37 protein-coding genes and 1 tRNA gene are annotated in these 43146 nt (G+C 70.6%); 22 read left to right on the top strand and 16 right to left on the bottom strand.

What is annotated here, in order from left to right; translation table 11 throughout:
* Positions 1 to 45: 45 nt before the first annotated feature.
* Complete coding sequence (locus tag VM938_15915; GenBank protein ID HVF76523.1) at positions 46 to 849, bottom strand: SDR family NAD(P)-dependent oxidoreductase; 804 nt, start codon at positions 847 to 849, stop codon at positions 46 to 48.
* A 118-nt stretch (positions 850 to 967) separates the two neighbouring features.
* On the opposite strand from VM938_15915, the gene VM938_15920 reads away from it, so the two are divergent.
* The 3 genes from VM938_15920 (at position 968) to VM938_15930 (ending at position 5435) form a co-directional block, all read left to right on the top strand.
* Positions 968 to 2116, top strand: coding sequence for an acyl-CoA dehydrogenase family protein (locus tag VM938_15920; protein HVF76524.1), 1149 nt, complete (start codon positions 968 to 970; stop codon positions 2114 to 2116).
* A 99-nt stretch (positions 2117 to 2215) separates the two neighbouring features.
* Positions 2216 to 2557 (top strand): hypothetical protein, encoded by a 342-nt coding sequence (locus VM938_15925; protein ID HVF76525.1) that lies wholly within the window; start codon positions 2216 to 2218, stop codon positions 2555 to 2557.
* 85 nt (positions 2558 to 2642) lie between these two features.
* Positions 2643 to 5435 carry an AAA family ATPase gene (locus tag VM938_15930; protein ID HVF76526.1) on the top strand — a complete coding sequence of 931 codons (2793 nt, stop codon included), beginning with the start codon at positions 2643 to 2645 and terminating at the stop codon, positions 5433 to 5435.
* Here VM938_15930 and VM938_15935 read toward each other — a convergent pair.
* A complete protein-coding gene (locus tag VM938_15935; protein ID HVF76527.1) occupies positions 5428 to 6570 on the bottom strand; it encodes a serine hydrolase domain-containing protein in 1143 nt (380 codons plus the stop codon). The two genes, VM938_15930 and VM938_15935, sit on opposite strands and share 8 nt — an antisense overlap.
* A 235-nt stretch (positions 6571 to 6805) precedes the next feature.
* On the opposite strand from VM938_15935, the gene VM938_15940 reads away from it, so the two are divergent.
* The 12 genes from VM938_15940 (at position 6806) to VM938_15995 (ending at position 21972) form a co-directional block, all read left to right on the top strand.
* Positions 6806 to 7372, top strand: coding sequence for a hypothetical protein (locus VM938_15940; GenBank protein ID HVF76528.1), 567 nt, complete (start codon positions 6806 to 6808; stop codon positions 7370 to 7372).
* 2 nt (positions 7373 to 7374) lie between these two features.
* Positions 7375 to 8124, top strand: coding sequence for an SDR family NAD(P)-dependent oxidoreductase (locus VM938_15945; protein ID HVF76529.1), 750 nt, complete (start codon positions 7375 to 7377; stop codon positions 8122 to 8124).
* Between the two features lie 14 nt (positions 8125 to 8138).
* Complete coding sequence (locus VM938_15950) at positions 8139 to 9698, top strand: long-chain-fatty-acid--CoA ligase (GenBank protein ID HVF76530.1); 1560 nt, start codon at positions 8139 to 8141, stop codon at positions 9696 to 9698.
* A gap of 111 nt (positions 9699 to 9809) precedes the next feature.
* Positions 9810 to 11279, top strand: coding sequence for an AMP-binding protein (locus VM938_15955; GenBank protein ID HVF76531.1), 1470 nt, complete (start codon positions 9810 to 9812; stop codon positions 11277 to 11279).
* Between the two features lie 129 nt (positions 11280 to 11408).
* Positions 11409 to 12326 carry a hypothetical protein gene (locus VM938_15960; GenBank protein HVF76532.1) on the top strand — a complete coding sequence of 306 codons (918 nt, stop codon included), beginning with the start codon at positions 11409 to 11411 and terminating at the stop codon, positions 12324 to 12326.
* Positions 12323 to 13351, top strand: a complete 1029-nt coding sequence (locus VM938_15965) for a hypothetical protein (protein ID HVF76533.1) — start codon at positions 12323 to 12325, stop codon at positions 13349 to 13351. Before VM938_15960 ends, VM938_15965 begins: the two co-directional genes overlap by 4 nt.
* Position 13352: 1 nt before the next feature.
* On the top strand, positions 13353 to 16298 hold the full coding sequence (locus VM938_15970; protein ID HVF76534.1) for a branched-chain amino acid ABC transporter permease/ATP-binding protein: 2946 nt from the start codon (positions 13353 to 13355) through the stop codon (positions 16296 to 16298).
* Complete coding sequence (locus VM938_15975; GenBank protein ID HVF76535.1) at positions 16295 to 16783, top strand: hypothetical protein; 489 nt, start codon at positions 16295 to 16297, stop codon at positions 16781 to 16783. Before VM938_15970 ends, VM938_15975 begins: the two co-directional genes overlap by 4 nt.
* Positions 16783 to 19050, top strand: coding sequence for an MFS transporter (locus tag VM938_15980; GenBank protein ID HVF76536.1), 2268 nt, complete (start codon positions 16783 to 16785; stop codon positions 19048 to 19050). Before VM938_15975 ends, VM938_15980 begins: the two co-directional genes overlap by 1 nt.
* A 49-nt stretch (positions 19051 to 19099) precedes the next feature.
* On the top strand, positions 19100 to 20722 hold the full coding sequence (locus VM938_15985) for an ABC transporter substrate-binding protein (protein HVF76537.1): 1623 nt from the start codon (positions 19100 to 19102) through the stop codon (positions 20720 to 20722).
* Positions 20723 to 20739: 17 nt separating this feature from the next.
* Entirely contained in the window at positions 20740 to 21126 is a 387-nt protein-coding gene (locus VM938_15990) for a hypothetical protein (GenBank protein ID HVF76538.1), read from the top strand.
* A 45-nt stretch (positions 21127 to 21171) separates the two neighbouring features.
* Entirely contained in the window at positions 21172 to 21972 is an 801-nt protein-coding gene (locus VM938_15995; GenBank protein HVF76539.1) for an enoyl-CoA hydratase-related protein, read from the top strand.
* 28 nt (positions 21973 to 22000) lie between these two features.
* On the opposite strand, the gene VM938_16000 is transcribed toward VM938_15995, so the two are convergent.
* Together VM938_16000 and VM938_16005 are read right to left on the bottom strand one after the other, a co-directional pair.
* Positions 22001 to 24220: a hypothetical protein gene (locus VM938_16000; protein ID HVF76540.1), complete on the bottom strand. Its 2220-nt coding sequence runs from the start codon at positions 24218 to 24220 to the stop codon at positions 22001 to 22003.
* Between the two features lie 6 nt (positions 24221 to 24226).
* The gene (locus VM938_16005; GenBank protein ID HVF76541.1) at positions 24227 to 24865 is read right to left on the bottom strand and encodes a hypothetical protein; all 639 of its coding nucleotides are present in this window, start codon (positions 24863 to 24865) and stop codon (positions 24227 to 24229) included.
* Positions 24866 to 24984: 119 nt separating this feature from the next.
* Here VM938_16005 and VM938_16010 point away from each other — a divergent pair, with 119 nt between their 5' ends.
* Positions 24985 to 25272, top strand: a complete 288-nt coding sequence (locus VM938_16010; GenBank protein HVF76542.1) for a metalloregulator ArsR/SmtB family transcription factor — start codon at positions 24985 to 24987, stop codon at positions 25270 to 25272.
* On the top strand, positions 25269 to 25652 hold the full coding sequence (locus tag VM938_16015; protein ID HVF76543.1) for a VOC family protein: 384 nt from the start codon (positions 25269 to 25271) through the stop codon (positions 25650 to 25652). The genes VM938_16010 and VM938_16015 overlap by 4 nt, the downstream gene beginning before the upstream one ends.
* 1 nt (position 25653) lies before the next feature.
* Here the strand turns inward: VM938_16015 and VM938_16020 are convergent, their stop codons facing one another.
* The 4 genes from VM938_16020 to VM938_16035 all read right to left on the bottom strand — a co-directional run bounded on the left by VM938_16020 (position 25654) and on the right by VM938_16035 (position 28476).
* Positions 25654 to 26541 carry a sulfite exporter TauE/SafE family protein gene (locus tag VM938_16020; GenBank protein HVF76544.1) on the bottom strand — a complete coding sequence of 296 codons (888 nt, stop codon included), beginning with the start codon at positions 26539 to 26541 and terminating at the stop codon, positions 25654 to 25656.
* A 174-nt stretch (positions 26542 to 26715) separates the two neighbouring features.
* Positions 26716 to 27588, bottom strand: coding sequence for a nucleotidyl transferase AbiEii/AbiGii toxin family protein (locus VM938_16025; protein HVF76545.1), 873 nt, complete (start codon positions 27586 to 27588; stop codon positions 26716 to 26718).
* Positions 27588 to 28181 carry a type IV toxin-antitoxin system AbiEi family antitoxin domain-containing protein gene (locus VM938_16030; protein HVF76546.1) on the bottom strand — a complete coding sequence of 198 codons (594 nt, stop codon included), beginning with the start codon at positions 28179 to 28181 and terminating at the stop codon, positions 27588 to 27590. The genes VM938_16025 and VM938_16030 overlap by 1 nt, the downstream gene beginning before the upstream one ends.
* 222 nt (positions 28182 to 28403) lie before the next feature.
* Positions 28404 to 28476 (bottom strand) — tRNA-Val (locus VM938_16035).
* A 141-nt stretch (positions 28477 to 28617) separates the two neighbouring features.
* On the opposite strand from VM938_16035, the gene VM938_16040 reads away from it, so the two are divergent.
* Positions 28618 to 29181: a hemerythrin domain-containing protein gene (locus VM938_16040; GenBank protein HVF76547.1), complete on the top strand. Its 564-nt coding sequence runs from the start codon at positions 28618 to 28620 to the stop codon at positions 29179 to 29181.
* A 133-nt stretch (positions 29182 to 29314) separates the two neighbouring features.
* Here the strand turns inward: VM938_16040 and VM938_16045 are convergent, their stop codons facing one another.
* Positions 29315 to 30121, bottom strand: a complete 807-nt coding sequence (locus VM938_16045; GenBank protein HVF76548.1) for a phytanoyl-CoA dioxygenase family protein — start codon at positions 30119 to 30121, stop codon at positions 29315 to 29317.
* 7 nt (positions 30122 to 30128) lie between these two features.
* Positions 30129 to 31040, bottom strand: a complete 912-nt coding sequence (locus tag VM938_16050) for a LysR substrate-binding domain-containing protein (GenBank protein ID HVF76549.1) — start codon at positions 31038 to 31040, stop codon at positions 30129 to 30131.
* A gap of 191 nt (positions 31041 to 31231) precedes the next feature.
* On the opposite strand from VM938_16050, the gene VM938_16055 reads away from it, so the two are divergent.
* On the top strand, positions 31232 to 32611 hold the full coding sequence (locus tag VM938_16055) for an HAD-IB family hydrolase (protein ID HVF76550.1): 1380 nt from the start codon (positions 31232 to 31234) through the stop codon (positions 32609 to 32611).
* On the opposite strand, the gene VM938_16060 is transcribed toward VM938_16055, so the two are convergent.
* On the bottom strand, positions 32608 to 34257 hold the full coding sequence (locus VM938_16060) for a hypothetical protein (GenBank protein ID HVF76551.1): 1650 nt from the start codon (positions 34255 to 34257) through the stop codon (positions 32608 to 32610). The two genes, VM938_16055 and VM938_16060, sit on opposite strands and share 4 nt — an antisense overlap.
* Positions 34258 to 34468: 211 nt before the next feature.
* Here VM938_16060 and VM938_16065 point away from each other — a divergent pair, with 211 nt between their 5' ends.
* A complete protein-coding gene (locus VM938_16065; protein HVF76552.1) occupies positions 34469 to 35077 on the top strand; it encodes a hypothetical protein in 609 nt (202 codons plus the stop codon).
* Between the two features lie 70 nt (positions 35078 to 35147).
* On the opposite strand, the gene VM938_16070 is transcribed toward VM938_16065, so the two are convergent.
* Positions 35148 to 37379 carry an aconitate hydratase gene (locus tag VM938_16070; protein ID HVF76553.1) on the bottom strand — a complete coding sequence of 744 codons (2232 nt, stop codon included), beginning with the start codon at positions 37377 to 37379 and terminating at the stop codon, positions 35148 to 35150.
* Positions 37380 to 37399: 20 nt separating this feature from the next.
* On the opposite strand from VM938_16070, the gene VM938_16075 reads away from it, so the two are divergent.
* Entirely contained in the window at positions 37400 to 38137 is a 738-nt protein-coding gene (locus VM938_16075) for a GntR family transcriptional regulator (GenBank protein ID HVF76554.1), read from the top strand.
* Positions 38134 to 38580, top strand: a complete 447-nt coding sequence (locus tag VM938_16080; protein HVF76555.1) for an MOSC domain-containing protein — start codon at positions 38134 to 38136, stop codon at positions 38578 to 38580. The genes VM938_16075 and VM938_16080 overlap by 4 nt, the downstream gene beginning before the upstream one ends.
* Here VM938_16080 and VM938_16085 read toward each other — a convergent pair.
* From VM938_16085 to VM938_16100, 4 genes are all read right to left on the bottom strand, one after another.
* On the bottom strand, positions 38577 to 39455 hold the full coding sequence (locus VM938_16085) for a lysophospholipid acyltransferase family protein (protein ID HVF76556.1): 879 nt from the start codon (positions 39453 to 39455) through the stop codon (positions 38577 to 38579). The genes VM938_16080 and VM938_16085 overlap by 4 nt on opposite strands.
* Complete coding sequence (locus VM938_16090; GenBank protein HVF76557.1) at positions 39445 to 41031, bottom strand: lactate racemase domain-containing protein; 1587 nt, start codon at positions 41029 to 41031, stop codon at positions 39445 to 39447. The genes VM938_16085 and VM938_16090 overlap by 11 nt, the downstream gene beginning before the upstream one ends.
* Entirely contained in the window at positions 41031 to 42152 is a 1122-nt protein-coding gene (locus VM938_16095) for a zinc-binding dehydrogenase (GenBank protein ID HVF76558.1), read from the bottom strand. The genes VM938_16090 and VM938_16095 overlap by 1 nt, the downstream gene beginning before the upstream one ends.
* The coding region (locus VM938_16100) for an HAD-IB family hydrolase (GenBank protein ID HVF76559.1) at positions 42149 to 43146 on the bottom strand (998 nt) is incomplete at its 5' end. The genes VM938_16095 and VM938_16100, both read right to left, overlap by 4 nt.

Genomic DNA, 43146 nt, shown 5'->3' on the forward strand with positions numbered 1-43146 from the left:
TCGCGCTGTAAAACGGCGCGATTTCGACGCAACTTCGGACGGGGGTTACTTGGCTCGGGGGCGGAGGCCGGCGTCGAGGCGGACGACTTCGGCGTTGAGGTAGGGGTTGGCCGCCAGGTGGACCACGAGGGCGGCGAACTCGGCGGGCTCGCCCACGCGGCGCGGGAAGAGGATTTCCGACTCCAGCCTGCGGTGCAGGTTCTCCACGAACGTGCGCGCCTCGGGCGGTGCCGCGGCGAGCACCTCCTCGGGCGGCTGGTACATGGGCGTGGCGAAGGTGCCGGGGGCGATCGTCATGACCCGCACCCCGACGGGCGCCAGGTCGCGTGCCAGCGGGAGCGTCATGCCGGCGACGCCCGCCTTGGCGGCCGCGTAGGGCACCTGCCCGGCCTGGCCGTCGAAGGCGGCACACGAGGCGGTGAGCACCAGCAGCCCCCGTTCGCCGCGCTCGTCGGGCTCCTGCGCAGCCATGGCGGCGGCGGCCAGGCGGGCGACGTTGAACGTCCCTCCCAAGTTGACGTCGACGATGTGGCGGAACACGTCGAGCGCCATCACCGAGCCGTCGGAGTCGAGGGTGCGACCGGGGATGCCCGTGCCCGCGCAGTGCACCACCAGGCGCAGCGGGGCGGCGGCTGCCGCAGCATCGACGGCGGCGGCCACGTCGTCGGCCACGGTGACGTCGCCTTGGAGCTCCTGCAGCCGCTCGGAGCCCCGCCCCGCCGGCTCGCGGTCGAGCACGACGACGTGCCACCCCTCGGCCAGCAAGGCCTCGGCGGAAGCGGCGCCGAGGCCGGAGGAGCCGCCGGTCACCAGGGCGGAACGGTGGGGAAGGGGAGCGGGGTCGGTCACGGGAACGAGCGTCCGCCTTCCCGGCGCCCCCAGCTAGTCGGAAATTCCCGGCAGTTAGTCCTTACTTTCAGGGGTTCCATGCCTGGTCGGGCGGCCACCCTCATGGTCGGCTGTACCGATGCGCCACCAGTACCTCACCGACGATCACGAGCAGTTCCGGGCCTCGTTCGCCTCCTTCGTGGAAAAGGAGATGGTCCCCCACGCCTCCCGCTGGGACGAGGCGGGCATCGTCGACCGCGAGCTGTTCGCCGCTGCGGGGAGCCACGGATTCCTCGGTTTCGCGGCACCGATCGAGGACGGCGGGGGTGGCGTCGACGACTTCCGCTTCAACCAGGTCATCTCCGAGGAGCTGCACCGCTTCCAGGTGGGGACGGCGGGTACCGGCTTGGTCCTGCAGAACGACGTGTGCCTCCCGTACTTCGTGGGCCTGGCCGACGAGGAGCAGCGCAAGCGTTGGCTCCCCGGCATCTGCTCGGGCGAGCTGGTGGCGGCCATCGCCATGACCGAACCGGGGGCAGGCTCCGACTTGGCGGGCATGCGCACCTCCGCCATCCCCACCGACGGCGGCTTCGTGCTCAACGGATCGAAGACGTTCATCACCAACGGCATCAATGCCGACGTGGTGATCGTGGCGGCCAAGACCGACCCGTCCCTGGCGCACCGGGGCATCTCCCTGCTGGTGGTGGAGCGGGGGATGCCGGGCTTCGAACGGGGCCGCAACCTCGACAAGCTCGGCATGCACGCCCAGGACACCGCCGAGCTGTTCTTCGACAACGTGCATGTCCCCGCCGAGAACCTGCTCGGCACCCAAGGCGCGGGCTTCGCCGCCCTGGTCCGGAACCTGGCGCAGGAGCGGCTCTCGATCGCCGTGACCTCGGTCTGCGCGGCACGAGCCGCCTTCGAGCTCGCCCTGGCCTACTGCACCGAACGGGAGGCGTTCGGCCGGCCCATCGCCGACTTCCAGAACACCCGGTTCCGGCTGGCCGAGATGGCCACCGAGGTGGAGATCGGCGAGACCTTCGTAGACCGCTGCGTGGAGGCCCGCAACCGCGGCACCTTGACGCCCGAGACAGCCGCCATGGCGAAGTACTGGTGCACCGAACTGCAGGGCCGGGTGGTCGATACAGCCGTCCAACTCCACGGCGGCTACGGCTTCATGGTCGAGCAGCCCGTGGCCCGCCTGTACGCCGATGCCCGGGCCTCGCGCATCTTCGGCGGCACCAATGAAATAATGAGGGAGGTCATCGGACGATCGCTTGTTCGGTGACCCGGCCCCGGACCACTTAGGTGGAGGGAAATCCCCAGTTCCGGGCCCGCGCGGGCGCGACGTAGGTTGCCGACCGGGGGCCGAGGAACGGAGGCAGGGGTGAAGGCAGTCATGGTGGCGTTCACGAATCGGACGTCCGGCACGAGCAACGAAGCGTTCAACGCCTGGTACGACGAGATCCACATTCCCGAGGTGCTGGGGGTGCCCGGCTTCGTGGCGGCAACCCGCTACCGGGGCTCCAGCGTCGACCCCGGCCTTGGTAGCCGCGCCCACGAGTACCTCTGTGTGTACGAGATCGAAGCCGACGACTTGGCCACCGCCAAGAAAGGCTTGGCCGCCGCGGCACCGACATGGCAGCCGACCGACGTGCTCGACCTCGAGAGCCGCTCCATCCTGTTCTACGAGCAGATCACCGAGACAGTCGGCGCATCGCCTGCTTGAGGCCGGGGATGCGGGCCGCGCTGCACCAGGCGACGAGCCCCTCTCGTCGGCGCCCTCGCCGCGGCCGCGCCCGTCCGGTCGGGCGGTGAGCGCCCCCGTCATCCCGGCCGCCAGCCCGCTGGTCGGCCGCGACGCCGAGTTCGCCGAAGCCAGCGCGTTCGTGGCCGACCTGGTCGACACGGGCGGCGGGGCCTTCCTCCTGCGCGGGGAAGCGGGCATCGGCAAGAGCCGGTTGCTGGCCGAGCTCGCCGCCGACTGTGAGGCGGCAGGCTGGCAGGTGCTGGCCGCGTCGGCGTCCAACATCGAGAGCCAGCTGCCGTACTCCGTCTTCCTGCAGTTGGTGCGCTCGACGCCGTCCAACCAGCCGCCGCACGTCCGCGAGCAGGCCGCCCGCCTGGTCGAGCAGCTCGACGTCACCAACGACAAGCCGATGGTGGCGGCCTACGGGGCCGCCACCCGCTACATCGACGCCATGCGCAGGCACGGCCCGACGATCCTGGTGGTCGACGACCTCGGCCACTGCGACGACGACACGGCGGCCCTGCTGACGACGCTGCTGCGCCGGTCGGCGGAGAGCCCCCTCGTCGTAGTGGGGACGGCTCGGGTGTCGATGGCCCAGCGGGGGCCGATGGCCGCCCTGCTCGACCAGCTGGCCGAGTCGAACCGCCTACGCAGGCTCGACCTCCGGCCCCTCGGCAAGCAGGCCGTCGAAGCCCTCGTGGCCGCCACCCTCGGTTCCCCGCCCGACGAACGCTTGGTCGAGGCGGTGGCGCGGTCGACGAACGGCAACCCGTTCTTCGTCACCCAGGTCCTGCTCAGCTTGCTCGAAGCCGACGCCGTCGCCGTCGAAGGCGGCCGCTCGACGTTGCGGGAGCCGGTGGCGCCCATGTCGCCCGACCGCCGCGAGGTCGTCCTGCGCCGAGTGCTGCGGGTCAGCGAGGAAGCCCGGACCGTCGCCCGGGCCGTCGCCCTGCTCGGCTCGCTCCGTTCCGACCGCTTCTCGCTGGTGGCCACGCTGGCCCAGCTCGACCTGGCCCAAGTGGCCAAGGCCATCGACGGCCTGGTGGCCAGCCAGGTGCTGGGGGAAGACGACGGCACCTTCCGCTTCAGCCACCAGTTGCTGCGCGACACCCTCTACCAGGACATCGGCGCAGGCACGCGGTGGCGGTGGCACCAACTGGTGGCGGAGTGGCTGTCCACGCTGCCGACGACCGGGGAAGTGGCGCTGGAGTTGGCCCACCACACGGGCGAGACGGCGGAGGTGGGCGACCAGCAGGCCCTCGAAGTGATCGTGCGGGCGGGCGAGCTCATGGCCGAGTCGGCGCCGAGGTCGGCGGTGCCGTGGTACCACCGCGCCCTGGCGATCATGCCGGAGGACCACCCGAAGCGTGACTGGCTGTTGGGCAGGCTGGCCCGGGCGCTGCTCTTTGCGGGCCGCCCCCACGAGGCCGTCGACGTGGGCCGCAGCGTGCTGGCCCGGGCGGGCTCCAGCGCCGACAACGCCCGTACGACGTACCTCCTCGTGGAGGCGTTGTGGGAAGCGGGCAACTTGGCCGAGGCGCAGGAACTGGTCGACCTGCTCACCGCGGTGGAGCCGTTGCCGGTGCGGTTCGTGGCCCAAGCGGCGAACCTGTTCCACGTCACCGGCCGCTACGACGACGCCTTCGCCGCCGAGGCCCGCACCCGGGCGCTGCTCACCGAGGCGCCGCCCGTGGAGCGGGTGGTCGCGCACTGTCACCTCGGGCTCCTGTGGGCCCGTGACGGCTGGGTCTCCAAGGCGGCGGCCATCTGGCGCGAACTCGAGGAGGAGTTGGCCGACGCGCCACCGTCGACCCAGCTCGGCGCCTACTCGGTGATGAGCTTCCAAGCGGCCCTGGTCGGCTGCATCGAGCCTGCCGAGCAGTTCCAGGCTCGTGCCGACGTCCTGCTCGACGAGGCCAAGCTGCTCATGTTCGGCAACGCCTTGGCCACCGGCCGCGTGCTCACGGCCTCGCACGTCGGCGACTGGGACAGCGCCCTGCGCCTGGCCGACGACGTCATCGCCGGCGTGGACGACGAGGGGCACTCGCCCATGCAGTTCGACGCGGTACTCGCCGTGGCCGCCGACATCGAGTCGAACCGCGGCGACTGGCGCCGGGCCCGCCACCTGCTCGCCCGCTACGAGCCGCAGTCGCCTGCCACCCGGGCGCAGTGGGCGTGGACGATGGGGGGCATCGAGCTCGCCAGTGGCAGCGCGTCCGAGGCGCGGCGGCTGTTGGAGGCGGAACTGGCCGAGGGCACGGCCCGCCCTGTCGCCGAGGTCTTGCTCCGAGCCCGTTTGGCGGAGACGCTGCACGCCGCGGGCGCACTGGATGAGGCACGACGGGTGGCCGAGGAGTTGGCTGCCGTCGACGTCGACGACATGTCGTTCCCGGCCCGCACCGAGGCCCTGTGCGTGGTCGGCACGGTGCTGGCCGATGCCGACCGCCTCACCCAGGCGGCGGCGCTGGCGCGTCGCCATCGTGCCCCGTTCGTCGAAGCCCGCGCCCAACTGGCGCTCGGCGACCTCGGCCGCGAGCGCCTCGACGACCTGCTCGTGGCCCACGAGGCGTTCCACCGCTTGGGCGCCCAGCCGTGGCGCCGTCGTGCCGCGTCGTCGTTGCGCCGTTACGGCGTGCCCGTCCCGCGCTTTCGGGCGCCGAAGCCGTCGATCTTCACGGAGACGGAGGCGCAGATCGTCCGCCTCGTGCAGGAGGCGCGCTCGAACCGGGAGATCGCCCAGACGCTGTCGATCAGCCTCAAGACCGTGGAGTCGTACCTCACCCGCATCTACGCCAAGACGGGGTGCGCCACCCGCCTCGAGCTGGCCCGGGCGTCCGACGCCGGGCGCTTCAACTGACGCAGTCGTAGACCGCCGTCACCAGGCGCTCGGCCAGCGGGTCGCGCAGCCCGCACGTGACCCTGGTGGTGGCGTAGCCGATGGCGATGCCCCGGTCGGCATCGGCCATGCCGCGGGTGGCTCCCACCGGGGCCTGCCCGAACATGCGGGTGCCCGCTCCCGACAACGGGAAGCCGTCGGCGTGCAGTGCGTAGCCGAGGCCGTAGCGGCCGGGGACGCCGAGCACGGCGTCGACCCCCTCGGCGGCCACTTCGCACGCCAGGTCCACCGTCGGCTGCGACAAGAGGCGCGGGACGTCGAGGTCGCCGATCATCGCCGCGTACATGCGGGCCAACGAGCGGGCGTTGCCGACGGCGCCGAAGCCGGGCAGTTCGCCCGCATGGAGGGCGCGCCGGTTGACCGAGGGCGAGGTGACGAGCAGGTGACCGTCGAAGGTGGCCGCCCGCCACAGCAGGCTGTCCGCCTCGATGCCCCAGGAGCCGTCGCCGGTCGTCGCCCGCAGGGGCGCTACCCGCCACTCCTCGTCGCCCGGCAGCCCGAACCAGAGCTCCAGGCCCAAGGGGCCGGCGACCTCCTCGGTGAAGAAGGTGGCCAGCGAGCGGCCGTCGATGCGGCGGACGAGCTCGCTGATGGCCAGCGCGACGGTGTGGACGTGGTAGCCGTGGGCCTCGCCTGGTGCCCACAGGGGCTCCTGGCGGGCCAACATGGCCGCTGTCAGCGCCGAGTCGGGAGGATCGGCCAGGTGCGGCCCGGGCTGGAGCACCGGCACGCCCGCCCGGTGGGCCAGCAGGTCGCGCACGGAGATGGCCGACTTCCCGCAGGCGGCGAACTCCGGCCAGTAGTCGGCCACCGGCCGGTCGGGGTGCAGCAGGCCGCGGTCCACCAGCAGCAGGGCGACCAGGGCGGCGGCCCCGTTGGTGGCGAACGACAGCACTTGCAGGGTCTCGTCGGTGTAGCGGCGGCCCGTGCGGTCGTCGGCCACGCCGCCCCAGACGTCGACCACGCACTGGCCGTCGGCGTAGACACACAGTGCGGCGCCGGGCTCGCCGTCGGCCAGGCTGTCCTCGAAACAGCCCGCGACGACCTCCCACCCCCGGGCCACCGTCCCGTCGAAGGGCGTCTTGAGATGCGCCATGCCGTGAGCATCTTCCAATTCACCCGGCGTGGGAAGAGGGGCAGCCCTACGGCTAAGGGCGCTCGTTGATTTCGGAATAGTTACGAGCCCGCTCGTAACTACTGCGAAATCACGCACGGCGGCGGGCTCCCGCACGGGCCGCTTATGCGTAGAGGTATCCCCTCTGTGCCCGTCGGGGGTGCCGTTCGTACAGTGCGCTCGGGCGGCATCGGCCCGCGCCTGGAAGGAGCGATCGATGACAGTGACCGCAGAAACGTCCTGGGCGCTGGCGAGGCTGGCTCGGCTGGTAGCCACGCCCCAGCCCGACCTGGTGGAACTGTTCCGGTCGCTGGAGCCGCCCTCGCTGTCGGAAGCCGACGGCGAGTTCGCGGGCTACCTGCCGGTGCGCGGCCTGTCCGACGACAAGCTTGCCGTCGTCGATGCCATGTACTCGGGGGAGCTGCCCGCCGGGCTGTGGCTGGGCAAGGCGTTCATCGGGACCACTGACGCCAGGAGCGAGGGCTACAACATGTGGCGCACCCCGGAGGGCGCCGTGAAGCGCAGCCTTCGGTTCACCACCTTCGTCGGCGAGTCCGCCATCGACGGCAAGCCCAGCTTGGTCATGAACTACTGCGACTTCGCCAACGAGGCGGCGGCCATCGGCCTGGTCGACGAAGTACGCAAGGTCGAGGACGGCGTCTACATCGGCGCAGGCCTGACCGCCGAGGAACGAGAGGCCGGCGTGGTCTCGGGCTGCTTCCTCCTCGCCGGCCCCGTCCACCCGTCGACTGTCGTCGACGACCCCGACGCGGAGAGGAAGTAGCCATGGGCATTCTCGAGGGCAAGGTCGCCTTCATCACCGGTGGGGGCTCGGGCATCGGCGCCGCCACGGCCGCCACGCTGGCGAGCGAAGGCGCCCGAGTGGCCTGCACCGACATCGACCTCGCCGCCGCCGAGCGCACGGCCAAAGAGATCGAAAGCGCCGGGGGCACGGCCCTCGCGCTGGCGCTCGACGTGAGCGACGAGGCGGCCAATGTCGCCGTCGTCGAGCGCGTGGTCGACGAGTGGGGCGCGCTCCACATCGCCCACCTGAACGCAGGCACGGGCGGCTCGCAGCCGGTGCTGGAGCACACCGCCGAGCTGTGGGATCGCACCATCGCCGTCAACCTCACCGGCGTCTTCTTCGGCATCAAGGCGGCAGGCGCCGCCATCATCGAGAGCGGCGGCGGCTCCATCGTGATCACCTCGTCGGCCGCCGGCCTGCGCGGCGTGGCGGGGTCGGTGGCCTACTCGGCCTCGAAGCACGGCGTGATCGGCTTGGCCAAGTCGGCGGCGGTGGAGCTGGCGTCGCAGAACGTGCGCGTCAACGCCATCTGCCCCGCCATCGTCGACACCCCGTTGATCCGCAACGCCTTCGGCGACGACGCCATCGCCGGCCTTGGCATGCTGCAGCCGCTGGGCCGCGTGGGGCAGCCCGAGGAGGTGGCCCGCCTCGTTCGCTACCTGGTGAGCGACGACGCCGTCTTCATCACCGGGTCGGTGTACCCGATCGACGGCGGCCTCACAGCCGGGTGACGGGAGCGCCAACCATGACAACGACCCCTGCAGAACGCGCATCGAGCCTGGCCGCCATTCTCGACCACTGGGCCGAGACCACCCCCGACGGCCCGGCGCTCACCATGGACGAGGTCACCGTCCGCTGGCGTGAGCTGGCCGAGCGCAGTCGCGGCGTCGCCGCCGCTCTCCAGGGCGCGGGCGTCGAGCCGGGCGACCGCGTCGGCTTCTACGACAAGAACAGCCTCGAGTACTTCGAGGTGCTCTTCGGGGCGGCCATGCTCAACGCCGTCACCGTCGCCGTCAACTGGCGCTTGGCCCCCGACGAGATCGTGGCCGTGGCCGACGACGCGGGCCTGCGCGTGCTCGTGGTGGCGGCCGAGTTCGCCGATGTGGCCCGGCGCCTGGAGGCCGAGGTGCCGTCGCTGGAGAAGGTCGTCGTCATCGAGGAGGAGTACGCCTCGTGGCGCGACGCGGGCGGGCCCGTCGAGCGCCGAGAGGCAAGCCCCGACGACGTCGCCATGCTGCTCTACACGAGCGGCACCACGGGTGAGCCCAAGGGCGTCATGATCGACAACCGCAACCTCGGTGCCCTCCTGGCCCGCAGCGACGAACTGGGCTTCACCCTCGACGGGGCGGCCATCGTCGGCATGCCCCTGTTCCACATGGGGGGCGTGGGTTGGGCGTTGTGGAGCCTGTACCAAGGCTCCCACTCCGTCGTCATGCGCGAGTTCGACCCGAGGCGGCTGCTCGAGCTCATCGCCGAGCACCGCGTCACCCATGTGCTGCTCGTCCCCGCCATGCTGCTCGTCGTCACAGGCACCCCGGAGGCGGCCACCGCCGACCTCTCGACCGTGCGGGTGATGGTCTACGGGGCGGCGCCGATCAGCGAGGAGCTGCTGGAGGTGTCGCTCAAGCTGTTCGACTGCGACTTCTACCAGGTGTACGGGGCGACCGAGACCACCGGCGCGGTCACCTGGCTGCGCCCCGAGGACCACCGGGCCGACGGCGCCGCCCCGCCGCGCCTGCGTTCGGCAGGCCGGGCCATGACCGCCGTCGAGCTCCGAGTCGTCGACACCGACAGCGAACTCCCGGTCGGCGCCGACCAGATCGGCGAGGTGTGGATTCGTTCCGCCCAAGTGATGAAGGGCTACTGGAACAAGCCCGACGCCACCGCGGCGACGGTCACCGACGACGGCTGGTACCGCACCGGCGACGCCGGGTCGCTCGACGCCGAGGGGTACCTCTACCTCTACGACCGGGTCAAGGACATGATCGTCACCGGCGCCGAGAACGTGTACCCGATCGAGGTCGAGAACGTCCTCATGCGCCACCCCGCGGTGGCCGACGTGGCTGTCATCGGCGTGCCCAGCGAACGGTGGGGCGAAGAGGTCAAGGCCGTGGTGGTGCGCCACCCCGGCGAGCAGGTCACGGCCGAGGAGCTCATCGCCTTCACCCGCGAGCGCCTGGCGGGCTACAAGACCCCCAAGAGCGTCGACTTCCTCGACGTGTTGCCTCGCAACCCAAGCGGCAAGATCCTCAAGAAGGACCTGCGCGCGCCCTATTGGGCGGGCCGCTCGCGCCTCATCGGCTGACCGCTCGAAACGGCTCTATCTGCAGGGCGACCTCCCGTAGGCGGGAACCCCCGAACCTGGTTGTCTGGCCTCAACCGTGGGACTGCGACTGGAGGGACGCCAGTGACGGAGATGCCGGAAATCAAGCCGTTGGGGCAGCTGTTCACCGATCGGGCCGCTGAGGCCCCTGACGCCCCTGCGGTGACCGTGGGTGCGGACACGATCACCCGAGGCGAGCTGGAGTCGAGGGCCAACCGCACTGCTCGTCACTACGAGCAGTTGGGCGTCGGCGTCGGCGACTTCGTGACCATCGCCCTGCCGAACTCCATCGAGTTCTTCGTGGCCACCGCTGCGGTGTGGAAGCTCGGGGCGGTGCCCCAGCCGATCTCGTGGCGGCTGCCCCGTCGGGAGCGCCAGGAGATCGTGGAGCTGGCCGACCCCAAGCTCATCGTCGGCGTCGAGGCCGACGACCACCCGGGGCGCACCACGCTCCCCGTGGGCGCCGAAATCGACGCTTCGCTCGACGACTCGCCGCTGCCCGGCGAGCGCATCTCCCCGGCCTGGAAGGCGCCGACCTCGGGCGGGAGCACCGGCCGTCCCAAGGTGATCGTGGCGGGCCAGCCCGGCCTCTTCCCCAAGGAAGTGGGCGCCGGCTGGGGCATGGCGCCCGACGACGTCCAGCTGGTGCCGGGGCCGATGTACCACAGCGCGCCGTTCGGCTGGAGCTTCTTCGGCCTGTGGATGGGCCACCACATCATCGTGCTGCCCCGCTTCGACCCGGAGGTGGCGCTGCAGGCCGTCCACGACCGGCAGGTGACGTGGGCGTGCTTCGTGCCCACCATGTTGCGGCGCATGCTCCGGGTCATCGACGAGAAGCCCGGTCGTTTCGACCTGTCGTCGCTGCGCATGCTGTGGCACATGGGCGCGCCGTGCGCACCGTGGCTGAAGGAGCGCTGGATCGAGCTCGTCGGCCCCGACCGCGTCTTCGAGCTCTACGGCGGCACCGAGGCGCAGGCCATCGCCGTCATCAGCGGGCGTGAGTGGCTGGAGAAGCGCGGCGCCGTGGGCAAGCCCGCCCTCGGCGAGATGATGATCCTCGACCCGCAGGGCAACCAGCTGCCGCCGGGCGAGATCGGCGAGATCTACATGCGCTCGCCCTCCGACGAGCCGCCCCGCTACCACTACGTCGGCGCCGAGGCGCGCGTTCGCGACGGGTGGGAGTCGCTGGGCGACATGGGCTGGATGGACGAGGACGGCTACGTCTACATCAGCGACCGCCGCACCGACATGATCGTGACGGGCGGGGCCAACGTCTACCCGGCCGAGGTCGAGGCCGCCATCGACGAGCACCCGTTGGTGGAGTCGAGCGCCGTGGTCGGCATCCCCGACGACGACCTCGGCCAACGGGTGCACGCGGTCGTGCACGCAGCCGACGGCCTCACCGACGACGCCTTGCTCGCCCACCTCGAAGAGCGGCTGGTGAAGTACAAGCTGCCCCGTTCGATCGAGTTCGTCGACGAGCAGCTGCGTGACGATGCCGGGAAGGTGCGGCGGGCCGCCGTGCGCGAGGCCGTGCTGGCCCGGCAGAGCGTGGCCGGATAGCCCGCAGCCCCTCACTAACTAGAGGGCGACTCCCCATGGTCGGGGGGCCCGCCCAGGCAGACAATACGCGGAGACGTCCAATCGAGCGGGGGGTTCGTCGTCGGTTTCACCAGACTCCCGGGAGATGCATTGCGTACGAGCACCGTTGACCTCCCGACCCGGCTCCGGTCGCGTCGCCTCGATGTCGCCACCGCCGTTGTGGCCGTGCTCCTGGCCGGCCTGGCGATCTTCCCTGCCACTGCTGCCGCCGACGAGCCGATGGCAGGCTGGTGGTCGAAGCTCAACGCGGGCGTCGTGCCGCCGCCCAACCCGCCCGACGTGGGCGAGGGCAAGTTGCTCGTCGACGGCGCCTCGTACGACGAGGAAGAATCGTGGGCCGCGGTGGCGGCGTTCTCCCTGCCGCTCCCGGAAGGGGCGGCGCCCCACAGCGTGGCCCTGAAGATGACCTCCACGCCGGCAATGACGCCTGCGTCGGAGTTCCCCGTGGCCTGTCGCCTGGTCCGGGTCGTGGCCTGGGTGGAGAACGGCACCTGGGCCGAGCGCCCGGAGGCCGACTGCTCGGCCGGGAGCAGGGGGACGTCGGGAGGGGCCGGCCTGCTGCGCCTCTGGGACCTGGAGGACTTCGTGCGCGACGGCCGCCTCGAGGTGGTCCTCGTGCCCGGTGGCCCCGGCCGCTACGTGCTCGAACCGCCCGACCCCGGGTCGCTGACGCTGTCGTTCCCGCCCACCACGACCACCTCGTCGACCACCACGACGACCTTCGTCTCCTCCGACACGACATCGTTCCGCAGTGGGCCGAGCTTCACCGCGGGTGCGCCGCTGCTGCCGACCCAGCCGCCGGTGACCGCCGCGCCCGCACCGCAGGACACCTCCGGGAACCTGCCCGCCGCCGCTGCCTCCTTCCCGCGGCCCGACCCGGTCGACTCCACCCGCATGCGCGTCTACATGGTGGTCGCCCTGCTCGCCTTGGCGGGCTTCACGTGGGCCCGTCACAGCGCTACCGCCCTCGACGAGGGCAGCCCCGAAGGCGGTGCAAAGGCGCCATGAGCCGACTGCGCGTGGCGGCTGCGATCGCGGGCGCGGCGCTGGTGGGTGCCGTCCTCGTGCCGCGCCTCGCCGCGGCGGACCGCGACGCGGCCGTTCCCGACGCCGGCTACCGCATCGTGCGGGCGGTGGAGGAAGGCGAGGTGCGTTCGACGGAAGAGGTCGTCGTCCGCGCGCCCTTCCACTCCAAGCGGGTGGTGAGTCGCGACGGCGCCGTCGTCGACGGCACACTGGCCAACGACGCGGGCCTGTGGCGTTGGGTAGGCGACGGCTGGCTCCTCGTCGACGAAGGGAGCCGTCGTGCCGACGGGGCGTCACTCCACGGAATCCTCCCCTTCCTGACGGCCAACGGGCTGGCCGAAGCTCGCGGCAGCGACGAGGTGGCGGGCAGGCAGTGCGACGTCGTCCGCACCCGGGAGCCGGTGGGGATCGTGGCCTCGCAACCTCCGACCGACGCCGACCACGCCGAGCTCTGCATCGCGCCGGAAGGAGTGGTCCTTCGTGAGCGTTGGCTGGTCGGCGGACGGTTGCTCCGCTCCACGACGGCCGTGCGCTTCGACGTCGCACCCGCGGACTCGGCGTCCGCCTTCGAGGCGGCGCCGGTGGCCGCCGAGGCCGAGGGCGCGCCCGCCCCGCCGTCGCTACGGCGGGGCGTGAAACTGCCCGACTCGGCCAACCTCGTCTTCGCCACGTCGTACGACGTGCCTGCCGACGTCGAACGCCTGCCCAATGCCACGTGGGCCACCTTCGACGAAGCGGGCCGCTTCTTGGAGGGGACCGTCGAGCGGCGCTTCCGGCGGGGCGGCGAGCTGGTCGACATCGAAGAGCTCGAGCCCGACCGCCTGCCCACGCGCGCCGGCATCGAGACCACAACGGCGGTCGGCATCGGCTCGCTCTCCACCGACCTCCGCACCCTCACCCTGACGGTCCCCGTCAACGACCACGTCACCGTGGTCATCAGGGCTTCCAGCGCTCGGCTCATCGAGGAGTTCGCCCGGGCGATCCGCATCGAAAGCGAGGACCTCTAGCGTGTTTGTTTCCACCGTGCTGGGCCTGGAGGTGAACGCGGGCCTACTCGTGCTCGGCCTCGTGACCGGCATGACGTACGGGATCCTCGCTGTCGGGCTCATCCTCGTGTACCGGTCGAGCCGGGTGATCAACTTCGCCCACGGCGAGATCGGCGCCTTCGGCGCGGCGATCTGCAGCGTGCTCGTGGTCAAAGCCCACTTCCCCTATTGGATCGCCGCGGTGGCGGGCGTGGCCACGGCGGCCGCCGTCGGCGCCGGGGCCGAAGTGGTGGTCGTGCGGCGCCTGGCCAAGGCGCCTCGGGTCATGGGCTTGGTCGCCACCCTCGGGGTGGCCCAGTTCCTCCTGGCGTTCTCGTTGCTCATCAACTCGACGGCGTTGTCGTCGCAGACCTTCCCCAAGCCCTCGGGCATGCCCGAGTTCAACGTAGGCAACCTGGTGGTCACCCGCCCCTACTCGGCCATGCTGCTGCTGTCGCCGCTCGTGGTGGGAGTCCTCGTGGTGTTCCTGCGCAAGAGCCGCTACGGCTTGGCCATGCGCGCCGCGGCAGGCAACCCCGACCGGGCCCGGATGCTCGGCATTTCGGCCGGGCGCATGTCGACGATGGCGTGGGCGGTCGCCGGTGCCGTCGGCGGTTTCACCACCCTGCTCATCATCCCCACCCGGGGCCTCATCAGCGCCGAGACCCTCGGCCCGGTGCTGTTGTTGCGGGCGTTGGCCCCCGCCGTCGTCGCTCGGATGTCGAGCCTGCCCGTGGCCATGGGGACGGGCATCGTCGTCGGCCTGGTCGACCAGGTGCTCGCCTATAACTCGCCCACCAGCGGCGTGGGCGACATGTTGCTCTTCCTGGCCATCGCCGGCGCCCTGCTCTTCCAGGCCCGCAAGGGTTCGCGCCTCGAAGCGCGCGAGCCGTGGTCGATGCTGCAGCCGTGGCCGCGGGTGCCCGAGCACCTGCAGTCGATCTGGGCCATCCGCCACCTGGGCACCATCACCGCCGCGGTCTGCTTTGCCTTGGCCGTCGTCGTCGGCGGCTTCACCAGCAGCAGTTCGGCGGTGTCGCTGGTCGTGCTCGTGGCCTTCGGCCTGATGGGCCTGTCGCTGGGCGTGATCACCGGCCTCGGTGGGCAGCTGTCGCTGGGCCAGTTCGCCCTGGCGGGCGTGGGCGCCACCGCCTCGTACGTGGTCGTCGAACAGGTGGGCAACCACGTGCTCGGCCTGCTGGCCGCCGCCCTCGCCACCGCGTTGGCATCGGTGCTGCTCGGCCTGCCCGCCCTTCGGGTGCGCGGCCTGTTGCTCGGCGTGGCCACCTTGGCCTTCGCGCTGGCGTCACAACGGTGGTTGCTGGCCCAGTCGTGGATGCTGGGCGGAGGCGTGGTCACCGAGCGGCCCACGTTCGCGGGCATCTCCCTCTCCAGCACCCAGCGCTACTACCTCTGGTCGCTCGGCGTGCTCGGCGTCGGCTTGTGGCTGGCCAACAACGTGTGGCGCGGCGGGGTGGGCCTGCGCCTCCGCGCCGTGCGCGACAACGAGGACGGGGCCCGTGCCTTCGGCCTGTCGCCCACCGCGGTCAAGCTGCAGGGGTTCGCCATCGCGGGCGTGCTCGCCGGGCTGGGCGGCGCCTTGTACGGCCATGTGCTCACCCGCCTCGACTCCCAGAGCTTCGACGTGGTGACCAACATTCGGTTGGCGGCCCTCACCGTGCTCGGTGGCATCGGCGTCCTCGCAGGACCGCTGCTCGGTGCGCTCTACATCATCGGCGTTCCGCGGTTCCTGCCCCTCGACAACGCAGGCATCGCCGCCACCTCGTTGGGCTGGCTGCTGCTGATCCTGTACTTCCCGGGCGGCGTCGCCGAACTGGTCTCTGCTCCCCGCCGCATCCTCATCAACTTCCTTGCCCGCCGCCACGGCCTCGACCCCGCCGAGCGCGACGAGGACGACGGCGCGGCCATCGGCGACCACGCCATGCGGCTCCCGGCCGCCGCGGCCGCCGTGTCGATGCCCAACGCCGACGACATCGTGCTGCGGGCAAGCGGCCTGGTGAAGCGCTACGGCGGCGTCCGTGCCGTCGACGGCGTCGACATCGACGTGCGGCGCGGCGAGATCCTCGGCCTCATCGGCCCGAACGGCGCAGGCAAGACCACCTTGTTCGAACTGCTCGGCGGGTTCACCAAGTCCGACGACGGCACCGTCGAGCTCGACGGCGTCGACATCACGTCGCAGCGGGCCGAACAGCGCTCACGGCTCGGCATCATCAGGTCGTTCCAGGACGCCGCCCTCTTCCCGACGCTGACCGTGCTCGAGTGCGTGGTGAACTCCTTCGAGCGGCTGACGCCCACCAACTTCATGGTGTCGGCCCTCGGCATGCAGGCGCCGGAGAAGCGCAAGCTGGCCCAGGCCCGGGAGCTGGTTTCCCTCATGGGCCTCGACCGCTACCGCAACAAGCCCATCGGCGAGCTGTCGACCGGCACCCGCCGCATCGCCGAGCTCACCTGCATCCTGGCCTTGCGTCCGTCGGTGCTGCTGCTCGACGAGCCGTCGTCGGGCATCGCCCAGCGGGAGACCGAACAACTCGGCGACGTCATCCTCGGCATCCGCCGTTACCTGGGCTGCACGGTGATCGTCATCGAACACGACATCCCGTTGGTCATGGGGTTGTCGGACCGCATCGTGGCCATGGATGCCGGGAGGGTGATCGCCGTCGGCTCACCCGGGGAGATCCGCAACGACCCGCTGGTGGTGACGTCGTACCTGGGCGGCGACCTGACCGCCATCGAGCGGTCGGGACCGGCACGCACCGACGCCGACGCCGACGCCGAGGCCGACGCCGGATTGGCGGGCGAGCCGGAGCACTGCACGGCAACGACGAGAGAGGGTCGACAATGCTCACGCCGCGCCGGCGACGACGGGTTGTGCTCCGGCCACCGCGCCCGGGTGGGGGCAGTGCGATGACGGCCCGTCGCCGCACGCTCGCCCTTCTGGCCCTGGCCCTGCTCGTGCCCGCCACTCTGACCGGTTGCCGGTCGAACCTGGCCTTCGAGATCGACGAGCGCATCGAGATCCTGTCGCCCGACGACGGCGAGGAAGTGCGCCTGCCGATGACAGTGGAGTGGTCGGCCCGCGACTACGACGGAGCGTTCATCGTGCTCGTCGACCGGGTGCCCATGCGGCCCGACAAGACGGTGGGGTCGCTCATCACAGACGACGACCCCTGTTACGACACGTCGTCGTGCATGGAGCCCGCCGAGCTCGCCGAGCGGGGGATCTTCCTCACGTCGTCGACGAGCATCACCATCGAGCGCCTGCCCGACCGGCGCGACGACGGGTCGTCGAAGGACCGGCACGACCTGACCATCGTCCTGGCCGACGCCGACGGGCGGCGGTCGGGCGAGACGGCGTTCGTACGCGAGTTCCTCGTGGATCGAGAGGACGGCTGATGGCACGAGCACGCACGCGGGCCGGGCACGGCCCGCAGGGGACGGATAGGGCCGACGAGCACGTCGCCCACATCCGCCAGGAGGAGGCGGTGGTCGAGCTGCTGGAGCGCACGCAGGACGAGTTGCGCCCGCAACACCGCAGCCTGGTCGGCGTCGGCGACGTGGCGGCGATCACGTCGCTGCGCTCGACGCTGCGGGCGGCCGACGTTGGGCTGTACCCGGCGGTGGCCCTCGGGCTGCTCGTCATGGTCGACCAGTTGCAGACGACGGCGCTCACCGTGCTCGGCCCCGAGGTGTCGGCCGCGCTTGGCGTGTCGCGGCCCGTCTACGCCTTGGTGCTCCTCACCAAGACCCTGGTGCTCACCGTGGCCGCCTTGCCCATCGCCGCCCTTGTGCAGCGCCGGCCCCGCCGTGCCGCCCTGTGCGTCGGTACCGCCGTGGCCTGGGCCGTGTGCACGTTGGCGACGGGCTTCGTCATCTCCATCTGGGAGCTGTTGCTGCTCGGGGTGATCGCCGGAGCGGCGACGGCATCGGTGCGAGCGCTGCACGAACCGCTCCTGCTCGACTCGTACCCGCCCGCGGCGCGCATGCGGGTGATGTCGCTGTACCGCGGTTTCAACAATGTCGGCGACGTCATCGGCCCGCTGGTGATCGCCGTGTGCGCCGTCCTGCTCGGTCTCACGTGGCGCGGCGCCTTCGTGGCCATGGGCGTCATCGCCGCCGCGGCCGCAGCGACGGCCTCCCGCTTGCGCGACCCCGGCTTCGGCAAGTGGGACACCGAGCGGCTCCGCGAGGCGGTGCGCACCGACGAATCGGCGCCCGACGCCGTCGAAGCAGATGCCGTCGCCCTCGGGTTTTTCGAGACGGCCCGACGCATCCTCTTGATCCCCACCGCCCGCCGCAGCCTGGCGGCGTTTGCCGTGCTGGGCATGATGCTGGCGCCGCTGACGACGTACCTGGCGTTCTTCCTCCAGGAGCGGTGGGGCATGGGCGCGGCCGAGCGTTCGGTGTTCTTCGCCATCATGCCGGTCTTCGGCATCGTCGGCCTGCGCCTCTTCGGCCGGCGCGGCGAGGAGTTGTTCAGCCAGGACCCCGCCCGGTTGCTCCGGCTGGCCGGCTGGCTGATGTCGGTCGGCATCAGCAGCTTGGGCCTCGCCGTGTTCGCCCCGTCGTTCCCGCTCATGGCCGTCCTCTTCGGCGGGGCCCTCGCCATGGTCACCGTGATGCTCCCGGCCATGTCGTTGCCGGTGTACGCCGTGGTGGCGGCGCCCATGCGGCCCCACATGGCGGCCCTCCAGGGCATCTTCCTCACCGGCGTCGGCGGCACTGCGGGCCTGCTCCTGCTCGGCGGCATCGACCGTCGTTTCGGCACGGGCGGCGCCATCCTCTCGCTGGCCCTGCCCGGCATCGCTGCCGGCCTCGTGCTGCGCTCGGCGGCCACCACGGTGAACGACGACCTCGACCGCATGATCGCCGAGATCGTCGAGGCCGAAGAGGTCAAGGACCTGCAACGGCGGGGCATGCCCCTGCCGATGCTGGCCGTGCGCCACGTCGACTTCTCCTACGGCCAGCTCCAGATCCTCTTCGGCGTCGACTTCACGGTGGACGACGGCGAGATCGTCGGCCTCCTGGGGACCAACGGCGCGGGCAAGTCCACCCTGCTGCGTGTCATCTCCGGCCTCGGCCTGCCGCAGCGGGGGAGCGTGCGCTTCCAGGGCCACGACATCACGTACCTCGATGCCGAGCGTCGGGTGACCCTCGGCATCGCCCAGGTGCCCGGCGGGCGGGCGGTGTTCGGCGACCTCAGCGTGGCCGACAACCTCCGGGTCATCGGCTACACGCACGGCAAGGACCGCCGGTCCATCGAGACGGGGATCGAGGCCAGCTTCGAGGCCTTCCCCCGATTGGCCGAACGTCGTGACCAACTGGCGTCGACGCTGTCGGGTGGGGAGCAGCAGATGCTCGGCCTGTCGACGGCGCTGATCCTGCGGCCCCGGTTGCTGCTGGTGGACGAGCTGAGCCTCGGCCTGGCACCGCGGGTGGTGGGGGAACTGCTGGAGATGATCCGGCTCATCAACCGACAGGGGACCGCCGTCGTGCTCGTGGAGCAGTCGGTCAACGTCGCCCTGTCGATCGTGCAGCACGCCTACTTCATGGAGAAGGGGGAGGTGCGCTTCGACGGCGCCGCGCAAGACCTGTTGGCGCGGCCCGACCTGTTGCGCTCGGTCTTCCTCGAAGGGGCATCGAAGGGCTTGGCGGAGGGATGAACGCAATGGGTGCACATCGTCGGGGCAACCCGCGTACCAGGAGGGTCCAATGAACATGGAGATGAAGTCGCTGGTCGGCGCCGAGCGACGCCACACGGCGTTCGCGATGGTCAATCTCGTCGTCTTCCTGGCCGCCATGGTCATCCTCGGGATCCCCGAGGCGCCGTCGGGGTCGTCGCTCGACATGAACGACGGCCCGGCCGGGTCGTTCGACGACAGCACCACCTTCGACACCACGGCGGGCGCCGTACCGCTCGGCGCCGACGGCAGGCCGCTCACCGGGCCCGGTTCAGTCGGGTCCACCGGCACCGGCGCCGGCGGGCCGGGGAGCACGGGCGGCGGGGGCGGCGGTGGTGGTGGCGGCGGGAACAGGCCACCGGGGTGGAAGCCCGCGGCGCCGGGCACCCTCGGCGTCGACGACAAGACACTCACACTCGGTTACATGAAGTCGAACATCGACGAGGCGCTGGCCGCCTTCCGGGCCTCGAGCGGCGCGACAACCTCGAACGCGGAACAGAGCTTCGGTGACCCCGAGGTGATCAACCGGGCGGTCATCGAGTACGTCAACGCTCGCGGCGGCATCGCGGGACGGCAGATCAAGCCGGTCGTGTACGACTACGACGGCGCCTCGTTCTTCACCCCGTCCGGTCGCCAGCGCGAGAACCAGCAGGCGTGCGAGACGTGGACGAAGGACAACAAGGTGTTCGCAGTGAACGCCATCGCCTTCGGCGAGGAGCTCATGGTCGACTGCGTGAACCGGGCCCGCACGCCCGGGGTCTTCGGCCGCTACCACCCCAACGTGACGGAGAAGCGCTTCGCCTCGGTGGCGCCGTACTACTACCTGCCCTTCGAGCTCCTGGCCGAGCGCAGGGAAACCGGCCTCGTGCGCTTCCTCCACTCCAAGGGCTACTTCCAGCCCCACGACGGTGCCCCCGTGAAGGTGGGGATCATGGTGGAAGACAAGCCCAACATCCGTGAGGGCGTGGCCCGGGCGCTGAAGCCGGAGTTGGCGCGGCTCGGCTTCCCCGTGGCGTTCGAGGTCGTCTACCCCGACATCAACGACTCCAACTGGCAGACGTACGCGCTGCAGATGCGCGACAACGACATCACCCATGTGGTCTGGTCGGCCACCACCGGCGGCGTGTTCCCGTTCTTCCACATGGCCCGTACCTCGCAGACCCAGTTGTTCTGGCCCAAATGGGGGCTGGGCTCCGACTTCCAGACGGTGTACGCCCGGCGCCTCCTCTACGACACCTCGGAGCGCCAGCTCAGGAACGTGCACGGCATGGGCTGGAAGGCGCTCGAGGACACGGGCGACCAGACCCTGCAGTCGGCCAATGCCCAGCAGTGCGCCGAAGCGGTCAGCAAGTACGGCCAGCCCAAGGGGAGCCAGATCTCCTGGGAGATCTGCGAGTTCACCTTCTTCATGCGTGACGCTCTCGCCCGTGCCCCTGAGGTGAGCGTGAACGGCCTGGCGGCGGGCGTGGCCGCCTTGGGCGACGATTTCGGGTCGATGATGACCCACGGGGGTGCCACGACGTTCAGCCGCACCAAGCACGACGGGGTGTCGGTGGCCCGCTACTTCGTGTACGACCCCAACAAGGTGCATTCCAACGGCAAGGACAAGGGCCTCAACGTGTACGTGGGGCCCCCGGAGCCGGTCCCCGGCTAGTGGCAACCATCAGGTTCGTGAGCAGCGGTGAGCGGGCGTTCGTGCCCGCCACCGAGCTCTTGAGCGACGAGCTGCTGGCCAAGATGTCGCCCGGCGAACGGCAGGCATCGTTGTTCGTCCACCACCCGGGCGCTGACGGGGAGCTGCAGCTCTTCGAGGTGCGGCTGTTGCCCGACGCCGTGGTGGAGGCGCATGCCCACGCCGTCGACGAGGTGATCGTCGTCGTCGAGGGCGAGATCGTCTTCGGTCGGCGGCGGTACGGGCCGGGGTCGTCGGTGCTGGTGCCGGGCATGACCCTCTATTCGTTCCGAGCGGGACCCGACGGCCTGACGTTCCTCAACTTTCGGGGGACCGCCGACACCTCGCTCGTCACCAAGGAAGAGCTGCGCTATCTGCAGGGGTGACTCCGCTATGTCCGTTCACTGCCTCTCGTCATACTCCGCTTCGTCATGACTGCCACAGCTCCCGTCGCGCCCCCCGATGTCCCCGATGTCGACGTGGTCTCCAAGGGCAACGTCGACATCGTCCGGCTCAACCGGCCCGAGGTGCGCAACGCCGTTCGCCAGCGCACCCTCGACGACATGGAGCTGGCCTTCCGCACGACGAAGGGCCGCTGCATCATCGTCACCGGCGCCGATCCTGCCTTCTGCTCGGGCGACGACGTGCGCGAGTTGCTCAACGGCGGCGAGGGTCCCAACGGCGACGTGCCGCCGTGCCCGCAACTGCCCCCGGCGGCCGACGCCATGCTCTATTGCGACGTGCCCATCGTGGCCGCCGTCAACGGCGCCGCCGTCGGGTGGGGCATCGAGATCGCCTTGATGTCCGACCTGCGCATCGCTTCAGAACGGGCGCGCTTCGGGGCCATCTTCGTGTTGCGCGGCTTGGTGAGCGACACCGCCTGCCTCGGGCGCCTGGCCTCGCTGGTGGGGCGGGAGAAGGCGACCGAGCTGTTGCTGACCGGTGACGTGATCGACGCCGAGGAGGCGTTGCGCATCGGCCTGGTCAGCAAGGTCGTGCCCCACGACGACCTGCTCGACGAGGCACTGGCGTTGGCCGAGCGCATCGCCTCCCGGCCGCCGCTGGCGCTGCGGGCGGTCAAGGAAGGGCTGCGACGGGCCGTCGACCCCGACTGGGCCACGCTCGGGCGCTGGGTGGCCGCCATGCAGGAGGAGCTGAAGCTCACCGACGACCACCGCGAAGGCGTGCGTTCGTTCTTGGAGAAGCGAGAGCCGAGCTTCAAGGGCCGGTAGGCGCCGGTCCACCCGGCGCCTACGGGCGTCAGGGCGTCGCGGTGGTGGTGGTCGTGGTGCTGCTGGTCGTCGTCGTGGCCTCGTCCGGTGGGGGCGAGGTGGTCGACGTGGTGCTGCTGCTGCTGGTGCTCGTCGACGACGAACCGGTGGGCGTGGTCGTGCTCGTGGTGGCCACCGTGCTCGCCGTCGTGGTGGCGGGCGGTTCGTCGGCGATGAGCCCGGCGTCCGCCAAGAGCGTCACGATCTCGACCTGTACTGCCTGCACCTGCGCGTACAGCGCGGCGAGGTCGGTGGTGCCGAGGTCGAGGTCGAGCCCGTCGAGGGCGGCGTTGATCTGCGCCTGGAGGTCCTCACTCGGCATCTCCCGCAACGTGACCACAAGCTGCACGGCGAGGGCTGTGGTGGTGCAACTGATGCACCCGCCGTTGGCGGCGACGGCCACGTTCACGGGTGCCACGACGTCGGTCTGGCCCACGACGAGCACCACTTGGAACGAGACGGCGACGGTGGTGCACGCCGTGCACGAGGCCAGCGCGTAGGCCTCGTTGCGGTTGTCGACGGGGGCGCCGTCGTCGACCCAGATCAAGGCGACGGCCACGTCGTAGACGACGGTGCCGTCTTCGGTGTTGACGGCGAGTGCCTGGTTGTCGCCCTCGCCGGGCAGGTCGGGGAGGGTGAAGGGGAAGGCGACACCGAGGTCGTCGCCCTCGGTGAGGATGGCCCGGACGGTGCCGTCGTCGGCCCGGGTCACGAGCACGGTCGAGGCGGTCTTGTCGTTGCGAGGCACGAGCGCGTAGCCGCTGACCGGCTTGACGCCGGCGATGGGCTGGAAGGAGTGCTGCGCGGCGGCGCGGGTGTTCACCAAGTTGGCGAGGGTCAGGTCGTCGGCCGCGCTCACCGGCTCGTACTGGCCGCTGGGCCACCAGGCGACGAGGAGGAACAGGGCGAGCACGGCGGCGACCGCCGATGTGGCCGCCCGGGCGAACGGCCGTCCTTCGGTGCTCGTCCACACGCGGCGGGCCGAACGGCGCACCACGCGGGTGAGCATGTAGGTGGTGGCCGCCACCGGCACCACCAGGGCGGCCGTCTTGAGCAGGGCGGCGAGGGCGCCGACCACGTCGCCGTCGGCGCTGTTCGAGAGCAGGGCGCCGCCGTGTTCGCCCACGCCTTCTGCCGCGGTGGCGATGAGGCGGGGCAGCAGCAGCACGGCGCCGACGAACAGCCAGAGCAGCAGCGGCACGACGATGAGCACCCAGGCCCGCACCACCCAGCGGGCGGTGGGCCGCAGGGGTTGGGGCTTGCCCCAGTTGGCCGGGAGCATGCCCGCCAGCGTCGGCTTCATGTGCTGAAAGAGGTCGGGCACGCCGACCAGGTCGGAGAGGATGTGGTAGCCGTCGGCGCGGATGACGGGGGCGAGCTGGCGCACCATCAACAGGTGTTGGGCGGCGACGACGAGGAGCAGGGCGTCGAGGCGCACCACGAGCCAAAGGGCGGCGACGGCGACAGCGGCGACGGCGTTGAAGTACAGCCCGCCGAGGTCGACCATCAGGCGGCCGGCGCGGGGGAGGCGGCGACTGTCGTCCACGTCGGTGTAGAAGGCGGGCCACACCATGTAGAGGCCCGCGCCCATGGCGCCCGGGGTGGCGCCCGCCGCTCGACAGGCCGCAGCGTGGCCGAACTCGTGCCAGCCGGCCGACACCAGGATGAGGGCGAAGGCGGCAAGCAGCAGGCCGGGGGAGTCGAAGGCCTGGCGCAGGCCCGGTGCGAGCCCCTCTCGGAAGAGCACCCACCAGGTGGTGACGGCGAAGGCGAGGAGGACGGGCACCACGACGGCCCGACGGAACAGCGGGGCGAAGGGCGCCGTCAGCCGTCGCGTCGTGTCGGGGTCGGTGACGACGACCTTCCAGCGCAGGGCCAGCAGCGGTACCGGCTTGCCGGCGGGGGGCGGCGCGCCGTCGGCGTCGCACAAGAGCCCGAGGGGGGCGAGCTTGTTGTCGAGCAGGAAGGCCACGTGCTCGGGCGCCACGTCCTTGCCGCACTGGCGGGAAAGCTCGTCGGCCAGCTCGACGAGGTCACGTCGCCCGTCCACCGCCTCCATTAGGCAGTAGAGGAGCGACGTGACCTGGATCATCTGGCCGTCGGCACGGCGGACGACGCAGCGCGCCTCGGTGTAGCCCGAGTCGCGCAGCGCGCCCAGCAGTTCCACTCCCGGCGCCCGCGTGGGGACACGAGCGTCGACGACGGCCACGGCCCGCTACTGCGTGATCTCGGAGTCCTGGTCGGCGGTCGCCTCTGCCGACACGCCGTCGAGGTCCTGGTTGATGATCGCCGTCTGCTGGGCCACCGCCGTGGCGCTGGAGTCGATGGAGGCGACGTTGGCGGCCACCGCGGCATCGATCGGCGCGGCGATGTTGGCGTTGGCGGCGATCGCCCCGGCGATGGGGGCGGCGGCGTCGACGTCGGCGTCGATGTTCACGTCGATGTCGAGCAGGTTGCCCGCCGCGGTCAGGTCGCCTGTGGCGATCGAGCCGCCGTCGGTCGTGCCGTCTGTCGTGTCGTCGCCGCCGACGGTGTCGTCGGACTGGTCGATGACCGAGGTCTGCGGCGCCTCGGCGATGGCATCGCCCGACTGCGTCTGGTCGATCATCACGGCCTGGTCGGCCACCGCGGTGGCGTCGGAGCCGATGGAGAGGATGTTGGCCGCCGCCGCGGCGTCGATCGGAGCGGCCACGTTCAGGTTGGCGGCCACGGCCAAGTCGATGGGCGCCGCCAAGTCGAGCGCCAGGTCGACATCGGCGTCGAGGTCGAGCAGCGACATGACCTCCTTCGTGGGCAGTGCTGTCGCGTCCTCAGCCGCCAGGTCCTCTTCCGACAGGCGTTCCCGGTCACTCATGTGGCATCTCCTCGTCTGCGGTACGGCCACGGCCGCATCTACCCGTGGCCGTAGTCGACAAACGGGACGTTTGGTGCCTACGTCGACAGGCAAGAAAAAACTTGCCTATAGTGCGGGCCGTGGGCGACGTGTTCAAGGCGCTGGCGAACCCCACACGCCGGGCGGTCCTCGACGAGCTGACCGAACGCGACGGACAGACGCTGTTCGAGCTCTGCGCTCGCTTGGCCATGAAACACGGGCTCGCGTCGACCCGGCAGGCGATCTCCCAGCACCTCGAGCTGCTCGAAGCCGCCGGTCTCGTCACAACACGGCGCCAAGGCCGCTACAAGCTCCACCACCTCGACACCTCACCGTTGCAGCAGATCGCCGAGCGGTGGCCCATCCCCGAACCGGAGGACGAACAATGAAAATCAACCTGGCCAGCGTGCTCGTCGACGACCAGGCCAAGGCGCTTCGCTTCTACACCGAGGTGCTCGGTTTCGTGAAGAAGACCGAGGTACCGCTGGGCGAACACGCCTGGCTCACCGTTGTGTCGCCCGCCGATCCCGACGGCGTCGAGCTGGTGCTCGAGCCCGACGAGCACCCGGCGGCCAAGCCGTTCAAGCACGCACTCGTCGAGGACGGGATCCCCTACACGTCCTTCGCCGTCGACGACGTGCAGGCCGAGTACGACCGGCTGACCGCGCTCGGCGTCCACTTCACGCAACCGCCCACGGCCATGGGCCCGGTCACGACCGCCGTCTTCGACGACACCTGCGGCAACCTCATCCAGATCGCCGCCATGTAGGTCAGCCCACGGCGTCGTGCGCGGGCAGCGGGGCCCGGCGTGCCGCCGCGGCCAGGCGCAGCGCCATCACGGCCCAGCCGGCGGCGAGCAGCACCGACGCCGCGGCCAGGATTGAGGGCCGGACACCGAGGACGCCGGCCAGCGTGCGGGCGTTGGTGGCCACGATGAACCCGCCGATGGCGGTGCCCAACGTGCGCTGGTCGAGGCGCTGGGTGAGCCAGGCGGCGAACGGCGCCGCCACGGAACCGCCGAGCAGCAGGGCACCCACGAGGACGGGGTCGATCTGCTTCCACGGCAGCGCGATCAGGAACCCGACGCTGGCGCCGAGGGACACCAGGAACTCGCTGGCCGACACCGTGCCGATCACCCGGCGGGCCTCCATCCGCCCGGCGGCCAGCAGGGTCGACGTGCCCACGGGCCCCCAGCCCCCGCCGCCCGCGGCGTCGAGGAACCCGGCGCCGGCACCGAGGGCGGCGAAGAAGCGCTTCCCGTGCGGACGGTTGGCGACGACTTCGCCGACGCTGCGCCCCGAGCGCGAGCGCACCAGGACGTAGACGCCCAGGACGGCGAGGACGACGGCCACCCACGGCTTGGCCGTGTCGGCCGACAGCGAGCTCAGGACGGTGGCGCCTAGGAAGGCACCGAAGGCGCCGGGGACGGCCATCCACCGCAGGGCTCGCCAGTCCACATTGCCGAAGCGATGGTGCGCAACGCCCGACACCAGAGACGTTCCCACCTCGGCCAGGTGGACGCTGGCCGATGCCAACGCCGCCGCCGTGCCCGAGGTGACGAGGAAGGAGGTCGAGGTGACGCCGTAGCCCATCCCCAGCGAGCCGTCGACGAGCTGGGCCACCAACCCGGCAAGACTGAAGGTGAGAAGGCGGCGCACGGGACCTCCGGAGCGGGGATGTCGAAACCTGACTTATCTGATCAGGTTTTAATCCCGACTGTCAAGGTCAGGTTTCGGCCCCGGAGGTCAGCGGCCGGCTGGCGGGCATGGCTCGTAGCAGGTCACGACAGGAAGGGAGTCCGTCGCCGGTGCATCCCCGGCATCGTCTCGTCCTCATCCTCCGGAGCTGTCCTGCTCGGCTAACGCCGTCGCCCAGAAGTCGCGGAGGACTTCCATGGCTCGTTCGAGCGACTTTGCTGTGATGTCCAGATCGTCGGCAAGCGCTGCGTAGGCCCGCTCCCAGTCGCCCGACGGGTCCGGAATGCCGTCGGGTACGGAATGCGTGCCGCGGACGTCGAAGACGTGCCGAACCCGGGCGACCAGGTGGCTGTCGGCGACCAGGCCGTCCTCGATCAGCAGCATGAGGTCGGGCAGATCGCGCACCCGCGAGCTCGGCCTGTCCCGGTAGACGCGGGTGAGGGCGTGCAGTTTCTCGGCAAAGTGCTGGCGGCGGTCGACGACCTCCACGTCCCTGGTCGGCATCCCTGCAAAGGCCAATGTCCCCGGCAAGCTGAGCCGCTCGGTACCGGTGATTTCTTCGCGTCGGGCGACGACATCGAGCCGGATGGCGGCGAACTGCCGACCGGCGAGCCCGGCCTCGACGGTGAAACGCCAGCCTGGACGCCCCGCTTCGTCGACCTGCAGCGGCGTCGGCGGGCTTACTGCGAACGCAAAGCCGTCATGGTCCGGATCGGTCGCCAACGACTCGATCAACAGGTCGCGGACGTCTTCGGAGTCGGCGAGTTGGCCACGCAGCGCAAGGTCGAGGTCGCGGGTGGCGCGGGCCCGGTCATGGAGGCGGAACTCGACGGCCATCCCGCCCTTCAGGATCCACCGTCCGGGCGCCGCCGACTCGAGTCGAACGAGGAGCCGCTCGACGACGGCGCGTCGCCGAAGTCGCTGGAGGTCCACGCCGGTTTTCGCAGCCTGGTTCCTGAGACGGTCTTCCAGCGCGGCTCGTAGGGCCTGTGGCGTCTCGTAGGGCATTAGGACGCTCTCGCCAGTGTCCGCTCGATTCTCAGCGCGGCGCGGTCGCCGAACTCATCGGCACGAGCGAGAAGCATCCGTCGGGTGAACAGCCCGCGCTCCAGTGCCTCTGCGACGACGGTGGCGAGTTGGTCGAGGTCGAGGTCACCGTTGGCTATGTCGAGGACCGAGCGCAGGGGGGCGGTGATTCGGAAGCCTTCCCATTGCTGCGTGTCGGCCTCCGGGACTTCTCCTCGGTGCAGGACGACGCCCTCGGCTCGCTTCCGGAAGCCGCGAGGAACGGTCAGGTGCACCTGGGCTGGGTTGAGGTCCCCGAGGTCGTGTACCGAAAGCGCCGTAGCGTGCGAGACGACGGCCCTGCCTCGACTCCACTGGCTCCAGCGGATCAGGTCCTCGTGCTCGGTGACGGGCCATTCGGGGAGGCGAAAAAGGCCGCGATCGATCCGCTGCCAGTTCCCTTGAGCGACATGGTACGTCTGTGCTTGGTACGGGTAGCCGGCATCGAGCGCCTGCGCCGCGGTGAAGTAGCCGCCCTGTGTTCTTGCGACGTTGGACATCCGCCGACGGCGTGCCTGACGGTCGCCTTCACCCATCACACTAACCTACAGTTAAACTGTAGCTTTGTGCATGACTCCTGCGGGAAACCCCAGTCTCACTCGACAGGCGCACACGGGGGCCACGCAATCAACTCGACGGCGGGGAGTACCTGCGCCACTCAGACTTGGACCCACACGGGACTACCAGCGGCAGGACTCGGGCTGAGTGTCTACGGTGTCTCGCGACATCTGTCTCCGATGTCCCGCGACATCACAGAGTGGGCCGTACAGGATTCGAACCTGTGACCCCTTGCGCGTCATGCAAGTGCGCTACCAACTGCGCCAACGGCCCGTGAGCGGGTCAGAGTAGCAGGCACGGCCGACGGCAGAGGGAGGGGGGCGTCTCGCCATTTCCCACGCCTACCGGGTTCTTCTCATCGTCACCAGGGGTAGGACGGCATCCGTTCGCCGCACCACGACCTAGGAGGATCGCATGCCCGACCCGATCGCCATGCTGGAAGAAGACCACCGTCGCGTCGAGCAACTGTTCGAGCAGTACGCGAACGGCCAGGACCCGATGATCGCCCAGCAGATCTGCATGGAGCTCAAGGTCCACACCACCGTTGAGGAGCAGGAGATCTACCCGACCGTCAAGAGCGACGTGCCCGAGGGCAAGGAGCTCGAGGAAGAGGCCGAGAAGGAGCACGCCGAGGTCGAGGCCCTCATCAAGCAGGTCGAGCAGAAGGGCTTCGACGACCCCAGCGTCCCCGAGCTCATGCTCAAGATCGAAGAGGGCGTCTCCCATCACGTCGAGGAAGAAGAGACCGAGATGTTCCCGAAGATGCGGGACACCCTCGGCCAGCAGACACTCGACGAGCTCGGCCAGAAGGCAGCCGACGCCAAGCAGCGGCTGCTCCAGCAGCAGAGCGGCCAGGGCTCCACGGTCGAGGGCGAGCTCACCAAGGAAGAGCTCTACCAGAAGGCCAAGGAGCAGGACGTCGACGGCCGCTCCAAGATGGACAAGGACGAACTGCAGCAGGCAGTCGGCGAGCAGTAGTCCTGCCGACAACTGAGCCCCCAGCCGGACGGCGGCTGAGGGGGACGTGCGTCCCGAACGCCCATAGAGGCGCTTGCGACGCACGCTCCCTTCGGTCGCCGTCGGCGCGCCAGGCCCTCGCCCCGGCCGCCGGCTACACCAGGTCCCAGACCATCCGGTTGTCGCCCGCCGCCCCCAGCAGCTGCGCCGGCGTGTTCTTGTCGATGTGGCCGATCAAGCCCATGTACACGCCGAACCCGCACAGCTCCTGCAGCCGCGGCGAGAACCCCCGCACCACTTCGTGCGGGATCCCCAGCTGCTGGTTCTCCTGCTGGCGGATCCACCCGGCGCAGTAGTTCATGGCAACCCCCACCCGGCGCTGGTCGGTGCGGTTGGCGCCCCCGCCGTGCCACAGGCTCCCGTGCCAGATGAGCACGCTGCCCCGCGGCATCTCGGCGGCGATCGAGTCGTAGGGCGCCCCGAAGTCGGGCGATCGGTCGGCCGTGTGCGACCCGGGGATGATGCGGGTGGCCCCGTTGGCCTCGGTGAAATCGGTCAGCGCCCACATGCTGTTGCACACCGTGGGCGGGTGCGGCTTGGGCAACGGGATCAACTGGTCGTCCGCATGGACGGGCTGGGCCTTCTCGCCGGGGTCGATGGCGATCGACGACAGCGACGACACCAGGCACCCGGTGTCGAGCACCCGCTCCACGATCGGCAGCACGTTCTGGTGCACGGGGATGCGCTCGTACAACGCGCCTCGCGCCAACAGGTTGTAGATGCGAACGGTGTTGTGCCCCTCGAACGCATTGCCCGCAGGCACGACGCCCATCTCCCGCTCCAGCCGCAACAAGTCGTCGGACAGCTCGTCGACGAAGTCGGCCTCGATGGCATCCTCGACGATGGTGTAGCCGTCGTGCTCGATGCGGGCCACGTGGGCCTTCAGTGCATCCCCCTCCATGGACGAGTCACCGTACTAGGTGCACCCCCGCTTGCCCCGGGGCGTTCTCGGCCACCACGGCCCGGAGCACGGCGAGCACGGCCCGCGCCGGCGCCGACGGCAACCCTCGCCGCGGCTGGGCCACGCCGACGCGCCGCGGTGGCAACCCGCGCACGGCTACCGGGCGCCACTCGTCGCGCAGGTACCGGGGGACAGCGGTGGCAGGCAGCACCGACGGCCCGTGCCCGTCGAAGGTCAACGACGCGATGAGCCGCACCCCGTCGAGCTCGGCGGCGGCCACCAGCTTCACGCCCGCCGCCTTGGCCGCAGCATCGAGCTCGCCCCGAAAGGCCGTGCCCGCCATGGGCAGCAGCAACGGCAGCCCCGCCAGGTCGGCCACGTCGACGAGCTTGCGCCGTGCCCTCGGGTCGGACCGGTGCACCACCAGCACGATGTCCTCGTCGAACAGCGGCTGGGTGAAGAACTCACTGGCGGGCAGCGGCAGGTTGACGACCGCCATGTCGAGCCGGCCCCCGCCGAGCTGCGGCTGCAGCGACGCCGAGGTGCCCTCGAACAACCGCAGCTTCACGCCCGGGTGTTGCGCGGCCACGGCAGCCAACAGGTGCGGCGCCAGCCACCGCCCGGTGGTACCGATCAAGCCCAGTCGCACCGAACCCGAGACTTCTTGGCGCAACGCGGCGACGTCGGCGGCGATGGCATCGAGCTCGGCGGCCACCCGTCGGGCCCGGTTCACCACCACCTCGCCTTCCGGCGTCAGGGCGCAGCCGGGCCGCTGCACCAGGGTCGTGCCCAGCTCCCGTTCGAGGCGGGCCACATGGGCCGACACGTTCGACTGCACGGTGTGCAGGGCGTCGGCGGCGGCCGAGAAGCTGCCGTGTTCGGCCACGGCGACGAGGGCGCTGAGTTGTCGGACGTCCATCATAAAAGGTGATACCACATATCGGTATTAACTGTTTGAACGATTCAACAGGCAGCCCTACAATGACCCTCGAACGGCAGTACGGAGTCGAGCGGTGGTTCCCCCCCCACTGCTCCTTCGGACGGTCGAGCGAAGGGACCGGCATCCCCCCCAGCCGGTCCCTTCGTCGCGTCCGGGGTACCGTGCCGGACATGGCAGGTGAAGCGGCCTTCTTCGATCTCGACCGCACGTTGCTGCGTGGCGCCAGCGGTCCTCTCATCGGCGAAGCGCTGGTCGCTGCCGGCCTGGCGCCTGACCGGAGCGTGCCCGGGCAAGGGCTGCTCTACAAGCTCTACGACGTCATCGGCGAGACGCTGCCGTCGATGGCCTTGGCCCGGGGCGCCGTGCTCGCCGTGCGGGGCTGGTCACGCGAAGCAGTGCGCGACGCGGGCAAGGCGGCGGCCGAGAAGCTCGAGACACTGGTGACGCCGTTCGCCCGGCCCCTCATCGACGAGCACCGCCAAGCGGGCCGACCCGTTGTGCTGGCCACCACCACGCCGCACGACCTGGTGGCGCCGTTGGCCGAGCGCCTCGGCTTCGACGCGGTGGTCGCCACCCGCTACGCCGAAGACGAAGCGGGCGCCTACACCGGCAAGCTCGAAGGCGAGTTCGTGTGGGCCACCGGCAAGCTCAACGCCGTGCGCCGTTGGGCCGACGCCCACGACGTCGACCTGTCGCGCAGCTACGCCTATTCCGACAGCATCTACGACCTGCCGCTGCTGTCGGCCGTCGGCCGTCCCCACGCCGTGAACCCCGACCCCCGGTTGCGCGTCTACGCCACCTTGCGGCGCTGGCCGGTCCTGCACCTCGACGTCCCGCCCGGGGTGCCCAAGCTGGCCGGCGTGGAGCCCGTCGACGTGGTCAAGCTGGCGGCTCGTCCCGAGCTGTACCCCTACGCCCGCTTCGACATCGAAGGCAGCGAACGCGTCCCCCAGGAAGGCCCTGTGATCGTGGTGGCCAACCACCGCAGCTACTTCGACACTGTGGCGGTGGGACTCACCATCTTGCGGGCCGGACGGGCGCCGCGCTTCCTGGGCAAGAAAGAGGTGTTCGACGCGCCGGTCGTCGGCACACTGGCCCGGGCTATGGGCGGCATCCGGGTCGACCGCGGCACCGGCTCCGGCGAGCCGCTGCGGGAAGCCGCACGGGCCTTGGCCGCAGGCGAGCTCGTCATCCTCATGCCCCAGGGCACCATCCCCCGGGGCCGGGCCTTCTACGAACCCACACTGGTGGGCAAGAAGGGCGCCGCGCGCCTGGCAGCCATGACCGGAGCGCCCGTGGTGCCGATCGGCTTGTGGGGCACCGAGCAGGTGTGGCCGCGCTCGTCTCGCCTGCCCAACGTGACCAACCTCTTGCACCCGCCGCTCGTGCAGGTGCGGGTAGGGGAGCCGGTGGTCGGCTTGGAGTACGCCGACCCGCGGGCCGACACCGAGCGCATCATGGCGGCGATCATGGACCTCCTCCCCGCCGAGGCCCGCACGCGGCGCGAGCCCACCGAGGACGAGATCGCCCGAGCCATGCCGCCGGGTTAGTGGGCGCCGAACTCCTCGGGCGACGGCCCGAACTCGGGCACGACGGGCGGAGGCGGCACGCGGAAGGTGTTGGCCGCATCCGCGATGCCCGCCTCGCACAGCACGTTGCCGTCGAAGCCCTCGTGGAGGAACTGCACGAGGTACGGCACTCCGCCTGCGAAACGCTTGGCCGGGTTGACGCATGTGGGCGGGCCGTCGGCGATGGTGCCGCCGGTGGCGATCCACAACGGCACACCCGGTAGCTGCAAGCCCCCGGTGATCACGCCCCATTGGTAGGCCGTCGAGTAGATGCCGATGCGCAGGCCCGCTTCTTCAAGCCCGGCGATGGTGCCTTCGATGACGTGGTTGTTGAGGCCCTGGATGGGCGACCACCGGTTGACCGTTTCCACGTCGACCCACCACAAGGGGGCCGACACGCCGCGAGCGTTGGCGTCGGCCACCGCTTGGCGGGCGCCGCGCAGGCCGTACTGGTAGAGCTGGCAGTTCAGGTCGGCGGCAGCGCACGTGTCGGCGAACATGCCCGCCAGCAACGGCTCCTCGCGCTGGTACGGGTAGTTCGTGTTGACGTACAGGCCGCCCATGGCGCCGCCTGTGGTGGACCATGCCACCTCGGGCACCAGGCACTCGTTGACGCTGTAGAGGTGGCCGCGGGTCACGCCGATGATGGCGTAGGCGTGGCGGCCGCGAGGCAGGTTGGCCAGGGTGCGCGGGCCGCACTGAGGCCAGGAGATGTCCCACCCGAAGGTGGTGTTGAGCCGTTCGCCCGGCGCGGCCGGCACGAAGTTGCCCATGCCCGCGGCGATCCCGACGACGGGGGCGCGCAACCCTGTGAAGGCGGCCGAGCCGTAGAAGCCTGCGTCGCCGAAGGCGAACAGCCCGCCGTCGGCCGCCGCCAACCAGTAGCCCTCGCCGCTGCGGGTGCGGGCCATGCCGACCACCGGTGAACGCAGCGGCTCGTGCGCCGTGGAGCCGAAGAACACCGCGTCGCCGAAGGCGAACACGCCCCCGTCGCCCGCCACCAACCAGTAGCCGTCGCCGTTCGGCGTGGCCGCCATGCCGACGATGGGAGCGCTGAGGGGGACGCCGACCAAGGAGTCGTGGAACCCTGCGTCGCCGAAGGCGAACACGCCGCCGTCACGACCGACGAGCCAGTAGCCGTTGCCCGTGGTCGACACGGCGATGCCGACGACCGGAGCGTTGAGCGCCGCGCCTGCGGCAGAGCCGTAGAAGCCTGCGTCGCCGAAGGCGAACACGCCGCCGTCGGCGCCGACCAGCCAGTAGCCGTTGCCCGAACGCGTGGCGGCGATGCCGACGATCTGCCGGTTGAGCGGCAGGTCGGCGGTGCCGCCGAGGTAGGGCGCGGCGCCGTAGGTGAAGACGCCGCCGTCGCGGGCCACGAGCCAGTAACCCTCGCCATCAGGGCGAACGGCGATGCCCGAGACCGGCGCTCGCAACGGCGTGCCCGCGGCGGCGCCGGCGAACTGCGCCCGCCCGAAGGCGAAGACGCCGCCGTCGGCACCGGCCAGCCAGTAGCCGGGACCGGCACGGAGGGCGGCCGCAGAGGCGGCGTCGGTCGGCACCAGCAAGGTGACGAGCAGGGCGATGGCGGCGGCCATGGCTCGGCGGGGGGAGAACAGCAGGATCACCTCGGAGGTCGGGCCGACGTGCGTCGCTGCTGACGCCCGCCGGAATCGTCGCCTCCTTGGATCGGCAGGTTGTCGCCCGCCGCCATGGCCGATCCGGGCCATTTCCCGCCCCGCCCGCCCGGTTGACAGCCCCCCGAAGCGGACTAGTTCCGAGTACATGTGCGCCCGGTTCGCACGTGACCGGTTCGCACGCTCCCGTACGCGGGATGCGTTGTACGCTGCCGGGATCGGCGGCGAGGGGCGTCGGCCGATTCAAGGGGGGTCAAAAATGCGCAAGCTTGCGCTTTTCGTCGCGTCGTTCGTCCTGGCGGCGCTCGTGTTCACGACGCCGGCTCGGGCAGGCACTGGTCCGTCGAACTACTGCTTCGACGGGACATGGACGGACGTGCCCCTGCTCCCCGGCCCGATCACGGTTGGCGTGGAGGTGAACACAGGGTCGCCGGGGACGTGGGTAACGGTCTGCTACGCCACGTCGCAGGTCGGCTACAGCGGTGCGCACCTGGCTGGCGGGATGGTCCATGTGTTCGTCGCGCCGAACGGCACTGGGTACGTGTGGTGCCCGTCGGACACCAACCCGGAGACCGTGGCTGTCGATTGCCTGGCGCCGTTCTCCTTCTCGCCGACCACCGGTGCGGTGTCGTTGACCCTCACAGGGACGGTTGACACCGTGCTGACGCCGGCGGTGACAGTGGGTAAGACCGGCGTCGCAGTGAGCCCGTTCGTGTTCATCAGCCCGGGGGTGTCGGCCGTGCCGAGGTACCCATGCGTCTGGGTGCTTGGCGTGCACCAGGTGCCCAACTGCGGAGCGATCATTGCCTGAGCCGTCTGCGATGCCGGCCTGACTCCGAGTACATGTGCGACGGGTTCCGTTGCACATGTACTCGAACTGCTCAGCCGGCGTGCTTGGCCCGGATGAGGTTGAGGGCGCCGCCCGCCCGGAACCAGTCGATGTGCTCGGGCGACATGGTGTGGGTGCATTCGAAGTCGACGGTGCGGCCGTCGGGCTTGGTGATGCGGCACCGCACCGGCACGTCGGGAGCGAGGTCGCCGAGGCCGAGCACCGAGATGCGGTCCTTCTCGTCGATCAGGTCGTAGGTGGCGGGGTCAGTGAACGTCAGCGGCAGCACACCCTGCTTCTTCAGGTTGGTCTCGTGGATGCGGGCGAACGACCGCACCATGATCACCTTGCCGTTCATGAACCGGGGCTCCATGGCGGCGTGCTCCCGCGACGAGCCTTCGCCGTAGTTCTCGTCGCCCACGGCGACCCACGGCACGCCGGCCTCGCGGCAGTGGCGAGCCGCCTCGGGGTACGGCTCGGTGCTGCCGTGCACGGGGCACGTGCCGGTACCCGCGTCGCCGGTGAAGGCGTTGACGGCGCCGAGGAAGAGGTTCTGCGAGATGTTCTCCAGGTGGCCGCGGTACTTCAGCCACGGCCCCGCCGCCGAGATGTGGTCGGTGGTGCACTTGCCCTTGGCCTTCATCAGGACGGGCAGGTCGACGAAGTCGTGGCCGTCCCACGCCGGGAACGGCTCCAGCAGTTGCAGCCGGTCGCTGTCGGGGCGCACCACGATCTCGACCTGCTCGGGGTTGTCGGGCGGGGCGATGAAGCCCGCTTCGCCCGACTCGAACCCACGGGCGGGCAGCTCCTCGCCCTGCGGCTCGTTGAGGCCGTCGCGGGGGTCGCCCTCCAACGTGCCGGTCAGCGCGTAGGCCATCACCGTCTCGGGCGAGGCCACGAACGACAACGTCGAGGCCATGCCGTCGTTCCGCTTGGGGAAGTTGCGGTTGTAGGAGTTGACGATGACGTTGACCTCGCCCTCCTGCACGTCCTCCCGCTTCCACTGGCCGATGCACGGCCCGCACGCGTTGGCCAGCACGGTGGCGCCCACCGCCTCCAGGTCGGCCAGCAGGCCGTCGCGCTCGATGGTGGCGCGCACCCGCTCCGAGCCCGGCGTGACCAGCAACGGGGTCTTGACCCGCATGCCCTTGGCCGCGGCCTGGCGGGCGATGGAGGCAGCACGGGTGATGTCCTCGTACGACGAGTTGGTGCACGAGCCGACCAAGGCGGCGCTGATCTTCAGCGGCCATCCGTTGGCCTTGGCGTCCTCGCCCGCCTGGGTGATGGGCCGAGCCAGGTCGGGGGTGTGGGGCCCGTTGATGTGGGGCTCCAACGTCGACAGGTCGATCTCGATGACCTCGTCGAAATGAGCCTCGGCGCCGTCGTCGGCCCGCAGGTGTTCGGCGTGGCGCGTCGCCACATCGGCCATGGCCTCCCGGCCGGTCGACTTCAGGTAGAGCGCAGCGCGGTCGTCGTAGGGGAACAACGACGTGGTGGCGCCGATCTCTGCGCCCATGTTGCAGATGGTGGCGCGGCCGGTGGCGCTGATGGTCTCGACGCCGGGGCCGAAGTACTCGACGATTGCGCCGGTGCCGCCCTTGACGGTGAGGATGTCGGCCACCTTCAAGATGACGTCCTTGGGGGCGGTCCACCCGCTCATGCGGCCGGTGAGGCGGACGCCGATGAGCTTGGGCCAGCGCAGGCCGAAGGTCGAGCCCACCATGACGTCGACGGCATCGGCTCCGCCGACGCCGATGGCCACCATGCCGAGGCCGCCGGCGTTGGGGGTGTGGCTGTCGGTGCCGATCATCATGCCGCCGGGGAATGCGTACTGCTCCAGCACGACCTGGTGGATGATGCCCGAGCCCGGCTTCCAGAAGCCGATGCCGTACTTGGCCGACACCGTGCGCAGGAAGTCGTAGACCTCCTTGTTCACGTCCTCGGCGGCCAGCAGGTCGGTCTTGCCGTCGACCCGGGCCTGGATGAGGTGGTCGCAATGGACGGTGGTGGGCACCGCAGCGCGAGGCAGGCCCGCGGTGGTGAACTGCAACAGCGCCATCTGGGCGGTGGCGTCCTGCATGGCGACGCGGTCGGGGTAGAGCTCGGCATAGGCGCGGCCCCGTTCGAGGTCTTGGTGCTCGGGGTCGGCCAGGTGGACGAAGAGGATCTTCTCGGCCAGCGTCAGGCCTCGCCCCAGTCGGCGGCGGGCGACGGCCGTGCGCTCGTCGAAGCGGGCGTAGACCTCGGTGATCAGTTCGAGCGGCGTACTTGCAGTTCCAGTCATCGCATACAAGTATATGACAAGTGAGAGAGCTGCGCTATCGGGCGATTGCCGACGACCTGCGGGACCGGGTCGAGGCCGGGGAGTTCGGCGCCGGCCGCTTGTTGCCCAGCGAGGCCGAGCTTTCCGCCACCTACGAGGCCAGCCGCGTGACGGTGCGCAAGGCCTTGGAATCGCTGCGGACGGAGGGCTTGGTCGACGCCCGGCAGGGCTTCGGTTGGTTCGCCGTCGGGTCGCCGGTGCGCCAGACGCTGGGACGGCTGGGCACCATCGAGTCGCAGCTGGCGTCGTCGGGCGCCGCGCCCGGGCGGCGGGTGCTCGACTTCGGCTTCGTGCGGCCCACCCGGCGGGTGCGCGCCGTGTTCGGCCCCGAGTGCGAATCGGTGCTGCGGGTGCGGCGGGTGAACCTGGCTGACGGCGTGCCCTTCGCCCGGGTGACGGTGTGGTGCCCTGAGCCGCTGGGGGCACGCCTGTCGCGCAACGACGTGGAGCAGTCGTCGTTCTACGAGCTGCTCGACGTGGCGTTGGGCGGCGCCGTGCAGACCATCGGCGCAGCCGCGGCGTCGGAGTCCGACGCGGCTGTGTTGGAGGTGCCGGTGGGTTCGCCCGTGTTGCGTTGCGAACGGATCACGTCGTCGGTGGCAGGGGAGCCGGTGCTGTTCGCCGAGCACGTCTTCCCGGCCCTGCGCACGGAGTTCGTCGTCGACCTTCCCGCCGTCGACCGGTCGATGGCGCCCAGCGGACTGCGGTTGGTGGAATGAGCGGTCGGGTGGTTGGCATCTACGTGGCGGCCGCCGGAGGCGCGCCGTGCGAGGCGGTGCCCTCGGTGGTGGCTCTGGCCGGCGCCGGATTGGAGGGCGACCGTTACGCAGTCGGCGAGGGGACGTTCTCGCGCAAGCCGGGCGACGGCAGGCACGTGACGTTGGTCGACGCGGCAGCCGTCGCTGCCGCCGGGCTGGCGCCCGGGGAGTCGCGCCGCAACATCGAGACGGAGAGCGTCGACCTGCTGTCGTTGGTCGGCAAGCGCTTCCGCATCGGCGGCGTCGAACTGGTCGCCACGCGCGACTGCCCGCCGTGCGGCTACCTGCAGAAGAAGACGCACCGCGGCGTAGTGGCCGCGCTGCAAGGGGCGGGCGGCTTGCGGGCCGAGGTCCTCGTCGGCGGCACCATCACGGCCGGAGATCCTGTCGAGCCTGTTGGCTAACGGGGCCAGGTCCGGGCGCGCGCCTTGGGGCGGCGTTCGCCCAAGGCCCAGGTGCGGCGCCACGCACCGGCGGCCGGGCCGGTGAGCGACGGCGTGTTGCCGTCGGCGGCGCGACGACGGGCAGTCCACCAACCCGAGGCGTGCTCGTCGGCCAGCACGGCGATCTCGGCTTCGATGCGTGCTGCGAACGAGCGGGCGTCTTCGTCGGGCAAGGCCCGCAGCGGCGCACCGAACGTCACCGCGGTGGTCGACGGGCGCAGCTTGCCACCGCCCCGAGGCAGGATGCGACGGGTGCCTTCCAAGTGCACGGGCACCACCGGCACGTCCGCCCGCAGCGCCAGCCACGCCGGGCCGGGGCGGTGGTCCTGGCCCCACCCGTCGGCGGAGCGGCCGCCCTCAGGGAAGATGACCACCGACCAGCCCTCGCCGAGCAGGTCGGCGGTGACCCGCACCGACTTGGGTGATGCCCGCACCCGTTCGATGGGCACGGCATTGATGGCGAACGACCACATGGCCGCCTTCCACCGCTTGTCGAAGAAGTAGTCGGCGCCCGCCGCGACGACGCTGCGGTGGCGGTAGCGGTCGGGGAGCGACGCAAGCAGCAGGGGCGTGTCGACGTGCGAGGCGTGGTTGGCGGCGAACACGACAGGGCCGTGCAGCCCTTGCAGCCGGTCGAGGCCGGTGATGCGGGGCGAGGCGAGCACCTGTACGGCGGCCCGTCCCACGCTGTCGAGCACGACGGCGCGGGCCAGTCGCACCGAGTACCGACGCGCCCACGAGGTGTCGTAGTCGACGCCGGTTCGACGTTCGACGGGCGGCCGTTCCACGCCGCCGGGCCACGTCGGTGCCCGGAAGGGGAAGCCCCTACGTGACATCGGCCATCAGCAGCGGGGGCGTGTGGATGTGGGTGATCGACGGGTCACGACCGACCACGTCCTCGGCCATCTCCAGCGCATCGCGCAACGTCGAGGCGGGCTTGAAGCCGAGGCGGCGCACCGACTTGGGGTCGCCGCCGACGACGATCACCGCGCCGAGGTGCTGCAGCGCGTGCGCCCCCCAGTACCACATGTAGAACGGGTGAACGCCGTGGTAGGCGTGGCTCGTGCGGTACAGGTGGATGTACCAAGGGTCGGTGGCGAAGCGCTCTTCGTAGGTCTTTTCGATCTCGACGGGATCGGTGGTGTCGGCCAGCACTTCTTCGAAGAAGTCGATGTAGCTGGGGTGGTGCACGGGGTGGAACTCCCACGGCGTGGGGTGGCTCAGAATGAGCACGCCGCCTTCGCGCACCAGCGGCCGGCCCTTGTAGAGGTTGAAGAAGTAGCCGAGCCCGAGGCACATCACCAGGATCGGGTTCATGACCGAGTTCACGTTGTAGGGCGAGATGTACGGCAGCCCCATGGTGAGCACGTCGGTCTGGCCTTCTACTGCTACGAGTTGTTGGCGGTAGACGTTCTCGGTGGTGATGCGGTGCACGGCTTCCACCTCGCCCGCCTGCACGCTGGTCATGGCGTGCGGCGCCTTGATGCCGTGGAAGATCGACCGGGCCAGGCGGGCGGGCGTGCGGGCCAGCGTCTTCGACACGGTGACGAAGGCGGCGCGGTCGCGCGCCGTCCACTCCCACTCGCGCTTCTGAAGGAAGCCGAACTGGTCGGGGAACGTGTCGTTGTTGAGCGTGGTCTCGATCTGGAAGACCTTCACGCCCGACGCTGCGAGGACGCGGCCCATGCGCCAGTTCGACGAGTGCAGCTCCGACTTGTGCTGGTCCATAAACGACCGGCTGTGCTGCATGGTCTTGACGTTGTGGTGGTGGCGCAGGCTCTTGTACGCCGCCAGGCCGGTGGCCACCGACTTGTGCCCGCCGTCCATGGCCACCAGGTTGATGTTGACGTAGACGATGAGGTCGCTTGTGGCTGCCCGCTTGTTGATCTCGACGTCCTCGCCCTTGTCGGTCAAGCCGATGTGGAGCATGCCGTCGGGGTCCTCGGCGTCGTGCTGGGTGAGCAGCCCGGTGGGGGCGAAGGCGTCGTAGACCCGGTCGCCCAGCGCGTGGCGCAGCTCGAAGTCGTGCATGCGCCGGTGCAGGGCGAGTGCGGCGATGAGCTGCACGTCGTCGACGCCCGCGGCGGCGGCCAGGTCGAGCACCTCTTCGATGACCATCTGGCGGATGTCGGGGCGCTGCATGGGGGGCAGCGGCAGCGACACGTCGTCGAAGGCGATCGTCAGCTTCATGCCCGGCCGCAGCAGAGCGGGCAGTGGCTCGCTCTCACCCTGCGGGTTGTGCAGGGCGTGGCGGATAGCGGCCCGCGGATCGTCGAGCGCCTTCTCCGGCTCGGGCGCGTAGACGACGCGGCTGCCGACGGGCAGCTTCTCCAACCGGAACCGCTCGCCGTGCCAGAACAGGGTGGGCGGGGTCGATCGGTCGACCTCGAGGACGAAGCCGGGACGGGGCATCAGCGACGCTTCTCCTTGCGCAAGTCGAAGGCAATCTTCACGGCGCCGCGGGACCCCGCGGCAGCCGCGTGGTCGACGGCCTCACGGAACCGTTCGAGCGGATAGAGGGCCGACACCAGCCGGTCGAGCCGGGCCGAGCGCACCAGGTCGAAGGCGGTGCCGAAGTCGTCGGCCGTGTAGGCGTAGGCGCCCACCAGGCCGACCTCGCGGTGCCACAACGAGGTGAGGTCGACGGTGAGGCGGCCGGGCATGCCGACGAGCACGATGGTGCCGCCGGGGGCGACGATGTTGAGAGCTTGGGCCAGCGACGCTTCCGACCCCACGCAGTCGACGACGGTGGGCACGCCGCCGGTCAACTGCCCGCCCGCCACGAACGACGACGTAGCGGTGCGCACGGCGCGGTCGAGCTCGCCGGGGGCGACCACCCGAGCGCCCAGCTCGCGGGCGAAGGCGCGTTGTTCGGGGTGCTTGGCGGCCACCACGACTCGGCGGCCGCGTAGGGCGGCAACGGTACAGAGGCCGAGCGTCCCCGCTCCGATGACGGCTACATCGTCGGTGGTGACGAAGCGCGCCGCGTGCACGGCGCACGCCGTGGGTTCGACCATGACGGCGGCTTCGTCGGACAGGTCGTCGGGCACCCGGTGCAACTGCGAGTCATGCGCCACCAACGTGGTGCCCCACCCGCCGCCGGTGTCGGCGCAGAAGCCGGTCTGAAGGCCGGGGGAGAGGTGCCCGAAGGCAATGCGCTCGCACAGGTTGGTGCGGCCTGCGCTGCACTGGGCGCAGGCGGTGCCCCGGGTGGCGCACTTGAGCACGGGCTCGACGACCACGCGGGTGCCGTCGTCGAGCTCGCCCACGACCTCGTGGCCGGGCACGAACGGGAAGCTGACGATGGGCTCGAAGTACCGCGAGCTGGTGCCGTCGATGGTGGCGAGGTCGGATCCGCAGATGCCCGCCAGGCGCGGCCGGACCCGCCGCCAGCCTTCGCCCGGAAGTTGGGGTTCATCGATATCCGCCAGATGCAGCGGGCCGACGCGGGCCGCTGTCGCCGACGACCACAAGGCGGCAAGTTTCGCCGCGGCGTACTTCGGCACCGATCGTTCGTAGACGAGGGCCTTCATCGCGAGCGGCCACCCGCGGCCGGCGTCCGTGTTCGCCATCTCGGTGCCATCGGCAGCAACGGCCGTGGTGCTCCCGGCGCCTTCGTCCAGTGCTCGACATGCCAGCCGCGGCGGCGGGCGATGGTGGCCAGCTTGGCCTCGGGGTTGACTGCGACGGGATGGCCCACGGCCTCGAGCATCGGCAGGTCGCTGGCGGAGTCCGCGTAGGCGACTGACTCCGCGAGGTCGAGCCCTTCCGCGGCGGCGTAGTCGGCCATGATCAGGGCGCGCGCTTCTCCGGTTGGCGGTGCATTGTCCAGCTCGCCCGAGAGGCGTCCGTCGACCTCGCCCAAGCGGGCGCACACGATGTCGTCGAAGAGGGGCGCAAGCGGGGCGACGAGGAAGTCCAGTGCACCGGTAATGAGCAGGGTGCGATGCCCGAGGGCCCGATGCTCGCGGACGCGCCGGATGCCAGCGGGGAAAGCCTTGGTCAGAATCACATCAGTGAACAGATCCCACGCGTCAGCGCGCAGCCGGTCGGCGGGCGCGCCCTCGTACCTGCGGTAGAAGTGGCGTAAGAAGTCGCCGCGGTCGCGCCGGTCGAGGGCCAGCAGTCCGGGCGCTTGGCGCAGGGTCTTGAGCACGAAGCGAACCCGGTCGTCGTCGTCGAGATGCCTGGTGGCCATCCACGCGTACGACTCGACGACATTCGACGCGATGAGGGTGTTCTCGAGGTCGAAGGCGGCGAGATGGCGTTCGGGCGCGAGAACAGCTTTGCGGCCCCGGTCTTCACGCGTCGGGCCCTCACGGCGGCCGCCCGCGGTGCGAACGCGCGCATGCACGACGATCGACGGCAGGTGCACCTGCTGCACATACGCGGGCCAGTCGATGACCGCAGGGTCGAAGCCGAACTCGGCGCGATCGGCCTGGGTGAGCGACTCGCTGAGCGCGACCAGCCGATCGACCCGGAAGATCGCTTCGGTTTCGGTGTACGCGCCGTACAGCTGCACGTAGC

This window comes from Acidimicrobiales bacterium (genome assembly GCA_035536915.1).
Lineage (GTDB): Bacteria > Actinomycetota > Acidimicrobiia > Acidimicrobiales > JAHWLA01 > JAHWLA01.

Bases quoted from the DNA above. Each gene is read 5' to 3' on its own strand.
- VM938_15920 (HVF76524.1), top strand. From the start codon at position 968: ATGCGCCACCAGTACCTCACCGACGATCACGAGCAGTTCCGGGCCTCG.
- VM938_15935 (HVF76527.1), bottom strand. From the start codon at position 6,570: ATGGCGCATCTCAAGACGCCCTTCGACGGGACGGTGGCCCGGGGGTGG.
- VM938_15940 (HVF76528.1), top strand. From the start codon at position 6,806: ATGACAGTGACCGCAGAAACGTCCTGGGCGCTGGCGAGGCTGGCTCGG.
- VM938_15945 (HVF76529.1), top strand. From the start codon at position 7,375: ATGGGCATTCTCGAGGGCAAGGTCGCCTTCATCACCGGTGGGGGCTCG.
- VM938_15950 (HVF76530.1), top strand. From the start codon at position 8,139: ATGACAACGACCCCTGCAGAACGCGCATCGAGCCTGGCCGCCATTCTC.
- VM938_15955 (HVF76531.1), top strand. From the start codon at position 9,810: ATGCCGGAAATCAAGCCGTTGGGGCAGCTGTTCACCGATCGGGCCGCT.
- VM938_15965 (HVF76533.1), top strand. From the start codon at position 12,323: ATGAGCCGACTGCGCGTGGCGGCTGCGATCGCGGGCGCGGCGCTGGTG.
- VM938_15975 (HVF76535.1), top strand. From the start codon at position 16,295: ATGACGGCCCGTCGCCGCACGCTCGCCCTTCTGGCCCTGGCCCTGCTC.
- VM938_15980 (HVF76536.1), top strand. From the start codon at position 16,783: ATGGCACGAGCACGCACGCGGGCCGGGCACGGCCCGCAGGGGACGGAT.
- VM938_15985 (HVF76537.1), top strand. From the start codon at position 19,100: ATGAACATGGAGATGAAGTCGCTGGTCGGCGCCGAGCGACGCCACACG.
- VM938_15995 (HVF76539.1), top strand. From the start codon at position 21,172: ATGACTGCCACAGCTCCCGTCGCGCCCCCCGATGTCCCCGATGTCGAC.
- VM938_16005 (HVF76541.1), bottom strand. From the start codon at position 24,865: ATGAGTGACCGGGAACGCCTGTCGGAAGAGGACCTGGCGGCTGAGGAC.
- VM938_16015 (HVF76543.1), top strand. From the start codon at position 25,269: ATGAAAATCAACCTGGCCAGCGTGCTCGTCGACGACCAGGCCAAGGCG.
- VM938_16025 (HVF76545.1), bottom strand. From the start codon at position 27,588: ATGCCCTACGAGACGCCACAGGCCCTACGAGCCGCGCTGGAAGACCGT.
- VM938_16030 (HVF76546.1), bottom strand. From the start codon at position 28,181: ATGGGTGAAGGCGACCGTCAGGCACGCCGTCGGCGGATGTCCAACGTC.
- VM938_16040 (HVF76547.1), top strand. From the start codon at position 28,618: ATGCCCGACCCGATCGCCATGCTGGAAGAAGACCACCGTCGCGTCGAG.
- VM938_16045 (HVF76548.1), bottom strand. From the start codon at position 30,121: ATGGAGGGGGATGCACTGAAGGCCCACGTGGCCCGCATCGAGCACGAC.
- VM938_16050 (HVF76549.1), bottom strand. From the start codon at position 31,040: ATGGACGTCCGACAACTCAGCGCCCTCGTCGCCGTGGCCGAACACGGC.
- VM938_16055 (HVF76550.1), top strand. From the start codon at position 31,232: ATGGCAGGTGAAGCGGCCTTCTTCGATCTCGACCGCACGTTGCTGCGT.
- VM938_16070 (HVF76553.1), bottom strand. From the start codon at position 37,379: ATGACTGGAACTGCAAGTACGCCGCTCGAACTGATCACCGAGGTCTAC.
- VM938_16080 (HVF76555.1), top strand. From the start codon at position 38,134: ATGAGCGGTCGGGTGGTTGGCATCTACGTGGCGGCCGCCGGAGGCGCG.
- VM938_16085 (HVF76556.1), bottom strand. From the start codon at position 39,455: ATGTCACGTAGGGGCTTCCCCTTCCGGGCACCGACGTGGCCCGGCGGC.
- VM938_16090 (HVF76557.1), bottom strand. From the start codon at position 41,031: ATGCCCCGTCCCGGCTTCGTCCTCGAGGTCGACCGATCGACCCCGCCC.
- VM938_16095 (HVF76558.1), bottom strand. From the start codon at position 42,152: ATGAAGGCCCTCGTCTACGAACGATCGGTGCCGAAGTACGCCGCGGCG.